At 71.9% G+C, this 47152-nt stretch carries 41 protein-coding genes; 17 read left to right on the top strand and 24 right to left on the bottom strand.

The genetic code is table 11. From position 1 onward, the window contains the following. Positions 1-25: 25 nt before the first annotated feature. Positions 26-907 carry a manganese catalase family protein gene (locus Q7F20_RS04950; protein ID WP_305739000.1) on the bottom strand — a complete coding sequence of 294 codons (882 nt, stop codon included), beginning with the start codon at positions 905-907 and terminating at the stop codon, positions 26-28. A gap of 26 nt (positions 908-933) precedes the next feature. Beyond that, complete coding sequence (locus tag Q7F20_RS04945; protein ID WP_305738999.1) at positions 934-1767, bottom strand: SDR family oxidoreductase; 834 nt, start codon at positions 1765-1767, stop codon at positions 934-936. Between the two features lie 125 nt (positions 1768-1892). Here Q7F20_RS04945 and Q7F20_RS04940 point away from each other — a divergent pair, with 125 nt between their 5' ends. Next, a complete protein-coding gene (locus Q7F20_RS04940) occupies positions 1893-2579 on the top strand; it encodes an SDR family NAD(P)-dependent oxidoreductase (RefSeq protein WP_305738998.1) in 687 nt (228 codons plus the stop codon). Positions 2580-2751: 172 nt separating this feature from the next. Here the strand turns inward: Q7F20_RS04940 and Q7F20_RS04935 are convergent, their stop codons facing one another. Further along, positions 2752-4143 carry an MFS transporter gene (locus Q7F20_RS04935; protein ID WP_305738997.1) on the bottom strand — a complete coding sequence of 464 codons (1392 nt, stop codon included), beginning with the start codon at positions 4141-4143 and terminating at the stop codon, positions 2752-2754. A gap of 112 nt (positions 4144-4255) precedes the next feature. Between Q7F20_RS04935 and Q7F20_RS04930 the strand changes: the two genes are divergently transcribed. The 4 genes from Q7F20_RS04930 to Q7F20_RS04915 are packed head-to-tail and all read left to right on the top strand — an operon-like array spanning position 4256 to position 7293. Further along, positions 4256-5089 carry a helix-turn-helix domain-containing protein gene (locus Q7F20_RS04930; protein ID WP_305738996.1) on the top strand — a complete coding sequence of 278 codons (834 nt, stop codon included), beginning with the start codon at positions 4256-4258 and terminating at the stop codon, positions 5087-5089. Between the two features lie 32 nt (positions 5090-5121). Then, positions 5122-5283, top strand: coding sequence for a hypothetical protein (locus Q7F20_RS04925; protein WP_305738995.1), 162 nt, complete (start codon positions 5122-5124; stop codon positions 5281-5283). A gap of 34 nt (positions 5284-5317) precedes the next feature. Continuing rightward, a complete protein-coding gene (locus Q7F20_RS04920) occupies positions 5318-6625 on the top strand; it encodes a sensor histidine kinase (RefSeq protein ID WP_305738994.1) in 1308 nt (435 codons plus the stop codon). Continuing rightward, positions 6622-7293: a response regulator transcription factor gene (locus Q7F20_RS04915; RefSeq protein ID WP_305738993.1), complete on the top strand. Its 672-nt coding sequence runs from the start codon at positions 6622-6624 to the stop codon at positions 7291-7293. The genes Q7F20_RS04920 and Q7F20_RS04915 overlap by 4 nt, the downstream gene beginning before the upstream one ends. Before the next feature lie 13 nt (positions 7294-7306). On the opposite strand, the gene Q7F20_RS04910 is transcribed toward Q7F20_RS04915, so the two are convergent. From Q7F20_RS04910 to Q7F20_RS04875, 8 genes are all read right to left on the bottom strand, one after another. After that, entirely contained in the window at positions 7307-8077 is a 771-nt protein-coding gene (locus Q7F20_RS04910; protein WP_305738992.1) for a triose-phosphate isomerase family protein, read from the bottom strand. Continuing rightward, complete coding sequence (locus tag Q7F20_RS04905; protein ID WP_305738991.1) at positions 8074-9780, bottom strand: dihydroxyacetone kinase family protein; 1707 nt, start codon at positions 9778-9780, stop codon at positions 8074-8076. Before Q7F20_RS04905 ends, Q7F20_RS04910 begins: the two co-directional genes overlap by 4 nt. Then, complete coding sequence (locus Q7F20_RS04900; RefSeq protein ID WP_305738990.1) at positions 9777-11156, bottom strand: MFS transporter; 1380 nt, start codon at positions 11154-11156, stop codon at positions 9777-9779. Before Q7F20_RS04900 ends, Q7F20_RS04905 begins: the two co-directional genes overlap by 4 nt. Before the next feature lie 108 nt (positions 11157-11264). Further along, positions 11265-12026, bottom strand: a complete 762-nt coding sequence (locus Q7F20_RS04895) for an SDR family NAD(P)-dependent oxidoreductase (protein WP_305738989.1) — start codon at positions 12024-12026, stop codon at positions 11265-11267. A 10-nt stretch (positions 12027-12036) separates the two neighbouring features. Then, on the bottom strand, positions 12037-12990 hold the full coding sequence (locus Q7F20_RS04890; RefSeq protein WP_305738988.1) for a 3-hydroxyacyl-CoA dehydrogenase family protein: 954 nt from the start codon (positions 12988-12990) through the stop codon (positions 12037-12039). Then, positions 12987-13985, bottom strand: coding sequence for a sugar phosphate isomerase/epimerase (locus Q7F20_RS04885; RefSeq protein ID WP_305738987.1), 999 nt, complete (start codon positions 13983-13985; stop codon positions 12987-12989). Before Q7F20_RS04885 ends, Q7F20_RS04890 begins: the two co-directional genes overlap by 4 nt. Before the next feature lie 193 nt (positions 13986-14178). Next, on the bottom strand, positions 14179-14895 hold the full coding sequence (locus Q7F20_RS04880) for a GntR family transcriptional regulator (RefSeq protein WP_305738986.1): 717 nt from the start codon (positions 14893-14895) through the stop codon (positions 14179-14181). A gap of 46 nt (positions 14896-14941) precedes the next feature. After that, complete coding sequence (locus tag Q7F20_RS04875) at positions 14942-15943, bottom strand: matrixin family metalloprotease (protein ID WP_305738985.1); 1002 nt, start codon at positions 15941-15943, stop codon at positions 14942-14944. Between the two features lie 181 nt (positions 15944-16124). Between Q7F20_RS04875 and Q7F20_RS04870 the strand changes: the two genes are divergently transcribed. Then, positions 16125-17489 (top strand): hypothetical protein, encoded by a 1365-nt coding sequence (locus Q7F20_RS04870; protein WP_305738984.1) that lies wholly within the window; start codon positions 16125-16127, stop codon positions 17487-17489. Positions 17490-17584: 95 nt separating this feature from the next. On the opposite strand, the gene Q7F20_RS04865 is transcribed toward Q7F20_RS04870, so the two are convergent. The 4 genes from Q7F20_RS04865 to Q7F20_RS04850 all read right to left on the bottom strand — a co-directional run bounded on the left by Q7F20_RS04865 (position 17585) and on the right by Q7F20_RS04850 (position 24866). Continuing rightward, the gene (locus Q7F20_RS04865) at positions 17585-18499 is read right to left on the bottom strand and encodes a GNAT family N-acetyltransferase (protein WP_305738983.1); all 915 of its coding nucleotides are present in this window, start codon (positions 18497-18499) and stop codon (positions 17585-17587) included. A gap of 99 nt (positions 18500-18598) precedes the next feature. Continuing rightward, the gene (locus Q7F20_RS04860) at positions 18599-20524 is read right to left on the bottom strand and encodes a prolyl oligopeptidase family serine peptidase (protein WP_305738982.1); all 1926 of its coding nucleotides are present in this window, start codon (positions 20522-20524) and stop codon (positions 18599-18601) included. After that, positions 20521-22317, bottom strand: coding sequence for an N-acetylglutaminylglutamine amidotransferase (locus tag Q7F20_RS04855; RefSeq protein ID WP_305738981.1), 1797 nt, complete (start codon positions 22315-22317; stop codon positions 20521-20523). Before Q7F20_RS04855 ends, Q7F20_RS04860 begins: the two co-directional genes overlap by 4 nt. Continuing rightward, positions 22317-24866 (bottom strand): carboxylate--amine ligase/circularly permuted type 2 ATP-grasp protein, encoded by a 2550-nt coding sequence (locus Q7F20_RS04850; RefSeq protein WP_305738980.1) that lies wholly within the window; start codon positions 24864-24866, stop codon positions 22317-22319. The genes Q7F20_RS04855 and Q7F20_RS04850 overlap by 1 nt, the downstream gene beginning before the upstream one ends. 120 nt (positions 24867-24986) lie before the next feature. Here Q7F20_RS04850 and Q7F20_RS04845 point away from each other — a divergent pair, with 120 nt between their 5' ends. Together Q7F20_RS04845 and Q7F20_RS04840 are read left to right on the top strand one after the other, a co-directional pair. Then, positions 24987-26336: an alpha/beta fold hydrolase gene (locus Q7F20_RS04845; protein WP_305738979.1), complete on the top strand. Its 1350-nt coding sequence runs from the start codon at positions 24987-24989 to the stop codon at positions 26334-26336. Next, on the top strand, positions 26333-27922 hold the full coding sequence (locus Q7F20_RS04840) for a GMC family oxidoreductase (protein ID WP_305738978.1): 1590 nt from the start codon (positions 26333-26335) through the stop codon (positions 27920-27922). Before Q7F20_RS04845 ends, Q7F20_RS04840 begins: the two co-directional genes overlap by 4 nt. Positions 27923-28005: 83 nt before the next feature. Here the strand turns inward: Q7F20_RS04840 and Q7F20_RS04835 are convergent, their stop codons facing one another. From Q7F20_RS04835 to Q7F20_RS04810, 6 genes are all read right to left on the bottom strand, one after another. Further along, positions 28006-28374 carry a hypothetical protein gene (locus tag Q7F20_RS04835; RefSeq protein WP_305738977.1) on the bottom strand — a complete coding sequence of 123 codons (369 nt, stop codon included), beginning with the start codon at positions 28372-28374 and terminating at the stop codon, positions 28006-28008. Positions 28375-28802: 428 nt separating this feature from the next. Beyond that, on the bottom strand, positions 28803-29681 hold the full coding sequence (locus tag Q7F20_RS04830; protein WP_305738976.1) for an ABC transporter permease: 879 nt from the start codon (positions 29679-29681) through the stop codon (positions 28803-28805). After that, positions 29678-30592 carry an ABC transporter permease gene (locus Q7F20_RS04825; protein ID WP_305738975.1) on the bottom strand — a complete coding sequence of 305 codons (915 nt, stop codon included), beginning with the start codon at positions 30590-30592 and terminating at the stop codon, positions 29678-29680. The genes Q7F20_RS04830 and Q7F20_RS04825 overlap by 4 nt, the downstream gene beginning before the upstream one ends. After that, positions 30589-31800, bottom strand: coding sequence for a PotD/PotF family extracellular solute-binding protein (locus Q7F20_RS04820; RefSeq protein WP_305738974.1), 1212 nt, complete (start codon positions 31798-31800; stop codon positions 30589-30591). Before Q7F20_RS04820 ends, Q7F20_RS04825 begins: the two co-directional genes overlap by 4 nt. Then, complete coding sequence (locus tag Q7F20_RS04815; protein ID WP_305738973.1) at positions 31797-32984, bottom strand: ABC transporter ATP-binding protein; 1188 nt, start codon at positions 32982-32984, stop codon at positions 31797-31799. The genes Q7F20_RS04820 and Q7F20_RS04815 overlap by 4 nt, the downstream gene beginning before the upstream one ends. A 46-nt stretch (positions 32985-33030) precedes the next feature. Then, complete coding sequence (locus Q7F20_RS04810) at positions 33031-34473, bottom strand: aminobutyraldehyde dehydrogenase (RefSeq protein WP_305738972.1); 1443 nt, start codon at positions 34471-34473, stop codon at positions 33031-33033. Between the two features lie 135 nt (positions 34474-34608). On the opposite strand from Q7F20_RS04810, the gene Q7F20_RS04805 reads away from it, so the two are divergent. From Q7F20_RS04805 to Q7F20_RS04790, 4 genes are all read left to right on the top strand, one after another. Next, entirely contained in the window at positions 34609-35091 is a 483-nt protein-coding gene (locus Q7F20_RS04805; RefSeq protein ID WP_370871619.1) for an Lrp/AsnC family transcriptional regulator, read from the top strand. Positions 35092-35189: 98 nt separating this feature from the next. Next, the gene (locus Q7F20_RS04800; RefSeq protein WP_370871621.1) at positions 35190-36521 is read left to right on the top strand and encodes an aspartate aminotransferase family protein; all 1332 of its coding nucleotides are present in this window, start codon (positions 35190-35192) and stop codon (positions 36519-36521) included. Between the two features lie 2 nt (positions 36522-36523). Next, complete coding sequence (locus tag Q7F20_RS04795) at positions 36524-37888, top strand: FAD-binding oxidoreductase (protein WP_305738969.1); 1365 nt, start codon at positions 36524-36526, stop codon at positions 37886-37888. Beyond that, on the top strand, positions 37888-39270 hold the full coding sequence (locus tag Q7F20_RS04790) for a flavin monoamine oxidase family protein (RefSeq protein ID WP_370871618.1): 1383 nt from the start codon (positions 37888-37890) through the stop codon (positions 39268-39270). Before Q7F20_RS04795 ends, Q7F20_RS04790 begins: the two co-directional genes overlap by 1 nt. A gap of 7 nt (positions 39271-39277) precedes the next feature. Here Q7F20_RS04790 and Q7F20_RS04785 read toward each other — a convergent pair whose 3' ends face one another. After that, entirely contained in the window at positions 39278-39724 is a 447-nt protein-coding gene (locus Q7F20_RS04785) for a hypothetical protein (RefSeq protein ID WP_305738968.1), read from the bottom strand. A gap of 136 nt (positions 39725-39860) precedes the next feature. On the opposite strand from Q7F20_RS04785, the gene Q7F20_RS04780 reads away from it, so the two are divergent. Together Q7F20_RS04780 and Q7F20_RS04775 are read left to right on the top strand one after the other, a co-directional pair. Next, on the top strand, positions 39861-40943 hold the full coding sequence (locus tag Q7F20_RS04780) for a VanZ family protein (RefSeq protein WP_305738967.1): 1083 nt from the start codon (positions 39861-39863) through the stop codon (positions 40941-40943). Positions 40944-41436: 493 nt separating this feature from the next. Beyond that, entirely contained in the window at positions 41437-42090 is a 654-nt protein-coding gene (locus Q7F20_RS04775; RefSeq protein ID WP_305738966.1) for a DUF1345 domain-containing protein, read from the top strand. Here Q7F20_RS04775 and Q7F20_RS04770 read toward each other — a convergent pair. After that, positions 42083-43015, bottom strand: a complete 933-nt coding sequence (locus tag Q7F20_RS04770; RefSeq protein ID WP_305738965.1) for an SDR family oxidoreductase — start codon at positions 43013-43015, stop codon at positions 42083-42085. The two genes, Q7F20_RS04775 and Q7F20_RS04770, sit on opposite strands and share 8 nt — an antisense overlap. Before the next feature lie 126 nt (positions 43016-43141). On the opposite strand from Q7F20_RS04770, the gene Q7F20_RS04765 reads away from it, so the two are divergent. The 3 genes from Q7F20_RS04765 to Q7F20_RS04755 are packed head-to-tail and all read left to right on the top strand — an operon-like array spanning position 43142 to position 46128. Then, entirely contained in the window at positions 43142-43984 is an 843-nt protein-coding gene (locus Q7F20_RS04765) for a helix-turn-helix transcriptional regulator (RefSeq protein ID WP_305738964.1), read from the top strand. Between the two features lie 48 nt (positions 43985-44032). Next, complete coding sequence (locus Q7F20_RS04760) at positions 44033-45103, top strand: nitrilase-related carbon-nitrogen hydrolase (protein WP_305738963.1); 1071 nt, start codon at positions 44033-44035, stop codon at positions 45101-45103. After that, entirely contained in the window at positions 45100-46128 is a 1029-nt protein-coding gene (locus Q7F20_RS04755) for an agmatine/peptidylarginine deiminase (RefSeq protein ID WP_305738962.1), read from the top strand. Before Q7F20_RS04760 ends, Q7F20_RS04755 begins: the two co-directional genes overlap by 4 nt. On the opposite strand, the gene Q7F20_RS04750 is transcribed toward Q7F20_RS04755, so the two are convergent. Beyond that, on the bottom strand, positions 46129-47152 hold a 1024-nt coding region (locus Q7F20_RS04750), incomplete at its 5' end, for an esterase family protein (protein WP_305738961.1).

Below are 47152 nucleotides of genomic sequence, written 5' to 3'. Positions count from 1 at the left end.
CCGCGCCTCCCGTCCGTCCGCTCGTCTACTCCTTGTTGAGCTTGTCCTGCACCGCTCCCGCGGTCTTCTCGACGATGTTCGGCAGCTCGGTCGTGCCGTAGAACCGCGAGTCCGGGTGAGTGGGCGGCGGCATCGGCGACGACGTGGTCGGTCCGTCGTGGTACGAGTACTCACCCTTGCCGTCGAAGGACGGCCCGCTCGCCCAGGGACCGTTGCCGGCCTCGGCGCCGTCGGAGAAGTTGAGGTACTGGTAGGCGACCTCGTTCGCCTGCTTCGCCTCCGGGAACTTGTTCGGGACCGGGAAGTCCTCGATGCCCTTCTCGCGGAGTTCCGCGGCCGCGGACGCCCACATGTTCTGGTGCATCGTGTCGCGCGCGATGAGGAAGCCGAGCAGGTCCCGCACGCCGTGGTCGTCGGTCATGTGGTAAAGCCGTGCCGCCTGGACGCGCCCCTGCATCTCGGCGTTCTCGTTCGCGGTGAAGTCGGCGAGCAGGTTGCCGCTCGCGGTGATGTAGGAGCCCTGCCAGGGGTTGCCGTTGCTGTCCACCGGACGGGCTCCGGCACCCGCGACGATGGCGTGCTGCACGTCGGTGCCGCCCACGATCGCGGCGACCGTCGGGTCGTCCTGCACGGCGTCCTCGGTGATGCCGAGCGGGGACTTCTCGAGCAGCTGGGCGATCATCGTCGCGAGCATCTCGACGTGGCCCATCTCCTCCGCACCGATGCCGAACACCAGGTCGCGGTACTTGCCGGGCATGTGCATGTTCCACGCCTGGAACTGGTACTGCAGCGCCACCGAGATCTCGCCGTACTGACCGCCGAGCACCTCCTGCAGCTTGCGGGCGTACACGGCGTCGGGCTTGTCCGGCGTCGACTTGAACTGGAGCTCTTGCTTGTGGAAGTACAACTCGTTCTCCTGTTTCGGTTCTGCGGTCAGAGGATCGGGGTGCCGCCGGTGACGGCCACGCGGGCCCCGGAGACGTAGCTGCCGTCGTCGCTGGCGAGCAGCACGTACACGGGGGCGAGCTCGGCGGGCTGCCCCGGACGGCCGAGCGGCGACTGCTTGCCGAACTGCTCGACCTCCTCCGGGGGCATGGTCGAGGGGATCAGCGGCGTCCAGATCGGCCCGGGAGCAACGCTGTTCACGCGGATGCCCCGCTCGCCGAGCAGCTGCGCGAGTGCGGCGGACAGGTTCGCGACGCCGGCCTTGGTGACGTCGTAGGGCGCCAGGTTCGGCTTCGGGTTGTCCGAGTTCACCGAGCTCGACCCGATGATCGACGATCCGGCGCCGAGGTGCGGGAGCGCCGCCTTCACGAGGTGGAAGTAGGCGCTGAGGTTCGTCGCGAGGGTGTGGTCCCACTCCTCGTCGCTGATCTCCTCGAGCGTCTCGTGGGTCATCTGGTACGCGGCGTTGTTCACGAGCACGTCGATGCCGCCGAGTTCGTCCACCGCGGTCGCGATGACGTCCCGGCAGTACGCGGGGTCGCTCAGGTCGCCGGGGAACAGGACCGCCTTGCGGCCCGCCTCCTCGACCCAGCGCCGGGTGTCCTGCGCGTCGTCCTCCTCGTCCGGGAGGTAGCTGATGAGGAGGTCGGCGCCCTCACGCGCGAAGGCGATGGCCACCGCCTTGCCGATGCCGCTGTCCCCGCCGGTGATGACGGCGCGTTTGCCGGTGAGCTTGCCCGATCCGCGGTACGAGTCCTCGCCGTGGTCGGCCTGCGGGGTGAGTTCGCGGTCGCTGCCCGGCGGGTGCTGCTGGTCGGTCATGTGCCCTCCTGATCCGGTCGTGCGGGTGTCGTGGCCGATGGTCGGCGTCGGTCGCTGGGCGGCCGTCCGGAGTGGACCGATCACGCGGTCGGCCTGGCCGGATCGCGCGGGCGTAGCGTGACGGTGTGGACCTCGAACTCAAGAACCGTGTCGCGCTCGTCGTCGGAGGGAAGGGGTACATCGGCGCTGCGGTCGCCGATCGTCTCCGGGCCGAGGGGGCGACCGTCGTCGTGGCCTCCCGGAGCGCCGACGACTCCTCGGACAGCGTCGCGATCGACACCGCCGACCAGGCCTCCGTCGACGCCGGCATCGCGCGGGTGCTCGACCAGCACGGCCGCATCGACGCCCTCGTCGTCACCGCGGCCCCGAGCGCCGGCACCCTCGACCCCGCCAAGAAGTCCGACCCCGAGCAGGTGCTCACCGCGATCGACGGCAAGGCGCTCGGGTTCCTCCGTGTCGCGAACGCGGTGCTGCCGACGCAGCGCGCCGCCGGCTTCGGACGCGTCGTCGTGATCAGCGGGCAGAACGCCTACCTGTCGGGCAACATCACCGCGTCCCTCCGGAACACCGCGGTGAGCGTCATCGCGAAGAACCTCGCCGACGAGGCCGCCGGCTCCGGCGTCACCGTGAACGTCGTCAACCCGGGTCTGGTGACGGACACCCCGAGCGCCGAGGTCCGCCCCGGCGGCCCGGGCGACTCCAGTCCGCAGCAGATCGCGGACCTCGTCGCGTTCCTCACGTCACCGCTGTCGGTCGTGTCCGGTGAGTCGATCGCGATCGCCCACCGGGTACTGGGACAGATCACCGTCTGACCCACGGGTGCGGCCGACGGATCCGTACCACCTGCGGGCCGGGAGGCGCGGTGCGGGCCCGACCCGCGCCTCCTGGCCGCCAAGCGGTCACGCTGGCCGCCACCCGGTCACGCTGGCCGCCACCCGGTCACGCTGGCCGCCACCCGGTCACGCTGGCCGCCACCTGGTCGCGTCACGCGGCTGCGGCCACCGGTGCTCGCTTCGCCGCCCGCAGCGCGACCGCCACCGCGATCGCGCCCACCGTCACGACCGCCGCGTCGAAGCCGATCCCCGTCTTCAGCGCACCCAGGCTGGCCAGTCCACCGGCCGCCGTGGCGACTGCCGAGACGAGCGGCGTCCCGAGGGCCATCCCGACCTGCTGCGTCATCGTCGCCAGACCGGTGGCGAGTCCCTGTTCCCGGTCGGGGAGTCCCGACGTCGCAGCGACCATGAACGCGACGATGGCGCACGTGTGCGGGACCGCTCCGAGCAGGACCACCACACCGTAGAGCCAGAGCGACGACCCCGATGCGCCGAGCAGCAGGAGCACTACCGTCGCCAGTGCCTGCCCGGCGAGTCCACCGACGGCCACCGTCCGGGTGCCGAACGCGCTGATGGCGCGCGGCCCGACCGCCCCGCCGATCACCGCGCCGACGCCCATCGCGCCGAGCATGAGCCCGGTCTGGAGCGGGTCGAGACCGAGCACGTGCTGCAGGTACATCGTCGACAGGAAGACGAGACCGGTCTCCATCGCGAAGGTCGTGAAGCCGGCGATGTGCCCCCCGAGGACCGCCGGGCGACGCAGGAGCGCCAACGGGACCAGCGGCGCGGGGTGCTGCCGTTCGGCCAGGCCGAACGAGACGAGGAGCACGATCGCGAGCGCGAGCGAACCGATCGCCAGCGTGTCCGCCAGGCCGTGCTCCCCGAACCGGGTCGCCGCGAACACGAGCGCCACGAGTCCGATGGTGACGAGCGCGGCACCCCGGACGTCGAGTCGGGACCGCTCTCGCTCCGCCGACTCCCGCAGCACGAACACGGCGACCACCACCACCGCAGCTGCAACGGGGACGTTCACGAGGAACGCGGAGCGCCAGGTGAACACGTCGGTCAGGACCCCGCCGAGGACCGCGCCGCTCGTGAACCCCAGCGACATCATCACGCTGTTCAGCCCGAGGGCACGGCGACGCAGCGGCCCTTCCGGGAAGGACACGGTGAGCAGCGAGAGGGCAGCGGGCGTGACCGCCGCCGTCGCGAGGCCCTGCAACACCCGAGCCGTGAGGAGGACCGCGGGTGTCGCGGCGAGACCGCCGAGGAGCGAGGCCGCTCCGAGGACTCCCATGCCGACGAGGAAGACACGTCGACGTCCGACGTGGTCGGCGAGTCGGCCGAACAGCAGGGTGAACCCGGCCGCGCAGAGCGCGAACGCGGTCGCGATCCACTGCACGTCGGCCGGACGGAAGCCGAGGCCGGCGCCGACCTCGGGCAGGGCGACGTTGAGGATGGAGAAGTCGATCGCGAGCATGAACTGCGACGCGAGCAGCAGGAGGAGGACCGTGGTCTGGCGCCCCGTCATCGTGGTGTGCATGGTGACGACCCTGTGATCGGACCGGTGCCGGAGCCAGCCCACCGGTGTGCCTACCACCGACAGGGTCAGGCAGGTCGTGGCGGCGCCGATCGGGACGCCGGATACTGGTGCGATGACGACCGAGCTCGGCGAGTTCCTCCGGAGCCGTCGGGGTGCGCTGCGCCCCGAGGCCGTGGGGGTGGTGTCCTACGGCGCCCGGCGCGTTCCGGGTCTCCGGCGCGAGGAACTGGCGCAGCTCGCCGGCGTCAGCACCGCGTACTACACACGCCTCGAGCAGGCCGACCACGCCGAGACGACGTCCGACCAGGTGATCGAGGCGCTCGCGCGGGCCCTGCAGCTCACCGCGGACGAGGCGAACCACCTCCGCCGGCTCGCACGCCCGTCCTCAGCCCGGGTCGCTGGATCGACCCACGAGCGCGCTCGCGCGTCGATCGTCGCACTCGTCCGGAGCATGAGCGGGCCGGCGATCGTGCTCGACCACAGCAACGACATGCACGCGTGGAACCGGCTCGGCAACCTGCTCCTCGCGCACGAGTTGCCCTTCGCGGCGCCCGACGACCCGGCGACCCGGCCGAACTTCGCCCGCCGCTTCTTCCTCGGCGGGGCCGGGCCGGAGCTCTTCGCGAACGCGGAGGAGATGGCCGACGACGTCGTCGGCTTCCTGCGCTACTCGTCGAGCCTGCACCCCGAGGACGAGCAGCTGCGCGCCCTCGTCGGCGAGCTCACCCAACGCAGTGACGACTTCGCCCGGATCTGGGGGGAGCACCCCGTGGGCGACTGCGGGTACGGGACCCACCACTTCGCGCACCCGCTGGTCGGACGGTTCGACCTCGACTACGAGGTGATGCGACCGGCCGAGTCGAGTCTCCGCGTCCTGATGTACCGGGTGGACCCGGGCAGCCCAGCCGCGGACGCGCTCGAACTCCTCACCCACGCGTGCACCTGACCCGGCCGTGGGGCGGCGTTTCACCCGAGCGGATGAACGCGATCACCCTCGCGCCCGATGCCGGGTGCGCCACGCTCGACGAGGCTCGGAGCATGGAGTCCTCGACGAAGCACACGATCGCCACCCTGCTGGTCTGCGCCGCGATCGTCACGGTCACGGCCACCGCCCTCATCGCGATGTCGCCGGTCCCGTGACCGGCGCACGACGCGCCCGTGCGATGATCGTGCCGTGACGGAACGGCGCACGTTCATCCGGCCGCTCGCCACCCGGTCGATCATCATCGACGTGGTCTGGGCGGTCGTCGCGGCGTTCGTCTTCCTGCTCCCCATCGACCTCGAGCTCGAACACGCGAGCTTCGTCGCGGTCGTCGCCGCAGCCGGCGCGATCGCCCTCCGACGGCTCTCGCCGTCCATGGCCATGCTGATGGTGGTCGTCCTCGGCATCGTCCAGGTCGGCGGCGGCGAACGACCCTCGCTCGTGGACCTCGCCATCTTCGTGGTCATCGGCACCGCGGCGATCGTCGGCAGCCGCGCCGAGGTGATCGTCTCCGGCCTGCTGGCGTTCGTCGCCGGGATCGGTGCGACGCTCTACCTCGCACTCACCGGCTACCGGTTCCTCGTCCTCATCAACGGCCCACGGGACCAGGCCTTCCTGGCGATGGTCGCGCCGGTGACGGCGCTCCTCGGCGTCTGGGCCGGCGGGGTCGCCGTCCGGGCCTTCCGCTCGCGGGACCGCGAGTCCGAGCGTCGCGCGGACGCCGAGGCCGCGGCGTCCCGAGCCGAGGCCGTCGCCACCGAGGCCGAGGCCACCGCCACCCGTGCCATCGACGTCGCCGAGTCCGAGCGGATCCGTGCGGACATCGCCCGCGACGTGCACGACGTGGTCGGCCACTCCCTCGCGGTCATCATCGCGCAGGCCGACTCCGTCCCGTTCCTCGACGACGAGGCCCGCATCCGCGAGGTGAGCGCCACGATCGCGAGCACCGCCCGGAGCTCCCTCGTCGAGGTCCGCCAGGTGCTCGGGCACATCGACGGCTCGGGCGCCGCGACCGACCCGGGCTCGCTCGAGGAGATCGTGCAGGGCATCCGCGAGGCCGGGGTCGACGTCGACCACGCGGTCCGCGGGGTCCCGGTGGCGATCGGCCCGGAGAGCGGGACGGCGGCTCGTCGGGTGCTGCAGGAGATGCTCACGAACGCACTCCGCCACGGTGCGCCCGGGATGCCGGTCACGGTGCGGGAGACCTGGCGGTCGGCCGACCTGGTGCTCGAGGTCGAGAACCTCGTGCCGAGCGCCGGCGCGGTCGCCGGCAGCCGCCCGGTCACCGGCACCGGCCCGGTCACCGGCACCGGGCCGGTCAGCGGCACCGGCCCGGTCGCGGTTCCGGCAGCGAGCACCCGCGGGTCCGGCCGCGGTCTCGCCGGCATGCAGACCAGACTCACCGCGCTGGGCGGGTCCTTCGACGCCGCCGTCCTCGACGGCGTGTTCGCCGCCCGCGCCCGCATCCCGTTCGACGTCCTCGGGGGGACCATCCGATGAACGATCCGATCCGCATCCTGCTCACCGACGACCAGGCCCTGTTCCGAGCTGGCCTCCGGGTCGTGCTCGACGCCCAGGACGACATGGTCGTCGTCGGCGAGGCCTCCGACGGCGCCGAGGCCCTGGCGCGCATCCCCGAGGTGCGCCCGGACGTGATGCTCCTCGACATGCGGATGTCCGGCATGGACGGGGTCGAGACCGTCCGGCAGCTGTTCTCCGGCGCGGTCGAGGGGCCGCTCCCCCGCGTGGTCGTGCTGACGACGTTCGGCCTCGACCCCGCTGCCGCCACCGCGATCCGTCTCGGCGCGAGCGGGTTCCTGCTGAAGGACACCACGCCGCCGTTCCTGTTCGCCGCCGTGCGGGCGGTGCACGAAGGCAGTTCGGTGATCGCGCCGAACGATCTCTCGCAGCTGTTCGGCGCCGACGTCGAGCGTGCGCCGGCCCCGCAGCCGGAGGCGTTCCAGTCGCTGACGGACCGTGAGCGCATCGTGTTCGGCTGGGCCTCGCGCGGCTTGTCCAACGCGGAGATCGCGGCGAAGGAGTTCGTCACCGAGTCCACGGTCAAGACGCAGATCTCGAGCATCCTCGGCAAGCTCGCGCTCCGGGACCGCGTGCAGCTCGTGGTCTACGCGCACGACCACGGTCTCGCGGGCGCCCGCGACGACTGAGCGGCCGGACCGCTCAGCTGACGTCGAGCGCGAGCACCTCGTCGAGGATCGTGACGATCGCCGCCGGGTCGTGCGCGAACCGCCCGAGGAACAGGCCGCCGATCCGCCCCTCGCCACGGGTGAGCAGACCGGGTCCGGCGCTGCCCCCGTAGATCACGACGGACCCGGCGAGCTCCGGCCGGGTTGCCAGGTGCTCCTCGATCCCGGCGAGCACGTCGACGACGTGCTCGTCGGGTGCCGGTGCCGGGGCGCCGATGGCCCACACCGGCTCGTAGGCGACGACGAGCGGTCCCGCCAACCCGTCCGCGACCGCCGTCGCGACGGCCCGGTCGAGCTGCGCGGTCACCTCGGCGACGGTCTCCGCACGGGAGGCGCGGTGCACCTCCCCGACGCACAGCAGCGGCCGCAGGTGGTTGCGGTACGCGGCGTGCACCTTCCCCGCGACCTCGTCGTCCGTCTCGTGGAACAGGGAGCGCCGCTCCGCGTGGCCGATCTCGACGAGGTCGACGCCGATCTCGCGCAGCTCCGCACCGGTGACCTCACCCGTGTACGGCCCTGCGTCCGCCCACGACAGGTCCTGGGCGCCGAGCAGCACGGCGGCGTCGGCGTCCGTCAGGATCCGGCGGACGGGGACGAGCGCCGGGAACGTCGGCACCACGAAGAGCGACGCGGCGCCGGACGTCACCGCGGGGTGCCGCCGGGCGATCTCCGCGACCTCGGCCGCCCACTCGAGCGTCCGAGCGTGCGAGAAGTACGTCTTGAGCGACACCCCGATGGTGGTCACGGTGCCACGGCCGCCACGATCAGCGCGAACGAGACCGCTCCCGGGTCGGCCGTCCCGACGGCGTGCTCGGCGTGGGTCCGCGCCCGGCCCTTCCTCGGCAGCAGCTCGGCGGTGCCGTCGGCCGCCTCCTGCGCGGCGGACACCGCTGCACGCCAGGCCTCGGCGAGCGGGGCGCCGTCCGCGACGCGCGACCGGAGCGCCTCGTGGAACGGGACGAGCGCGTCCACCATGGTCTTGTCGCCGGGCACCGCGCCGAACGCGAGGACCGCTTCGGTGGCTGCACCCACGGCCTCGGCGACGGTGGTGGCCGACGGGCACTCGTCGTCCCCGAGGACGCGACCCAGTGCCTCCAGGGCTGCACCCCAGATCGCGCCGGAGGTGCCACCGGCCTTGTCGGACCAGGCGTCCCCGGCGATCCGCAGCACGCTGCCCGCGCCGGCTCCGCGGCCGACGGCCTCGGACGCCGCCTCGGCGGCTGCGTGCGATCCCCGCTGCATGCCGATGCCGTGGTCCCCGTCCCCGGCGACCTGGTCGATGCGGCCGAGTTCGTCCGCGTGCTCGTCGACGACCGCTCGGACCGCATCGAAGCCCGCGGCCAGCCGGACGGCCGCGGCCCGGGATCCCTCGCTGGCCGGGCCCACCTCGTCCGTCGCGGCGTCGGCTGCCACGACGGACGGCGCGACGCGTTCCTGCGCGACGGCGCCGCCCTTGCGGTACGCCGGGGTGTCGGCCGGGGCAGCCCAGAGTTCCTCGAGCTCGGCGTCGAGCCAGAACAGGGTCAGTGAGACACCGGCCATGTCGAAGCTCGTGACGAGCTCGCCGACCTCGGGCTCGACGATGACGATGCCCGCGTCGGCGAGCCGGCGCTGCACCGATCGGTAGACGACGAACAGTTCCTCGTACTTGACGCTGCCCAGGCCGTTGAGGATCGGGACGGCGCGCGCTCCGGCGACGGTGACCCCGTCCGGCAGCTCGGCGAGCAGCTTCTCGACGAGCAGGTCCGCCAGTCCGGACGCAGTCGGGACGTCCGCCTCGTCGATGCCGCGTTCGCCGTGGATCCCCATGCCGATCGCCATCCGGCCCTCGGGCACGTCGAACAGTGGTTCCTCGGCGCCGGGCAGGGAGCAGCCGGAGAACGCGACACCGAAGGACCGCGTGCGGTCGTTCGCCCGCTGCGCGATCGCCGTGACCGCGTCGAGGTCGTCGCCCCGTTCGGCAGCGGCGCCGGCGACCTTGAACACGCAGAGGTCCCCCGCGATCCCGCGACGTTCGTGCGCACGGTCGGCGGGAGCGCTCACCACGTCGTCGGTGACCCGTACCGTGCGGACGCGGATGCCGTCGGCCTCGAGCGTGCGTGCGGCGGCGTCGAAGTTGAGGACGTCGCCGGCGTAGTTGCCGTAGCTCAGCAGCACACCACCACCGTGCTCGGAGGCCTTCGCCACCGCGGTGACCTGCTGCGCGCTGGGACTGGCGAACAGGTTGCCCATCGCGGCGCCGGCCGCGAGCCCGTGGCCGACGAGGCCACCGAACGCCGGGTAGTGGCCGGAACCACCGCCGATGACGAGCGCGACCGTGCCGTCCGGGGACGTGGTCGAGCGGGCGACCCCGCCGTGCACCTTCCGTACCCACCGCTCGTTCGCGGCGACGAACCCGTCGGTCGACTCGTCGGCGAAGTCCGCCGGGTCGTTGAACAGGCGGGTCACCGCTCGTCCCCCTGGGTCCGCACGTGGGTGGTGTCGAGCAGTTCGTCCGCCTTCGCACCGCGGAAGAACTTCGTGCAGAAGATCATCACCGCGGCCACGAACGCCAGGACGCCGAGCGACACGATGCCGAACGCTCCGCTGTCGGTCGGGACCACCTCGTTGATCGCCGTCCGCATGATCGGAGCGACGAACCCGCCGAGGTTGCCGAGCGAGTTGATGAGGCCGATGCCCGCGGCCGCCGCCGCTCCCGTGAGGAACGCCGTCGGGTACGCCCAGGTGATCGGTCCCACCGCCAGGAAGCTCGCCACGGCCAGGGTGATGAACAGGATGCCGAGGACCGGCTGCCCGTTCGCGCCCGCCCACGCCGAGCCGAGGATCGACAGGCCCGTCGTGACGTAGAACATCGTGCCCCAACGCCGACGACGACCGACGGTGTCCGCCCTGGAGCCGACGAGGTAGCAGGCGACGAGACCGACGAGCCACGGGATCGCGGCGACGAGCCCGACCTGCCAGCCGACGTCCTGCCCGAGCAGCGACGAGACCTGCTGCGGCAGGTAGAACGTCGTGCCGTAGACGGCGACCTGCAGGCAGAAGTAGATGATCGTGAAGTACCAGACGCGGCCGCTGGCCATCGCCTTCCAGATGCCCTTCGGGCCGTCCTCGTTCCTGGCGTGGTCCTCGCGGGCCATCGCCGCCGTGAGCGATGCCTTCTGGCCGTCGTCGAGCCACTTCGCCTGCTGCGGACTGTTCGTCAGGAAGAACAGGGCCGCGACGCCGGCGAGCACCGCGAGGATGCCCTCACCGAAGAACATCACCTGCCACCCGTGGAACGGGGTGACCTGGTCGCCGACGCTGATCAGGCCGCCGGAGAGCGGTGCGCCGATCATCTGCGAGAAGGGCTGCGCGAGGTAGAAGATCGCGAACATCCGCACGCGGACCTTGTTCGGGAACCACTCGGACAGGTACATGATGACGCCGGGGAACAGGCCGGCCTCGGTCACACCGAGCAGGAACCGCAGGATGATGAACATCGTGTCGTTCGTCGTGAAGGCGAACAGTGCGGCGACGATGCCCCACGTGACGGCGATGCGGGCCAGCCAGAAGCGGGCGCCGAACCGCTTGAGGAGCAGGTTGGACGGGATCTCGAAGATCGCGTAGCCGATGAAGAAGATGCCGGCGCCGAGCGCGAAGGCGGCGTCGGAGATGTTCCGGTCGACGCTCAGCGCCTCTTCGGCGAACCCGACGTTGGTGCGGTCGAGGAACGCCACGAAGTACAGGATGACGAGCATCGGCATGAGGTGCTTCGTCGCCTTGCCGATCGCCGACTTCAGTGCGGGATCGTGGGTGGACCCCAGGGCGGGGCTGGTTGCGGACACGGTCGCTCCTTCGCGATCGGGTGGTCTGACTGGAGGCACGACTCACGACGAGCACACCGGCTCGCTCTGGTCGTGGGGCCGGGTCGGGCCCGGTGGGCGCTCGCGCGCTCAGTGCATGTAGAGGCCGCCGTCGACGTTGAGGGTCTGGCCGGTGACGAAGCCGGCGTCCTCGCTGATGAGGTAGGCGATCGCGGCGGCGATGTCCCGCGGGGTGCCGATCCGGGGCAGCACCCCGTCGGCGGCCATCGCGGTCTTGCGTTCCTCGGAGAGCGTGCCGCCCATGATGTCGGTGTCGATCGGACCGGGTGAGATCGCGTTGACGGTGATCCCCTGGTGCCCGAGCTCGCGGGCCATGCCCCGGGTGAGCCCGACGACCCCCGCCTTCGCGACCGAGTACGGCGTCTTGCTGAACGTCCCGCCACCCCGCTGGGCGGACACCGACGACAGGTGCACGATCCGGCCGTAGCCGTTGCGGACCATCGACTGCGCCGCTCGCAGGCTCGCGAAGTGCACCCCGTCGAGGTTGATCGACAGCACACGGTGCCACTCACCCTCGGGCAGGTCGAGGTAGGCGTGTGCCGACGAGACCCCGGCGAGGTTCACGAGGGCGGCGATGGGCGGCAGCGCGGCCTCGACCCTGTCGAACGCGGCGCGCACCGCGGTCTCGTCCGCGACGTCCGCGCCCGCTCCGACGGCCTGGACGCCGTGCTGGTCGCGGATCTCGGCGGCGACCTGCTCGCTCGCGTCCTGGTCGAGGTCGATGATGCCGATGTTCCACCCCTGCTCGGCGAGGTGGTGGGCGGTGGCCCGACCGATCCCGCGCGGGGAGGCGGCTCCGGTCAGGACGGCGGTCTGCTCGTCGTTGCGCATCGTCGTGTCCTCAGTGGATCGGGGCCGGGCCGAGCTCGTCGAGGAGCTTCTGCATGGCGACGTAGGCCTTGTTGCGGTAGGCGACGAGCTCCGGGGTGCGGTCGGCGGGCACGTCGAGGTACCCGGCGCCGGACTTCGTGCCGAGCTCGCCGGCGTCGACGTGCTGCTGCAGGGACGGCGGGGTGGCGAAGCGCTCGGGCCACCGGGTCTGCAGCGACTCGAAGCAGAACGCGTACACGTCGAGGCCGGCCATGTCGGCGATCGCGAACGGACCGAAGAACGGCAGCCGGAACCCGAAGGTCGTCCGCACGATCGTGTCGATGTCGTCGGGAGTGGCGATGCCCTCGTCGGCGATCTTCGTCGCCTCCTCGAACAGGGCGTACTGCAGTCGGTTGAGCACGAACCCGGTCGAGTCCTTCACCCGAGCCGACTGCTTGCCGGTCGCGGCGACCACGGTCTCGCCGACCGCGATCGCGTGCTCGTTCGTCGTCGGGTGCGGGATGAGCTCCACGCCCGGGATGAAGGGCGCGGGGTTCGAGAAGTGCACGCCGAGGAAGCGCTCCGGACCGACGACCGCTTCGGCCAGCGACTCGATGAGGATCGTCGAGGTGTTCGAGCCGATGATCGCGTCGGGGCGGGCGGCCTCGCTGATGCGGCGGAGCGTCGCGTGCTTGATCTCGAGCTTCTCCGGGACGGCCTCCTCGATGAAGTCGGCCGTCGCGACCGCCTCCTCGATGGACGCGGCGGCGCTGAGGTGGGCGTCCACGCGCGACACGGCGTCCGCGGGGAAGAGCCCGTCCGCCACGAACTGCTCCGTCTCGGCGATGAGCCGGTCCCGGTTGGACGCGGCGATCTCGGCCGAGACGTCGGCGATCCGGACTGTGTGACCGGCGAGGGCGAGGACCTGGGCGATCCCCCCGCCCATGTAGCCGGATCCGACGACGGCGATGTCGAGGGTGCTCATCGGGTGACTCCTTGCTTCGTCGCCCCGACCACCGAGGTGGCGAGGACGGAACGGATGTACTGCTGGTTGGTGGCGCAGACGCCGAGGCTGTCCCCGCCGTACTGCTCGGTCATGACGATCCCGCGGAACCCGTCGGCGACGGCGTCGCGGAGGACGTGCCGGTAGTTGATGAGTCCGGCCTCCATGGTGCTCGGCGCGCTCGTCGCCCAGCTGCCGTCGCCGGCCTCGTCGCGCGTGTAGTTCTTCACGTGCAGGTAGTTCGTGTACGGCAGGGTCTTGGCGAACAGCTCCTTCCAGTCCTCGACCGGACGGTGCAGACGGATGAGGTTCGCGACGTCGGCGTTCAGCCCGACGTTGTCGAGGCCGATCTCCTCGACCAGGCGCACGGCGCTGTCCGCCGTGCCGAGGTACGTGTCCTCGTACAGCTCCAGTGCCATCGGCAGTCCGACGCTCGCGGCGTGCTCGCCGAGCTCGCGCAGACGGGACACCGCGGCGGCACGCACCTCGGGGTCGTCCGGGTCCTTCGGTCCCTGTGCGGTCCAGAACCAGAGCGCCTTCCGCTGGGCCTCGTTGAACGGCTGGTGCAGCCCCGTCGAGAACACCTGCATGCCCCACTCGGCCGCCGCGTCGATGGTGCGGTGGGCGTAGGCGAGGTTGTCCTCCTCGTGCCCGGGCTGCACGACGCTCTTGCGCTGGAGGTGCACCGACGGGATCCCCACGCCGTGTGCCTTCGCGATCGCGAACAGCTCGTCCCGGCGGGACCGTTCGAGGTCGGCGGGCCGGATGTGGCTGTCGGCGAGCTCGGCGAGCGAGAAGCCGACGGCCTCGATCTGGGCGAACACGTCGTCCCAGACGGCCGGGTCCGCGTCGTGGAAGGCGACGCCGTCGCGCGTCACCGGAGGGAACCCGTGCAGACACGTCGCGATCGGCCAGGTGTCCGCCGTCCAGCTGCTGGAGTCCCAGTCTTGGTCGACCCAGTCCTGCGGTGTGCTCACGGGATGCTCCTTCGCATGTGGGGGTTCGTCGGTGAACCTCTTTCCTATAGGAAAGATACTCCGCTTCTGCAGATTCGCAACCGCGCCGGCCAAACCCCCCGTCCGGGGGCTCCGAAGGAGACGGGCACGCGGGGATCAGGACGCCCGTCCCGTTGACCCGAACCTCGGGACGGGCGTCCGCGCGTCGGGGACGTCAGACGGAGTGCGACGCGTCCGCTCGCGACCGCAGCCGGACGGCGTCGATGTGGTGCCGCATCGCCGCGACCGCCGACGCGGGGTCCTCGGCCAGTGCGTCGAGGACGGCACGGTGCTCCTGGACGGCACGGTCGGTGTCGTCTCCACCACCCTCGACGATCTGCCGCATCCGGTGGACACGGGTGGTGATGATCTCGGACATCTCCTCGAGGAACGGGTTCCGGGTCGCGTCGAAGACGACCTGGTGGAACTGCCAGTCGGCCCGGAAGAACCGCGCCATCAGCTCCTCGGACGCCGTACCCGCACCGGTCGCGGCGATCTCCTCGGCAACGGCCGCCTGCTCGGCGAGCGCCGTCGCCAGTCGTGTCCGCAGTGCGGCGACGTCACCGCGTGCAGCGAGCTCGACGGCCCCCGACTCCACGATGAGTCGAGCGTCGAACAGGGCCTCGAGCTGGTCACCGGCGAGCGGCGGGGACACCCGGTACCCCTTGTTGGCCTCGCGCGTGACGAGGCCGGTGCGTTCGAGCTGGACGAGCGCCTCACGCACGGGGGTCGGCGAGACCCCCAGGGACCGGGCGAGTCCGTCGATCGACAGGCGCATGCCCGGCTCGACGTCGTGCCCCATCAGGACCTCGAGCACCCGGTCGTAGACGCGGTCGCGCAGCCCGAGCTGGGTGATGCGCTCGGTCCCGAAGCCCGGCATCGTGGTCGCCATGCATCGATCCTAGAGAATCCAGGATGACCGATGACGGCCGCCGGGGTCAGTACAGCGCGTCGATGCCGATGAGGTCGCCGAGGCCGAGGGTGCGCTGACCGGTCTCGCACGTCGTCGACGCCGGCTTCATCACGAGGCCGCTGGTCGACGCGGTGTGTCCCAGGCCGTAGGCGTGCCCCCACTCGTGCGTGGCCACGCCGCGCAGGTCGAAGCGCTTGCCGGAGCAGGTCGATGCGGCGGACCAGTCGACCGACGTCGAGTACCGCTGGTCCGTCTCCACCGCCACTCCGGACCGCGACCAGACACAGGTGACCGCGAGGGTCCCCGACCGCAGCGAGCCCCACCCGACCATGTTCGAGCCGTCGGACGCGCCGCAGCCCCCGGTCGCCGTGACCCCCATGGCCTGCTTGCGGCTGCCGAGGTACGAGTCGTCCGCCGTCGACCGGACGGTCCGGCCGCACGCCGAGGTCGTCCCGGTCCAGGCATCGGAGCCCGCACCGATGGCCGCTGCGCCGGAGACCTTCTGGTTGTTCGGGTTGTAACTCCACTCGACGGTGTCTGCCCAGCGGAAGCCGAGCTTCGAGTACGCCGTCGCCGAGCAGCTGGACACCTTGCTCGTGGCTGCCGACGACGAAGCCGCACCGCCGGCGGCACGCAGCCCCGAGCCGCCGGGCAGCGTCCGGTGCGCGAGGGCGGCGCGCTCCTGCCGGATGGCTGCCGGCGCACCGGACCACTCCTCGTGCGCGAGCACCGCGATGCCCGAGCGGCCGGTGTTGGTCACCGACACGTCCCCCTCGTCGACGCCGCCCGCAGCACCGACCGACATCGCGGACACCGTCGTCCCGACCGGCGGCACCCGGAACTGCCGGCCGTCGGGCAGCACCACGGTGCCGGACGAGACGACGCAACCCGTCGCGAGCGCCGACACCGGTATCCGATCTCCGCGGCAGGACGGCGCCGCGTCGGCGCGCTCGATGCCGATCGACGTGGTGACGACCGCGGCGAGCGCGACCCCGAACACGACCGCTCCTGCGGTCACCGTGGACATCCGCACGTTCCCTGAGCCTCCTGGTCCCCTGTCCCGGCAGCCCCCTGCCGGAGCAGTCAGTGTGCGGACCCCCCGAGGGGACGGTCAACCCCCCGAACTGGCCGCGCATGACCTGAGCGACGCTCTTCTATTCTCGGTACCGGCGATCCGCCGCACACGAATCCAGAACGGAACCACCACGATGGCACGACCCGAACGCGCCCCCGGACGACCGAGGCAGCTCGTCCTGCCCCTGGCTGCCCTGGCCGTCACCGCCGCCACCCTGCTCGCCGCCACCCCGGCGACCGCAGCTCCGGCGACCGCAGCTCCGGCGGCCAGCCCGACCGCGCCGTCCACGACCGCGACGGCGACCACCACGGACAACCCGGCAGCGACGCCCACGACGGCCGCGACCGCCCCGGCAGCGATCACGGCGCCGGCCAACACGACGCCCGCGGGCGCAACGCCGTCCGACGCGCCCGCCGACACGACCGAACCCAGCGCCCCGCCGACGACCCAGGCCCTGCGGTCGTTCACCACGACGGCCCCGACGGTCACCGGCACGCTGAAGGTCGGCGGGTCGCTCACGGTCGCCGCGCCGTCCTGGAAGCCCGCTCCGACGACGGTCGACTACCGCTGGTACCGGGACGGCGTCGCGATCGGCGGCGCGTACAAGACCCGCTACACCCCGACCGTGTCCGACCGCGGTCACAAGCTCACCGTCTCGATCACCGGATCGCGGTCCGGGTACGAGACGACCACGCGCAACAAGTACGTCGGGATCGTCGCCCGCGGTGACGCTCCGCGCGCGACGAAGAACCCGGCGGTCGTCGGCATCACGCGGAGCGGGAGCGTCCTGACGACGTCGCAGGGCTCCTGGAACACCTCCGGCCTGACGTACCGGTACGAGTGGTCCCGCAACGGCACGGTCGTCCCGAGCATGACCGGTCGGACCTACCGTCTGGGCTACTACGACGTCGGCGCGAAGATCTCCTCGCGGGTGATCGTGTCGAAGAACGGCTACACCGACGGAGCCGCTCGCAGCGCGGCCACGGCGGCGATCTCGAAGGCCGCGGTCGCGTTCTCCGGCGACGGCACGTACCGCGTCGGCACCCAGGTGAAGGCCGGCACGTACTACTCGACGACGAAGACGAGCCAGCTCTGCTACTGGGCACGCCTGAGCAGCGCGCAGGGCCGCTTCGAGGACATCCGGGCGAACGACCTCGGCTCGGGCCAGCGACTCATGACGATCTCCAGCTCCGACAAGTACGTGGAGCTCGACGACTGCGGTGCTTGGTACCCGGTCGGTTCGGCCGGCCCGAAGCTCGCGAACATCTCCTCGGACGGCGTCTACGTCGTCGGCCCGCAGATCAGCGCGGGCACCACGTGGCGGACGTCGGCTCCGGCGGGCTGCTACTGGGCGACGTACTCGGCAGCGGACGGAGACATCGACTCGATCATCGCGAACGACTACCGCGACTCGCGGGCGACCGTCACGGTGACGATCCCGAAGAACGCCGTGGGCTTCGAGTCCAGCGGTTGCGGCACCTGGAAGAAGGTCGGCTGACCGACGCGCACCGCGCCGGACGGGAGGCACGTGGCGGGCCCTCACCGCGCCTCCCGTCCGACACCGCGACAGCGGTCAGGGCACCGCGACAGCGGTCAGGGCACCCGCAGGAACCGCGGCGCACCACGGTCCCGCAACCGGAAGCCGAGGTGCCGGTACAGCGAGATCGCCCCGGTGTTGCCGGCGGCCGCGTGCATGAGCGGCGTCTCGCCCCGCGCCCGGATGCCGTACGCGACGTCGAGCACCAGGCGCCGTCCGAGCCCCTGACCGCGGAAGCCCTCGTCCGTGCACACCGCACTGATCTCGGTCCAGCCCGGCGGGTGCAGGCGCTCACCGGCCATCGCGATGAGGCGGCCCTCGCGACGGATGCCGACGTACCGTCCGAGCTCGATCGTGCGGGGCAGGAAGGGCCCCGGCTTCGTGCGAGCGATGAGCTCGAGGATCTCGGGCACGTCGTCCGGGGTGAGTTCGACGGCCTCGGGGTCGGGAGCCCCCTCGATGGCCTCGCCGGTGAGCTGGACTCCCCCGGAGCCCTCGACGGCCGGCCAGCCGGGCGGTGCGACGGCCGACGCGCCGACGCCGAACACCGCTCCCGGGCCGAGGAGCGCTCGGACGTCCTCCCAGTCGGCGGCCGTCGGTCGCTCCGGGATCCCGGTCCAGACCGACACGTCGGGCAGGTAGCGGGCGACGTCACCCCGCCGGTCGGCGAACCGGGCGTGCTCGCCGTTCAGGGACGCGAGCGCCGGGTTGTCGAGCAGTCGGGTGGGCGTGCCGTCGTCGGCGATCGTGAGGTCGAGCGTCCGCAACGCCGCACCACGGGGGTCGCCGCCGCGGAAGCCGAGGTCCTCGAGTCGACGGCGATCCCCGTCCGCCCAGCCGTGGGTGTCCGCGACGACGGCGGCCGCGTAGGTGTTGCGCGCGTGGTCGACGACGGACGTCGCGTCCGCCGCGGCGGTGAGCAGGACGTCGCCGGGGCGGAGCAGGTCGGACGTCGGGGCATCGGTCGTCATGGGTCCATCCTGCGACGCCTCGGGCGCCGGTCGTGCATCGTTGCACCGCGTGACGCGGCGAGCGCCCCTCCCACGTCGCGCGCCGCCGAGCGCGCGGCGTTACGCCAGATGCTCCGTCACGAACGCCACCATCCGCCGCACGAGCTCCGCACGCGAGGCAGCGCGGCGGTACTCGTGCCCCTCGCCCGCGAGCTCGAGGTACTCCACGTCGTGCGACCTCGCCGTCAGCGCCTCGACGACCTGGTGCGCCTCACCGATCGGGACGTTCGTGTCGAGCTCGCCGTGCACGACGAGCAGCGGCGCGGTGACGTCGTCGATCGCCCGCATCGGCGACAGCGAGTCGAGCAGCGCGGCGTCGTCGACGGGGTGCCCGTACTTCGTCGCGGCCGCTGCGGCGATCCACGGCTCGGTGTCCCGGTAGAACGTCGCGAAGTCGCTCATGCCGCAGACGGCGACGCCGGCAGCGAAGACGTCCGGCGTGAACGCCAGGGACGCGAGCGTCGCGTACCCGCCGTAGGAGCGGCCCTCGACCGCGACCCGGGACCGGTCCGCGTACCCGTTCGACACCAGGAAGCGCGCGCAGTCCACCACGTCGGAGAGTGCGTTCCAGCGCAGCCCGAGGTCGTCGGCGTGCACGAAGTCGCGTCCGTACCCGCTGGACCCGCGGATGTTCGGCGCGAACACGGTGATCCCCGCGGAGGCGAGCGCCTGGTGCTGCGGCGAGAACGTGGGCCGCTCCTGCGACTCCGGTCCGCCGTGCAGGTGGACGAGCGCTCGGCGCGGTTCGGGAGGAACGGCCCCGGCTCCGGGATCGCCGCCGGTCGACGACGCGGCCGGCTCCACCGCCCGGTACAGCCAGCCGGTGATTTCCAGTCCGTCACGCGCCGCGAAGCGCTCGAGCGTCGGCTCGACCAGTGGCACGTCGGGGAGCTCGGGGACGCCGGTCACCCGGCTCCACGTCAGCGCGTTCGTGTCGAGCCGCCAGAGCTCCCGCGGCCGGAGCGGTCCCTCGACGGCGAGGAGCACGCTCCGGCCGTCGCGGCTGAGCACCGGGTCGGTGACGACGTGCCCGGGCAGGTCCGGCACGGGTGTCCGCGAGGCGTCGTGCGTGTTGAGGAGGTCGAGTTCGCTCCGACCGTCGACGTTCCAGACGAGCAGCAGGGTCCGGCCGGCGTCGTCGGCGTCGAGGTACTCGAGTTCGGCGTCGTCGCGGGCGAGGATCCGGCGGGGTTCCCCGCGCCAGCCGTGCGGGCCGACCGGCTGGGCCACGAGCCCGCGGCGGGGCAGACCGTCCTCGGTGGCGACGTAGGCGACGAGGGGACTGGTCTCGCTGGCGGGCGCCGGGCGCAGGAACGCGATCTCGGCGGAGCTGTCCGGTTCGTCGCTGAAGAGCGCGTGGCTCTCGTCGGTGAGCCGGTCGACGACCACCACGAACTCGTGCCCGCGCTGGCCGTCCCGGAGCACGACCAGTCGCTCCTCGACGCTGAGGTCGAGGACGTGGATGAGCTCGCCCACCGCGAGGTCGTCGCGGTCGCCCGACACGGGGTCGACGAGGTACGACCGAGCCGGCTGCTCGGCCTCGGTCGACGGCAGGGTGATGACCACGCGGTGACCGCTGCGGCTCCACGGTCCCAGCTCGGCGTGCTGCCACCTCGACCCGGCGATCTGCGCGGCGTCGCTGCCGTCCGGTCGGACGACCCAGACCTGCTGCTTCACGCCGCCGTCGGTCGCGATGGCGACGGCGAGCCACTCCCCGTCGGACGACCACGTCACGCGGATCACGGGGTCGTCGGTCAGTCGGATGCGTACGGGGTCGGGTGCCTCGGCGTCGACGACGACGTCCTGCACGAAGACCTCGGGGCTGCCGTGCCGGTCGCTGACGAACGCGACACGGCGGGCGTTCCGTGTCATGGTGGGGCCCCACGATCCCCAGGCCGCGACGAGGCGCTCGCCCAGGTCGGCCGCCTGCCGGGCGGTGGCCGACGATGCGAGGTGCGTCGCGCCTCCCGGCATCCGCGCGCTCACCGCACCCCCTGCTGCTGCAGCCACATCTCGATCAGGCCGAGCTGCCAGAGCGCGTTCGCGCCGATCTCGGTCCGCGTGCTGTTCGGGTCCTGGAGCATCCGCTCGACCGTACCCGGGTCGAACAGCCCCCGCTCACGGGCTTCGGGTGCGTGCAGCGCCTGCCGGACGCGCTCCAGGTACGGGCCCTCGAGCTGTCGGATCGCCGGCACCGGGAAGTACCCCTTCGTCCGGTCGATGACGGCGTCGGGGACGATGCCGCGGGCGGCGCGCTTCATGACGCCCTTGCCGCCGTCGGCGAGCTTGAGCTCGGGCGGGATCGCGCCCGCGAACTCGACGAACTCGTGGTCGAGGAACGGCACGCGCGCCTCGAGCCCCCACGCCATCGTCATGTTGTCGACGCGCTTCACCGGGTCGTCGACGAGCATCGTCATCGTGTCGCTGCGGAGCGCGGCGTCGACGCTGGTCTCCGCCCCCGGAACGGCGAACGAGGCGTCGACGAACGCCGACGGGGTGTCGTCGTCGCTCCGCCACCGCTCCCCGAGCAGCGCCTGGAGCGCCGGCCACCGGCGGTCCATGAACACCGAGCGGTAGACCTCGGCGGCCTGGTCCCGCGGAACGGACGCGAGCGGCGGGTACCAGCTGTAGCCGCCGAGCACCTCGTCCGCGCCCTGGCCGGACTGCACGACCTTGACGTGCTGCGACACTTCCTGCGAGAGCAGGTAGAACGCGACGCAGTCGTGGCTCACCATCGGTTCGCTCATCGCCCCGATCGCGCCGTCGATGCCGTCGAGCAGCCGTGACGAGGGGATGCGGATGCGGTGGTGGTCGGTGCCGAAGTGCCGGGCGACCTCGTCGGAGTACTCGAACTCGTCGCCGGACTCCCCGCCCGCCGACTCGAACCCGATGCTGAAGGTGGCGAGGTCCTGCTGGCCGGCCTCGGCGAGCAGTGCGACGACCAGCGAGGAGTCGATCCCGCCGGAGAGCAGCACGCCGACCGGGACGTCCGCGACCATGCGACGCTCGACGGCGGTGCGGAGCTTCGCGGTGAAGGCCTCCTGCCAGTCCTCGTCGGTCCAGGCGGCCTTGTCCGGGTCGCGCTCGAAGCGGGGCGCCCAGTACGTCTCGTCGCGCTCGGTGCCGTCCGGCTCGATCACCCGGACGGTCGCGGGCGGCAGCTTGCCGACGCCGGAGAGGATCGTCCGCGGGGCCGGCACGATCGAGTGGAAGGTCATGTAAGACGCGAAGGCGACGGGATCGATGCCCGTGTCGACGCTGCCGCCGCTGCCGTTCCCCGCGAGGATCGCCGGCAGGGAGCTCGCGAACCGCACCCCGCCGGCGACCCGCGCGACGTAGAGCGGCTTGATGCCGAGCCGGTCGCGGGCGAGCACGAGTCGACCGCTCGCGTGCTCCCAGATCGCGATGGCGAACATCCCGACCAGGTGGTCGACGAACCGCGTGCCCCACTCGGCGTAGGCCGCGACGATGACCTCGGTGTCCGAGGTCGAGAAGAACTCGTGGCCCTTGCCGCGCAACTCGTCGCGGAGTTGCCGGTAGTTGTAGACCATGCCGTTGTAGGCGATCGTCAACCCGGCGCGTGGGGCCACCATCGGCTGCGCCCCGGCGGTGGACAGGTCGACGATCGACAGCCGCCGGTGCCCGAGCGCGACCGGGCCGCGTGCCCAGAGCCCGTCGCCGTCGGGGCCGCGGTGCACCAGGCAGCCGGTCATCCGCGCCACGGCGGCGACGTCGGGCGCCGTCCCGTCGAACCGGAGTTCTCCCGCGAGTCCGCACATCAGCGCTCCCCTGTCGTTCCGGTGATCCAGGTGTCCTTGGCTCCGCCGCCCCGCGAGGAGTTCACGACCATGCTGCCCTCCGGCGCCACCCGCGTCAGCGCGACGTCGGCGAGGTGGGCGTCGTCGGGGCCCGTGCCGGTGACGTACACGAAGGCCCGGAGGTCGACGTGCCTCGGGTCGAGGCCGGCCGGTCCGATGGTCGGGTGGGACGACAGCTGCACGACCTCCTGCCCGACCCAGCGGTCGGGTTCCGCCGCGATCGCCCGGCGTCGTTCGGCGACCTCCGGAGCGCTCGCGGTCGGGCCGATCAGGACGTCCCGGCCACCCTCGCCGTCGACGGGTTTCGTCACGAGCTCCCCGACGCGGTCGAGCACCGAGAGCCGTTCGCCCTCGATGCTGGTGCGGTACGTCGGGACGGAGTCGAGCAGCGGCTTCTCGTCGAGGTAGTACCAGATGAGGTCCGGAACCGTGACGTACATCGCCTTGTCGTCGACGAGCGCGTTGCCCGGCGCGTTCGCGAGGTGCACGCCACCGGCCGCGGCGACGTCGAGGATGCGCGCGCCGAGGTCGGGTGCGTGCTCCGCGCGGAGCGCGCTGACGTCGCGGTCGATCCGCAGGTACAGGCCGTGCAGCACCGCACCCGTCCGCGCGTCGACCACGCGTCCGTCACGGACGTCCAGGTCCGAGCCTGCCAGGAGGCGCAACCCGGCTCCGTCGGCCAGCCTGCGGTGCTCGAACCACGCGCCGGCGGCGGGGCCGTCGCTGACCAGCGCGATCACCGGCTCCGGTTCACCGGTCACGGCGGTCGCGTTGGCGCGGAGCGTGTCACGCAGGCGGTCGACCACGCCGTGCGGGTCGAGCAGGTGCTCCGGCCGCGGGGCGTCCGGCACCACCTCGTCCATGAGCTCGCGGAGCGCGATGCCGTAGGCGACACCGGAGGGCGACCGCACGTTGTCCTCGAGGACGCGCCACCCGCCGAACTCGTTCCGGACCAGGTCGAAGCCCATCACCGACGCCCGCACGGCGTCCTCGGGCAGCCGGGTCGCCGCCGGGTCCCAGCCGTCGGCGCCCACGAACTGGCTCTCGTCCATCGCACCGTCCGCCACGATCCGCCGGGGACCGTAGGCGTCGCGGAGGAACAGCTCGATCGCACGGGCGCGCTGCCCGAGGCCGGCGGCGAGCTGGCTCCACTCGTAGGCGCTGACGGTCCGGGGCACGAGGTCGCAGCCGAACGCCTGGACGCCGCCGTCGACCACGAAGCCGACCTCGTGCTCGCGGGTCCAGGCGTCGCGGGCGGCGCAGCGGTCGATGGTGGTCTCGGCATCCCACCCGCGGAAGAAGACCGCGAGGTCGCGGAACGCCGGGCGCGGCCGCGCACCCGGACCGACGGCCTCGTCACCGGCGCGCACGCGGTACGACGGCAGCGTCACGGTCGGTTGCTCGGCACTGCCGGAGGGTGTGCCCGTGGTGTCCTTCACGACCGACGCCACGACGTCGTCGAGCTCGCCGCGCTCGGCGTACGCGGTGCGCTGCCGGTCCGTGGAGTTGCCCCGGGCGAGGGTGTCCTCGACGAGCTCGGACACCGTGCCCCAGTCCCCGAGCTCCTCGAGCTCTGGACGCAGCCGGGAGACGAGCTGCCGGACGGCGGTCTCGGCGGGCAGCCGCTCCGGGTGCTGGCCGAGACCGAGCAGCTCTCCGGTCAGGCCACCCCGGGCCGCCTGCCACATCGCCGCACGGTGCAGGGGTTCGCTGCGCGGGCGCCACTCGGCCCCGGCCTCGACCGTCTTCTCGGCCTTGCGCACGGCGGCGCGGAACAACCCGGCGATGAGCACGGCGTCGTCCACGATCGGCGTCGCGTCGCACACCCGGAGCTCGAGCGTCGGGGCGTGCGAGGACGGCCGCACGTCGAAGTACGCCATCTTCTTGTCGGCGATCACACCGGACGCGATGAGGTCGTCGAGCATCGCGTCGTACTCGGCCGCGTCCCGGACACGCCCGAAGCTCCCCGCCGAGGGCCAGCGCTGCCAGATGATGCTGCGGAACGACGAGTACCCGGTGTCCTGCCCGTTCCAGAACGGACTCGACGCACTGAGCGCCAGCAGCACCGGCAGCGCCGGGGCCACCCGCTGGGCGATCTGCACCGCCAGGTCGCGGTCGCTCACGCCGACGTGCACCTGCAGCCCGCAGATGAGCTGCTCGTCGACGAGCATGCGGTACTGCTCCTGCATGCGGCCGTACCGCCCACCCGAGGTCAGCTCGAAGTCGGCGTACTCCGACCGCGGCGCGGTGCCGGCGGCCGCGATCGTGACCCCGGCGGGGGCGATCGCGGCACGCAGCTCGCTGCGCAGGTCGACGATCACCCGTCGCAGGTCGTCGAGCGTGCGCACCACGGGCGTGTTCGTCTCGATGGTCGTGCGCTGGAGTTCAGCGCCGAACCGGTCGGCGGGCAGTTTGGGCAGAAGGCGCGGGGCCTTCGCGGAAAGTCGTCCGGAATCGAGGTCGATGAGGTGCAGTTCTTCCTCGGCGCCGAGCGTCAGCTCTGCACTCATGGCTGGAACCTATCGCCGGCACCATCGGTTCCGCTCGGTCCGCCGCCGATCTTCGCATGTTCGAAACACGGGGTACAGCGGTGCTGTGAGCAGCGGCGCGACGGCACGTAGGAACGAAGGATGTCCACCACCGTGTTCTGCCTGCACGCCCTCGGATCGAGTTCCGAGGAGTTCGTCGGGCTGCGCACCCGGCTCGCCGGGACCCTCGACCTGATCGGGATCGACCTGCCCGGCTTCGGCACCAGCACGGCCGTGACCGGCACCACCGTCGAGGAGATGGTGGTGCTCGTCGAACGTGCGATCGGCCGGAGCGGTGCCACCGAGTGGGCGCTGATCGGACACTCGATGGGCGGGAAGGTGGCGTCGGTCGTCGCCTCGCGCACCGTCGACGGCAGCAACGGCCTGTTCGGTCTGCGCGCCGTGGTCCTGCTCGCCGCGTCGCCGCTCTCGCCGGAGCCGATGGACGAGGACCGCCGCCGGAGCATGCTCGACTGGGCGGCCGACGGTGAGATCGGGCCGGACGAGGCCGAGGCGTTCGTCGACGCGAACACGGCGTCGCGCCTCGCTCCGGAGCCCCACGCGACCGCCGTGCACGACGTCGAGCGCGCCGTCCCCCAGGCCTGGACCGACTGGCTCGTCCGCGGCAGCCGCGAGGACTGGTCGACCGACTTCGCGCCGAACCCGGTCCCCGCCCTCGTGCTGGCGGGCGCCGAGGACGGCGACCTCGGTCCGGACGCCCAGCGCGAGCTGAACCTGCCGCACTGGACCGCGGGCGAGTTCGACGTGGTGCCGGGCGCCGCGCACCTGCTGCCGAGGGAGCAGCCGGACGCCGTCGCCGACCGCATCCGGGACTTCTGGCGTCGGCGGGTCGACCACGGTCCGCTCGTCCCCGCCGAGACCGCCCGGGTGATCGCCTCGCCCCGCGTGAGCGCACGGACCCGTGGCATCCTCGCGGTCCGAGCGCTCCCCGACGCCCCGGACCGCGAGCCGCGTGCCCTCACCCCTGCGCAGCTCGACACTCTCAGAGCACTGGCCCGCGTCGTCGTGCCCCAGCCGGGCGACCGCCACCTCGACCTCGCGCTGCGCGTGGACGACCAGCTCGCCGACGGACTCGGAGACGGCTGGCGACCGGACGGCCTGCCCGCCGACCTCGACGCCTACCGGGCCGGACTCGACGCACTCGCCAGCGAGGCCGCGCAGGGCGACGAGCACCTCGCCGGGGTCGTCGACGCGGTCACCGCGGGCGAGTACACGCCGACGACGGGTCGGCTCGACCGGTCGCAGCTGGAGGCGTGGCTCGAGGACGCCAGCGTCGACCTCGCCAAGCAGTGGATGGCGCACCCCGCGACGATGGCCTCGGTGGACTACGACGGCTTCGCCAACGGCGGCGACGGCCTGCGCAAACAGGGCTTCCTGCTCCTCGGGGCCGGCGAGCGCGAAGCATGGGAACCGACGGGAGCCGGACGATGAGACTCGACCACCAGCGCCACCACAGCGAGGACGAGGTCGTCGACGTCGTCGTCGTCGGCACGGGAGCGGGCGGCGCACCGCTGCTCGCGACCCTCGCCCGCAAGGGTCTGAGCGTCGTCGCGCTCGAGGCCGGTCCGAACACCGAGCCCGGCGACCACACGCCCGACGAGGTCGAGGCGCCGGGAGACATCAACTGGATGGACGAGCGCATCTCGGGCGGGAGCTCCCCGACGGCGTTCGGGCCGAACAACAGCGGCACCGGCGTGGGTGGCTCGACCCTGCACTGGGGCGCGTTCACACCCCGGCCGAACCAGCACGACATCCGGCTCCGCACCGACTCCGGGCAGGGCGAGGACTGGCCGATCGACCACGCCGAGCTCACCCGCTGGATCGAGCAGGTCGAGCACGACGTCGGGGTCGCCGGACCCGCGCACTACCCGTGGGACCCGGAACGCCGCTACCGCATGGGCCCGCCGCCCCGGAACGCCTCGTCGGACATGATGATGCGCGGCGCCGCAGCCGTGGGCATCACGGCGACGGACGCCCCCGTCGGCCTCACCACCGAGGACCGCCACCAGGAGCACCACGGACTCCGCCAGGCCTGCATCTCCTGCGGGTCCTGCCACCAGGGCTGCCGGAACGGGTCGAAGGTGTCGATGGACACCACGTACCTGCCCGCGGCCGTCGCGTTCGGGGCCGAGATCCGCGCCGAGGCGTTCGTGCACGGCATCGAGCTCGACGCCCGGGGCCGGGTCGAGGCCGTCGTCTACCGCCAGGGCGGCCGCGACCACCGGCAGCGCTGTCGCACGCTCGTCCTGGCCGCCGGCGGCATCGAGACCCCGCGCCTGCTGCTCCACACCGGGATCGCGAACAGCAGCGGCCAGGTCGGTCGGAACTTCACCGCGCACGGGGCCACCCAGGTCTGGGCGACCTTCGACGAGTCGATGCGGTCCTACCGCGGGTACCCGTCGTCGATCATCACGGAGGACTTCATCCGACCCGCGGACGCCGACTTCGCAGGCGGGTACCTCATCCAGAGCCTCGGCGTGCAGCCGCTGACACTGACGACCTCGCTCGTGCGTGGCGGTGGACTGCGCGGCGCCGCCCTCGTGCGCGCGCTGCAGGACTACCCGCGGATGGCCGGCGTCGGCATCAACGCGGAGTGCTTGCCGTACGACGACAACCGCCTCGTGCTCACCGACGAGCTGGACGCCAACGGGATGCCGAAGGCGCGGGTCACGTTCTCGCCCGGGTCGAACGAGGACGCGATCACCCGGCACGCGATCCGGACCATGACCTCGATCGTGGAAGCCGCTGGTGGGAAGGACGTCCGCGTCCTCGACCGCACGGCGCACACCGTCGGGACGGCCCGGATGGGGACCGATGCCGGGAACTCGGTCGTGGACGCCGCCGGCCGGTCGTGGGACGTGCCGAACCTGTGGGTCGTGGACAACTCGGTGTTCCCGAGCTCCCTCATCGCGAACCCGGCGCTCACGATCATGGCGCTGTCGCTGCGCACCGCCGACCGGCTGCTCCGCGACGACCCCGCCGCGGACCGCGAGCAGGCCGCGACCGTCGCCGCCTGACGCGGGTCACGCGTGACGGGAGGCCCGGTGCAGGCTGACACCGCGCCTCCCGTCCGCCGTCGGCGACGTTCGGTCGTCGTCGGTCAGTCGTCGGTGGGTGCGCGGTCCGAGGTCGGGACCACGACGGGATCGGACCGGCGCGCACGCATGCGCGCGCGCCGGTCGAGGTCGAGGTCGTCCTCGGGCGGGTCGTTCGCGTCGGAGCCGACGAGCCAGGTGAGCCCGCGCAGCCCTCGGCGGTCGTCGGAGACCAGTGCGACGGACCAGAGGGCGCCCTCGTGCTCGGCGGCGCGGCGCTGGGCCCAGTCGATGGCCTCCAGGACGTCGGCCTCGAGCAGGTCCGTCGTCTCCGTCGCGAACGCGTCGCCGTCCGGGCGTTGGACGTAGACGCGGAAGCGCGGGCGCGGGTCTTCCCACGTGCTGTCGCGCTCGTCGACCTCGATGACGTCCACCGTCGCGCCTCCTCACTGATACTGGAATACCACGTAGGCTCGTCGCACGGGGTGTGGCACAGCCGGACTGCATCCCCAGGGCAAGCGTGAAGCCCACCACCGGCGCAACGGTGATGGGCTTCGGGTTGCTCTCCGAGTGGAAAGCCGGGACGGGCGTGAACCGTCCCCGAGTCTGAACGCTCGGGTTCAGTGTAGCGGGACCGCGGTCCCACTGCACGCCCGTCCCGGCCCGCTCCTCGTGTCCGCCGGCGCCGACACCCGGAGGTGGGATCGATGTCGCATGACGACGGATCCAAGCCCAGGCGTCAGGTTCCCTGGCTGGGGATCGCGAGCTTGCTCGTGACCGTGGTCAGGCTCCTGCACGACCTGTGGCGGAAGGGCTGAGACAGGGCGTCCCGCAACGGTGCAGACCGGTGCGGGACGCTCCCTCACCCGCGGGTGCGCGCCAACCGCCGGTTCAACGCCCCGTTCAACAGCGCCACGAGCAGCCCCACCGCGAACACCAGCGTGCCGAAGCACAGCACCTGCGGCGGCATCCCGGCCTTGGCGGCGCCGTACACGAACAGCGGGAACGTGACCGAGGGTCCGGCGACGAACGAGGTGATGACGTAGTCGTCGATCGACATCGCCAGCGCGAGCAGCCCCGCCGCGAGCATGCCCGGCGCGAGCAACGGCAGGGTCACGAGCCGGAACGCCTGGAACGGCGTCGCGCCGAGGTCCCCCGCCGCCTCTTCGAGTGCCCGCGACGTCCCGGCGATCCGCGCCCGGAGCACCACGACGACGTAGGCGACGTCGAAGGCCACGTGCGTGATCAGGATCGTCAGGAACCCGGTGCCGAGTCCGATCGACAAGAAGAACGACAGCGACGCGGACCCGACGACGATCGACGGTGCCGCGATGTCCGCGAACACGACGGCGTTGACGGCGCCGCGTCCGGGGAACCGGTAGCGCTCGAGTGCCAGGGCCAGCGGCAGCCCGATCGCGACCGAGATGACGGCGGCGAGGAACGCGATGACGACCGAGGTGACGAACGCCGCTCCGAGTCCGGAGACGTTCACGAGGTTCGCGTACCAGTACGTGGTGAACCCGTTCCACGCGAACGACAACCGGTTCGTCGGGGCGTCGTTGAACGAGTACGCGATCATGTAGACGATCGGCACGAGGGTGATCGCGATCGTGACCCAGTAGACGATCGCGAGCCACGGCCCGCGGCGGTTCACCCCGCGACGGCGGGAGCGCCCGGTGGTGGAACCGGTCTCGGTCGCGGACGGTGCTGCGGCCTGACGGGAGGGTGCGACGGCGGTCATACGAGGTCCTCGAGGTCGTCGGTGCCGGAGACCCGGGCGTAGATGAACAGGATGATGCCGAGCACGACCATGAGCACGGTCGAGAGCGCCGCGGCGACGTTGTACTGCTGGTTGCCGGAGTAGGCGTCCTGGATCGCCTGGCCGATGGTGTACGTGTTCGTGCCACCGAGGAGCGCGGAGTTCACCGGGTCGCCCACGCTGTCGATGAAGACGAGCAGGACGCCGGCGAAGACGCCGGACCGGGACAGCGGCAACGTCGTGTGCCAGAACGCCCGGACCTTGCCGGCGTACAGGTCGTTCGCCGCCTCGCCGAGCCTCGGGTCGATGCGCTCGAGCGCGGCGTAGATCGGCAGCACCATGAACGCGAGGTCGTTGTACGCGTTGCCGAAGATCACCGCGCCGCCGGTGCCGAGGATGTGGAAGTCCTTGCCGGCCAGGCCGATCGCCTGCAGGGCCGTGACGACGGGCCCCTGCGAGGCGAGCACGAACGCCCACATGTCGGTCCGGATGACGAACGACACGAGGAAGCTGACGAACACGAGCATGAGCAGCGGGTTCTTCCACCGCGGGGACACCCGGAACGCGATGAAGTACGCCACCGGGTACCCGACGATGATGGTCACGACCGTCGCCGCGACGCCATACCAGAGCGACCGGCCGAGGAACGTGAGGTACGGCACCTGCGGGTCGATGAACAGCGAGCCGTAGATCCCCCAGTTCCACGTGAAGGTGTAGCCGTCGTCCGGGTTGCCGGACATGAGGGAGACGATGAGTCCGGACACCAGGGGGATGACGAAGAACACCGCCAGGTACGCGGTGCCCACGACGGCGAGCAGGAAGGGCACCCGCAGCCGTCGTCGACCGGGGGCGCTCCCGAGAGCGGCGACCCCGGCCGTCCCGACGGCGCTCACGACTGCACCACCGCGTTGAAGATGCCGTTCCACTCCGAGTACTCGTCGTAGTTCTCGAACACCCGGAACTCGTGCGACTTGTCGAGCACCTCGGACGAGGGGAACACCAGCGGGCTGTCCGCCACGGTGGCGTCGTCGAGCTCGTTCCGGACGTAGTCCTCGGCGGCGGGCACCGGGCAGACGTAGTTGACGTAGTCCTCGACGATGCCGGCGATCTTCGGCGTGTAGTAGAAGTCCATCCACTCGAGGGCGGACACCGGGTTCGCCGCCTGCCGCGGGATCATGAGGTTGTCGTGCCACATCATCTGCCCTTCCTCGGGCGTGACGAACTTCAGGTGCTCGAACCCCGACTGCTGCGCCTGGAACACGTCGCCGGACCACGCCTGGGTGATCCAGGTGTCGCCGTTCTCGAGCTTGTTGATGTAGCTCTGGTCGTAGAACCCGGTGACGCTCGGTCGCAGCTTCCGCAGCCAGTCCTGCGCCGTCCGCCAGTCGGCGGGGGTCGAGGTCTCCGGGGCGATGCCGTTCGCGAGCAGCCCGAGCGAGCCGAGCTCGGTGTTGTCGCTCATCAGTCCGACGCGGCCGCGGAACGCCGGGTCGAGCAGGTCCTGGAACGAGGTGATCTCGCGGTCGATGTACTTCGGGTTGTAGGCGATCCCGGTGAATCCCGTCTGCCACACGACCGAGTGCTTGTTCCCCGGGTCGTAGGTCGGGTCCTTCACGGAGTCGCCGGCGTACTTCGCGAAGTTCGACAGCCGCGAGTGGTCGAGTTCGCACACGAACCCGTTCTTGATCATCTGGGTCAGCTCGAAGCCGTTCGTCATCACGACGAGGTCGTACCCGGTGGCGCCCTGCGCGCGGAGGATCGGCGAGACCGTGGCGTAGAACGTCGCGTTGTCCTGGATCACCGCCTGGTAGTCGACCGAGATGCCGGTGGCCTGTTCGAAGAGCTGGAGCGACTCGGACTTGCCGTGGTCGGAGTCGATGTAGAGCGGCCAGTTCGCGAAGTTGAGCTGCTTCGTCGCCTTCTGGTCCTTCCAGAACCGCTCCCAGTCCACCGGGTGCTCGGCGAGCGACGCCGCGGATCCCTTGATGCTGCAGCCGGCGAGCAGGGCGGCCACCGCGGCGGCCCCGCCGCCCGCCAGGAAGCCACGTCGGCTGACGCGTGCGGAAGTCAGTCCGCGCACCAGGTCCGGTCGCGTGCTCACGCGACGACCCCCGCGGGGGCGGGCGCGGACTGGAGGCGCGGGTCGGCTCCGGCGGTGACGGTCGCGTCGGACGCGGGGTGCGCCTCCAGGCCGAAACCGTGGTCGACTCCCCACGTGAGCCAGACCTCGGTGCCGGTGGCGATCCGTGGCCCGCCCTTCGAGTTCTGTGCGAAGACCGAGACGCGGCCGGCTCCCGGCACGTCCACGAGGTACTGGGTGCTGACGCCGGAGAACGACACGTCGACCACGCGGCCGGGACCGAGGATGTTGCGACCGGCCTCCGGTGCCGGCTCGGCGGTGCGGATCTTGAGCTTCTCGGGACGGACACCGACCACCACGCGACCGGTCGTCGAGACGGCCCGGTCGGTCGGGACGGCGACGGTGCCGGCCGCGGTGGCGACGACGAGCAACGGGCCGTCGGTGCCGCGGACCTCGCCCTCGAGCAGGCTCGACTGTCCGAGGAAGTTCGCGACGAACGCGGTGCGGGGCAGTTCGTAGAGCTCCTGGGGGCTGCCCATCTGCTCGATCCGCCCGCCGTTCATGACGGCGACCGTGTCGGCCATCGTCATCGCCTCTTCCTGGTCGTGCGTGACGTGCAGGAAGGTCAGCCCGACCTCGGCCTGGATCGACTTCAGCTCGAACTGCATCTGGTGTCGGAGCTTGAGGTCGAGGGCGCCGAGCGGTTCGTCGAGGAGCAGCAGGGCCGGCCGGTTCACGATCGCGCGGGCGAGGGCGACGCGCTGCTGCATGCCGCCGGAGAGCTGTGCCGGACGCTTCGACGCGGATCCCTCGAGCTCGACGAGCCGCAACGCCTCGGTCGCCTTCGTCATCGGGTCCGGGATGCGCCGACGCTTCAGCCCGAACGCCACGTTCTCGAGGACGCTCATGTGCGGGAACAGCGCGTAGTTCTGGAACACGGTGTTGACCGGCCGCTGGTACGGCTTCGTGTCGGTGACGTCGCGGCCGCCGATCGTGATCGTGCCGCTCGTCGGTTCCTCGAGCCCGGCGACGAGCCGCAGCGTCGTCGTCTTGCCGCACCCGGACGGGCCGAGCAGGGCGAAGAACGAACCGGCCGGCACGGTCAGGTCGAGGGTGTCGACGGCGGTGTGGCCGGGGAAGGACTTGGTGATCTGCTCGAGCCGGAGATCGGCCCCGGATTCGGCGAAGGTGCCGGTCATTGCCATGATGCCTCCTGCTGCTCGCGCTGCTCGGGTGGGGTCGGGTTCGGTCTCAGCCGATGTAGGACATGACGTGCTTGATGCGGGTGTAGTCGTCGAACCCGTACTGGGACAGGTCCTTGCCGTAGCCCGAGTGCTTGAAGCCCCCGTGCGGCATCTCGGCGACGATCGGGATGTGGGTGTTGATCCACACGCACCCGAAGTCGAGGTCGCGGGCGAAGCGCATCGCCCGCGCGTGGTCGGTCGTCCACACCGAACTCGCCAGGCCGTACTCCACGCCGTTCGCCCACGCGAGCGCCTGCTGCTCGGTCGAGAAGCGCTGGACGGTCTGCACCGGGCCGAAGATCTCCTGCTGCACGGCGCGGTCGTCCTGTCGGAGCCCGGAGACGATCGTGGCCTCGTGGTGGAAGCCCCGATCGCCGACACGGTGTCCGCCGAGCTCGATCGACGCGTGGTCGGGGAGCGTGTCGATGAACGACCGGACCTGGGCGAGCTGGTTCGCGTTGTTCACCGGGCCGAAGGACGGTCTCGCCGCGTCCGGGCCGGTCTGCGCGTCAGTCCTGGCTGCTTCGGTGAGCGCCGCCACGAACTCGTCGTGGATGCCGTCCTGGACGAGCAGCCGCGTGGCTGCGGTGCAGTCCTGTCCGGCGTTGAAGAACCCGGCGGCGACGATGCCGGTCACTGCGGCGGGGATGTCGGCGTCGTCGAACACGATCACCGGGGCCTTGCCGCCCAGCTCGAGGTGCGTGCGCTTGAGGTCACCGGCGGCAGCGCGCGCGACCTCGATGCCGGCGCGGACGGAGCCGGTGATGGACACGAGCTGCGGCGTGGGGTGGTCGATCATCGCGGCGCCGGTGGTCCGGTCCCCCACGACGACGTTGAGGACACCCGGGGGCAGGAACTCGGCGGCGACCTCGGCGAGGAGCAGGGTCGACAGGGGTGTGGTGTCGCTCGGCTTGAGCACCGTCGTGTTGCCCGCGGCGAGCGCCGGCGCGAACTTCCACACCGCCATGTTGAGCGGGTAGTTCCACGGGGTGACCTGGGCGACGACGCCGATCGGCTCGCGCCGCACGAACGACGTGTGGTCGGCCGTGTACTCGCCGGCGCTCCGCCCCTCGAGGTTGCGGGCCGCGCCGGCGAAGAAGCGGATCTGGTCGACGGAGAGCAGGATCTCGTCCTGCACGAGGGTCGCACGGGGCTTGCCGGTGTCGAGCGACTCGAGGTCGGCGAACTCGTCGGCCCGCTGCTCCATCGCGTCGGCGATCCGGAAGAGCGCGAGCTGCCGTTCGGCGGGGGTGGTCCGGCGCCAGGCCGTGAACGCGTCGCTCGCGGCGGCGAACGCCGCGTCGACGTCCGCGGCGCTGGACACCGGGGACCTGCCGTACACGTGTTCGTCGGTGGGGTCGACGAGGTCGAAGGCTGCGTCGGCGCGCACCTCGACCGAGGCACCGCCGATGAAGTTCCGGACCTCGCTCGTCCTCGTGGTCTCCAGCATGGCGGCGATACTGGCACGGAACGCGGCCGTTCGGAAGGACGGATCCGCAGGTTGTGGAGAACCGTAACAACGGAAATCGTCGTGAAACACGGAGTTCACAACTGAATCCCTTGCTTTCTGTCCGAGGGCGCTGTCATGCTGTCCGGCATGGCGGCAGCACCACGACGTCCGGGACCGATCGACGAGACCTCGAAACGGATCATCGAGCAACTCCAGGCAGACGGACGCCGCCCGTACGGCGAGATCGGCAAGGCGGTCGGTCTCAGCGAGGCGGCGGTCCGTCAGCGGGTGCAGAAGCTCACCGAGACCGGCGTCATGCAGATCGTCGCGGTGACGGATCCCATGCAGCTCGGGTTCCACCGCCAGGCGATGATCGGCATCCGGGTCAGCGGCGACACCCGAACCGTCGCCGATGCACTCGAACGGCTCCCGGCGGTCGACTACCTCGTCATGACCGCCGGGAGCTTCGACCTCATGGTGGAGGTCGTCTGCGAGGACGACGACGGCCTCATCGAACTGCTCAACGGCACGATCCGGGCGATCCCGGGCGTGGCCGCCACCGAGACCTTCGTCTACCTGCAACTCCGCAAACAGCTCTACGACTGGGGAACGCGATGACCATCTCCGAACGACCCTCCACCCGTCTCGGCTCCTACGACCCGTTCGCCCCGGTCGACGACGCCGCGCTGCAGCAGAAGTCACGCGACCACCTCTGGATGCACTTCGCCCGGCACGGCGCGAACCAGGCCGGTGCCGACGTCCCGATCATGGTCCGCGGCGAGGGGCACCACGTCTACGACAGCCACGGCAAGGAGTACATCGACGGGCTCTCCGGCCTGTTCGTCGTCGCCGCGGGGCACGGTCGGAAGCGCCTGGCCGAGATGGCCGCCAAGCAGGCGGAGACCCTGTCGTTCTTCCCGATCTGGTCGTACGCGCACCCCGCCGCGATCGAGCTCGCGGACCGGCTCGCCGACCACGCCCCCGGCGACCTCAACAAGGTGTTCTTCTCGACCGGCGGCGGCGAGGCCGTCGAGACCGCGTTCAAGCTCGCGAAGTACTACTGGAAGCTCCGCGGCAAGCCGATGAAGCACAAGGTGATCTCCCGCGCGGTGGCCTACCACGGCACCCCGCAGGGAGCGCTCGCGATCACGGGCATCCCGGCGATGAAGCAGATGTTCGAGCCCCTCGCGCCCGGTGGCTTCCGCGTCCCGAACACGAACTACTACCGCGCCGCCGAGATGGGCTTCGCCGGCGAGAGCGAGGAGGAGTTCGGCGTCTGGGCGGCCGAACGCATCCGCGAGATGATCGAGTTCGAGGGCCCGGACACCGTCGCAGCCGTCTTCCTCGAGCCGGTGCAGAACTCCGGCGGCTGCTTCACCCCGCCGCCCGGGTACTTCCAGCGGGTCCGCGAGATCTGCGACGAGTACGACGTCCTCCTCGTCTCGGACGAGGTCATCTGCGCGTTCGGCCGCATCGGCACCATGTTCGCGTGCGACACGTACGACTTCGTCCCGGACATGATCACGTGCGCGAAGGCGATGACCTCGGGGTACTCCCCGATCGGCGCGACCATCATCAGCGACAAGCTGTTCGAGCCGTTCTCGACGGGTGACACGACCTTCTACCACGGCTACACGTTCGGCGGACACCCCGTCTCCGCGGCGGTCGCGATGGAAAACCTCGACATCTTCGAGGAAGAGGGCCTGCTGCAGAACGTGCAGCAGAACGCCCCGCTCTTCCGGGCCGAGCTCGACACGCTCCGCGACCTGCCCATCGTCGGCGACGTCCGCGGCGACGGGTACTTCTACGGCATCGAGCTCGTGAAGGACAAGGCGACGAAGACGACGTTCGACGACGCCGAGTCGGAGCGCCTGCTGCGCGGGTTCCTGTCGAAGGCGCTGTTCGACGCGGGCCTCTACTGCCGTGCCGACGACCGCGGCGACCCCGTGGTGCAGCTCGCGCCGCCGCTCACCATCGGTCAGCCCGAGTTCCGCGAGATGACGTCGATCCTGCGGAGCGTCCTGTCCGAGGCCTGGACGAAGATCTGACGATGTCGGGCTACCGGGGCGTCTCGTTCTGGCTCGACGCGCTCGTCACGAGCGGTCGCGACGATCTGACGCCCCGTCCGCCGCTCGACGGCGACACCACCGCGGACGTCTGCATCGTCGGCGGTGGACTGACCGGTCTCTGGACCGCGTGGTACCTGCACCAGGCCGACCCGCGCCTCCAGGTCGTCGTCGTCGAACGCGAGATCGCGGGCTTCGGCGCTTCCGGACGCAACGGCGGCTGGTGCTCCGCGCTGTTCCCGCGATCCGCCGACGCGATCGCACGCGAGCACGGCCGCGACGCGGCCCTCGCCCTGCGGCGTGCCATGCGCGACACCGTCGACGAGGTCGGGCGTGCAGCGTCCGAAGCCGAGGTCGACTGCGACTACGTCAAGGGCGGCACCCTGCTCTACGCACGTTCCGCGGTGCAGGAACGCGCGGCCCGCGACGAGGTCGCCGCCTCGGCCGCGTGGGGCGACGACATGACGTACCGCGACGCAGGCCCCGGCGATGCCGCCGGATCGGCCGGCGTCGCGTGGACACCCGACTGCGCGCGGGTGCAGCCCGCGGCGCTGGTGCGTGGCCTGGCGGCGGCCCTGGAGGCGCGGGGCGTCCGGATCGCGGAGCACACGCCCGCCGTGTCGTGGGGTCCAGGGCACGTGGTGACGTCGCGCGGGACCGTCACGGCCGGCGCCGTGGTCATCGCCGTCGAGGGCTACGGTGCGCAGCTCGAGCAGACGAAGCGACGGGTCCTGCCGCTGTACTCGCTCATGATCGCGACCGCCCCGCTGCCCGCCGCCGCGTTGGACCGCATCGGTCTGGAGCACGGCCAGACCTTCTCGGACTACCGACACCTGCTCGTGTACGGACAGCGGACCGCCGACGACCGTCTCGCGTTCGGCGGACGGGGAGCACGGTACCACTGGGGGTCCGCGATCACGCCGGGGTACGACCGGGTGCCGCGCGTGTTCGAGCACCTCCGGAAGGCACTCGTCGACCTGTTCCCCGCCGTCGCGGACGCGCCGATCACGCACACGTGGGGCGGCCCGCTCGGCGTCCCGCGCGACTGGTGCGCCTCGGTCACGTGGGACGGCCACGTCGGCACCGCCGGCGGCTACGTGGGCGACGGGCTGTCGACGACGAACCTCGCAGGGCGGACCCTCGCCGACCTGGTGCGGGGTGTGTCCTCGCCGCTGACCGCCCTGCCGTGGGTGAACCACCGCTCGCCCGACTGGGAGCCGGAACCGCTGCGCTTCCTCGGGGCGAACGCCGGACTCGTGGCGACCGACCTCGCCGACCGCGAGGAAGCGCTGACCGGACGGCCGAGCCTCGCCGCACGGCTGATGGCGCCCCTGACCGGAGGACACTGATGGACGCCGATGTCGTCGTCGTCGGCGCCGGGGTCTCGGGGCTCGCCGCCGCACGGGCCCTCGTGCAGGGCGGGAAGCGGGTCGTCGTGCTCGAAGCCCGGGACCGGATCGGCGGTCGCACCTGGACCGACGACGAGCTCGGCGTGCCGATCGACCTCGGTGCCTCGTGGATCCACGGCATCGACGGCAACCCGCTCTGGTCCCTCGCCTCGGCGTTCGGGATCGAGACCGTCGAGTTCACGGTCGGCAGCTTCCAGTTCGACGGTCGGCCGATCGGGTGGCACGACCCATCGGGTGCCCCCCTGACCGCGGAGCAGGCCGCGGCGTTCGCCGCCGACCTGCACACCGTCGACGCGGCCCTCGACGCGGTGGTCGCACAGGCTCCGCCGCCGTCGACGTACGCGTCGGCCGTCGACACCGCGCTGCGGTCGCTGGGGTGGCAGGGCGACCGGGCCGCCCGGGTCCGCGAGTACACGGCGCACCGGTCGGAGGACCTCTGCGGAGCCCCGGTCACCGTGCTCGACGCGCACGGCCTCGACGAGGAGCACGTCCCCGGCGACGAGGTCGTGTTCCCGGGTGGGTACGGCCAGTACGCTCGCGCACTCGCCGCCGGACTCGACGTCCGTCTGTCCTCGGTGGTGGGATCGGTCCGCTCGTCGTCCGCGGGCGTGGTCGTCGGGCTGGCCGACGGCAGCACCGTGTCCGCCACGGACGTCGTCGTCACCGCCCCCCTCGGTGTCCTGCAGGCCGGCGCGATCACCTTCGAGCCGCCGCTCGACCCCGCCGTCCTCGACGCGATGGGGCGACTCGGCATGGGCGTCTACGACAAGGTCTTCCTGCGCTTCCCGGAGCGCTTCTGGGGTGACGACTGGGTCGTGCGGCAGCAGGGTCCGGCCGGCGTCGACTGGCACTCCTGGTACGACATGTCCCGGGTGACCGGCGAACCGCTGCTCGCAGCGCTCGTGGGCGGTGCCGGCGCTCGGCGGATCGAGTCGCTGCCCGACGCCCTCGTCGTGGACGAGGCGGTCGAGGCGCTGCGCCGCATGTTCGGGTCCGCGGTCCCGGAGCCGGACGGCGTGCGGATCACCCGGTGGGCGGCGGACCCGTTCGCGCGCGGGTCGTACTCGTACCTGCACGTGGGGGCGTCACCGGACGACCACGACCTGCTCGGCAGCCCGTGCGGCCGGGTGCAGCTCGCTGGTGAGGCGACGTGGGGTGACGACCCCGCGACGGTGCACGGCGCGCTGCTGTCCGGGCTCCGGGCGGCGGGGCGGTTGCTCGGGCGCGAGGTGTCGGCCGGCTCGTTGGCGGAGCCGCTGCCCGGGGCCGGTTCGTCGGCGGAGCCGCTGCCCGGGGCCGACGAGCCGTCCGGTCGGGCGTGACGCTCCGTCAGTCGAAGGGCGGGGTGTCGGCCGAGCACCGCACCTCGTCGCCCGGCCGCGACGAGGTCTCGCGCGCGATCTCGCGCTCGCCGTCGAGCAGGATCCGGCACGTCGCCGTCGCGCCGCCGCCCGGGGTCGCCCGCACGGACGCCCGCTGCCCGGCGAGGACGATCGCATCGTGCTCCCAGCGCGACCCCTCGCCGTCCGAGGCCGCGGTCTGCTCGGCGCCGAGCCGGTGGACCTCGGGCGCTTCGCCGCGCCGATCGGCACCCTCGACCCGCACGTCGCTGAGCGAGGCGCCGCCCGGCTGGTCGACGCGGACCTCGTAGGTCACGGACCACGCGTCGCCGGTCTGCTGCTGGACGAAGCTGCACCCGGTCGCGAGCACGGCGACGGACCCCGCGACGACGGCGGCGGCCAGGAGACGGACGGTGGGACGGTTGCGTTCGGACATGCCACCAGCCTGCGCACCCACCGGCCGCGGATCGTCCCCCGCGCGTGGCGACCCCGTGCGACGTGGGGTCGATCCCGGGTCCTCCGAGCGGTTGACATCGGTTCCGTGCGCCCGCGAGGTCAGTACCGTCGACCGCATGGGAACCGTGCTGCCAGGCGTGATCGCGTTCGTCGTCGGGACCGTCCTCGCCGTCGGGGCGCTCGTACCGTGGACGGCGTGGGAGTACCGCCGCCACGGGCAGCTCGGGTTCCGACGCTCGCTCGTCGCGTTCGGCACGCTCGTGTACGCCCTCGCGCTCGTCACGTACACGCTGCTGCCGCTGCCCGACGACGTCGCGACGATGTGCCGGAACGCGGCCTCGCCGCAGCTGACGCCGTTCGCGTTCGTCGGGGACGTGGCCAAGGAGGGTGGCATCTCCGGCCCCCGATCACTGCTCGCCAACCCGGCGTCCGCGCAGGTCCTGTTCAACGTCCTGCTCTTCGTGCCCCTCGGAGCACTCGCACGGCACGCCATCGCCCGGAACCGCGTGCTCGTCGGCCTGCTCATCGGACTCGGCGTCGGGTTCGTGGCCTCCCTGCTCATCGAGACGACGCAGCTCACCGGCGACTGGTTCCTCTACCCCTGCTCGTACCGACTCTTCGACGTCGACGACCTGCTCGCGAACACGACGGGCGCCGTGCTCGGCACGCTCCTCGCCCCGCTCGTGGGAGTGCTGGCCGGTTCCGGCCGGAACACCGACGCGGGCGCCCCGCGTCCGGTCACCGCCGCACGCCGGTTCTCGGGCATGCTCGCCGACGTGCTGTCGATCTGGCTCCTGTCCGGCACGTTGAGCGTCGGTACCGCCCTGGTGTGGGCGATCTCCGGGCGGGACGACCGGGACCCCGTGCTCGACACGCTCATCACCGCCGGTGCCCTGGTCGCCCCGTTCGCCCAGCTCGTGATCGTGCTCGCGACGGGCCGCACCCTGGGCGAGCACGTCGTCCGGCTGCGTCCGACCCCGACACCGGGGACCGGGAGGCGCGTGGTGCGCTGGGCGCTCGGCTCCGGCGGGTGGGCGGCACTGCTCGCCCTGGACGTCCCGTTCTCGGCGTTCCTCGCCTTCGTGCTCGCGGTCACGTCGGTCGTCGCGGTGTGGACGACCCGTGGTCGGCGCGGGTTCGCGCTCGCGGTGATCCGCGCGGAGGTCGAGGACGACCGGGCATCGGCGCGCGTCGGCTGAGCGGGTCCCGACGGGTGCCCCGCGGCGGCGAGAGCGCTGGACACCCTGGACTCAGCCCTTGCGCCACACGTCGTGCGGGAACCGGGCCAGGGTCACGAGCAACGCCGCGATCCCCAACCACGGCACCTGACGGCGTCGACGCGGTTCGTCGTCGGAGGACACCCGAACCACCTTCCGTGTCAGCGCCGGCGGACACGAAGAGCAGGGGCAGAGGGACGTGCGACCCGACGGTGATCGGGTTACACTGCCTCCGAGTTCAAGCTCGGGACGCCTTGTGTCCCTCGTTCTCCACTCGGAGAGCAATTCGAAGCCCATCGCTGTTTCCCCAGCGGTGGGCTTCATCCTTGCTCGGGCCGCGTCCCGGCGGTCGCGCGGTCTGCGATCAGCCTACTGATGTTCTACGTTCCACAGGGCGTGACGCGGGCGTCGTACTGACCGGACCCTCACGGGTCGCACGGGCCCGGAACGATGTCGGAGTGCCACACTCGGACCCGTGACGACGACGCGGACCACACCCACGCACGAGCACCGCGGGCCGGTCGCCGTCGCCGTGCTCGTCAACCTCGCGCTGAGCCTGTTCCTGCCCGACGAGGTCCTCTTCTTCCCGTCCTGGGTGGTCCCGCTCCTCGGCGTCCTGCTCCTCACACCGCTCATCGTCTTCAACCCCCGGCGGCTGACGAGAGAGACGACCTGGTCGCGCTGGTTGTCCACGGGCCTCGCGGTCCTGCTGACGGTGGCGAACCAGCTGACCGTCGTCCGCACGCTCGACGAGCTGCTGCACGGCCACCCCGACGGCGGCGCGGTGCTCCTGACCGCCCTGCAGGTCTGGGTGAGCAGCATCATCGCGTTCGGGCTCGTGTACTGGGAACTCGACCGAGGCGGCCCGGTCGCCCGACGGCAGCCGGGACTGTGGGTGACCGACCGCGCCGACTTCCAGTTCCCGCAGGAGACCGACCCCAAGACTGCCGGCTGGCGGCCGGTGTACCTCGACTACCTCTACGTCGCCCTGACGAACATGATGGCGTTCAGCCCGACGGACACGATGCCGATGACCGTCCGGGCGAAGATGATCATGGCCTACCAGTCGATCGGCGGCTTCATCCTGCTGGCGCTCGTCATCTCGCGCGCGGTGAACATCATCAGCTGACCGGGCGGGCGACGAGCTCCTCCGACACGTCCCAGAGCCGAGCGGCGTCCTCATCGCGGAGCAGCGGCGCCCACGGCTTCCGCAGGCCAGCCGGTCCGCCGAGCTGCCCCGGGCCGGTCGGACCGACGAATCCGCCGTCGAGGTCCGCGTCCGTCGCCGCGAGCAGGGCCGGCTCCGCCGCCGAGGCGGGCGTCCCGACGATGAGACCGCGCGCCGACAACCAGCGGATGAGCCGGACGGCCACGGTGTCGCCCGAGCGTCCGATCTCCGGGCGGGCGGCGAGCAGGCTCGTGGGGGCGACGCCGGGGTGACTGACCGCACTCGTGATCCCCCAGCCATCAGTCCGGCTCCTTCGGCCGAGCTCGAGGGCGAAGAGCGCGCACGCGAGTTTCGACTGCCCGTACGCCCGGGCGACGTCGTAGTCCCGCTCCGACTGCAGGTCGTCCCAGCGGATCGAAGCCCGCTGCGCCGCGACGCTGGACTGCATCACGACACGACCGTTCGCGGCGCGCAGCAGCGGGAGCAGCCCCCCGACGAGCGCGACGTGCCCGAGGTGGTTCGTCCCGAACTGCAGCTCGAAGCCGTCCCGGGTCGTCTGCCGCTCGGGCGGGTTCATCACGCCGGCGTTCCCGACGAGGACGTCGATCGGGGTGCCCTCGGAGCGCAGCCGCTCCCCGAGCGTCGACACGGACTCGAGCGAGGACAGGTCCAGGTCCTCGAGCACGACGGAGGCATCCGGGTGGTGCGCGGTGATCCGGGCGACGGCAGCCGCCCCCTTGTCGCGGTTGCGCACCGGCACGACGACCTCGGCTCCGGCGCCGGCGAAGCGCCCTGCGATCTCGAGTCCGATGCCGTCGCTCGCTCCGGTCACCAGTACCCGACGTCCGTGCAGGTCCGGGAGGGAGATGGGTTCGTTCCGTGCCATGGTCAGCCGCTTCCGTCGTGGTGAGTGCCGCTCCGGCACCCGAGACGATCGTCGCCCCGGCGAGCGCCCGCAACCACGGCCTGACGATCCGTGGCTGCGGTCGCCGCCCCGGGAGAGGATGGGCGCATGATCGACAGAGTCTCCCTCGCGGACTTCCTCCGAAGCCGTCGGACGGCCCTGCAGCCCGAGGACGTCGGCCTGCCCAGGGGTCAGCGTCGCCGCACGAGCGGGCTCCGGCGCGAGGAGGCGGCGCTGCTGAGCAACATGTCCGTCGATTACTACGCTCGCCTGGAACGGGAGCGCGGGCCACAACCGTCCGACCAGATGCTCGCGTCGATCGCGCAGGGCCTGCGCCTCACGATCGCGGAGCGCGACCACCTCTTCCGCCTCGCCGGACACGAGCCGCCCACCGCGGCCTCCGGCGGCGACCACGTCAGTCCCGGCATGATGCGGATCTTCGACCGGCTGGCCGACAGTCCCGCCGAGATCGTGACCGAGCTGGGCGAGACGCTGCAGCAGACGCCCCTCGCCGCCGAACTCACCGGCGACGCCAGTGGCCGACGAGGCGACGACCGGAGCATCGGCTACCGCTGGTTCGCCGATCCGCGGGCCCGGGACCTCCACCCGGTCGAGGACCACGCCTTCCTGTCCCGGATGTACGCCTCGGGTCTCCGCGGCGCCATCGCTCGCCGCGGACCCGCGTCCCGTGCCGCACACCTGGCCGAACGGCTGCTGGCGACGAGCGAGGAGTTCCGCGAGGTCTGGGCGCGCCACGAGGTCGGCATCCGCCCGCGTGACGTGAAGACCTACCGCCACCCCGAGGTCGGACTGCTCACCCTGCAGTGCCAGGTGCTGCAGGACCCCGACAGCTCGCAGAACCTGCTCGTCTACACCGCCGAACCGGGGAGTGAGAGTGCCGAGCGACTCCAGCTGCTCGCCGTGATCGGCTCGACGGCCAGCCGCGCCTGATCCGACGCGGGGGTTGCGCTCGTTGATCGCACGATCAACAATGGCGTCATGGACGTCAGCACCGGCACCCCGCAGCCCTCCCCCCTGCACGAGGACACCGGCCACCCCCGGCGCCGGGTGCGGGTCGGCCTCGTCCAGTCCCGGTGGCTCGAGGACCCCACAGCCCACCGTGCACAGCTCGCGGACGGCATCGCGACCGCGGCGGCGAACGGTGCCACCGCCGTGTTCCTCCCGGAACTGACGCTCTCGCGCTACCCGGGCGACACCCCGGCGACCGGTACGCCGAAGGATCTGGCCGAGTCGCTCGAGGACGGTCCGACGGTCGCGTTCGCCCGCGCCCAGGCAACGGCGCACGGGGTGTTCGTGCATGCCTCGCTGTACGAGCGGCCGGCCGCCGACGACCACCCCGAGGACCCGCGCGGCTACAACACCGCCGTCCTCGTCGCCCCGGACGGCACGCTCGTCGGGCGGACGCGCAAGACCCACATCCCGATCAGCGCCGGCTACTACGAGGACACGTACTTCCGCCCGGGTGCCGACGCCGACGCCTTCCCGGTGTACGAGCACGCCGGGCTCGGCGCCCGCGTGGGTCTGCCGACCTGCTGGGACGAGTGGTTCCCCGAGGTCGCCCGGTCCTACGGCCTGGCCGGCAGCGAGGTCCTGGCGTACCCGACGGCGATCGGTTCCGAGCCGACCTTCCCCGCGTTCGACACCGCCCCGATCTGGCGGCAGGTCATCGTGGCGAACGGCATCACGTCGGGCCAGTTCATGGTCGTCCCGAACCGCTGGGGCGACGAGGGCGACATCACCTTCTACGGCTCGTCGTTCATCTCCGACCCGTTCGGCCGCGTGCTGGTCGAGGCTCCACGGGACGCGAGTGTCGCACTCGTCGCCGACCTCGACCTCGACGCCCGCACGGAGTGGCTGCGGCTCTTCCCGTTCTACGTCACGCGCCGCCCGGACCTGTACGGCACGCTCGTCGCCCCCGTCGACGAGGAACGCCACGCGTACGGCGCACGCGACGCGATCGAGGCAGCGGTCGAGGACCACGCGACCCGACGGCAGCAGGCGACCACGCGAGAGGACGCGACCCCCACCGGACGCGAGGTGCGCGCATGACGTGGGCCATGCCTCCCGAGACCGCCCCCCAGGAACGCACCTGGATGGCGTTCCCGCGCCCCGGTCTCACGCTCGGCGACGACCCGGCGAGCGCCGAGGCCGCACGTGCCGTGTGGGCGGCGACCGCGAACGCGATCAGCGAGTACCAGGCCGTCACCGTGGTGGTCGACCCGGTCGCCCGTGGCGATGCCCGACGCCTGCTGGCCGGCGCGGTCGACGTGCTCGAAGCGCCCCTCGACGACTTCTGGATGCGCGACATCGGTCCGACGTTCGTGGTCGACGAGGTGACCGGCGCCCGCGGCGCGGTGGACTGGGTCTTCAACGGCTGGGGCGCGAACCCGTGGTCGACGTGGACGCGCGACGCCGAGGTCGCCGCCACCGTGGCCGCAGCCGCCGGTGTGGAGCGGATCCCGTCACTCCTCGTCAACGAGGGCGGTGCGATCCACGTCGACGGCACCGGACGCGTGCTCGTCACCGAGACGGTGCAGCTCGACCCGCGCAGGAACCCCCACGCCGACCGCGCGCGGGTGGAGCAGGAGCTGGCCCGGACGATCGGCGCCCCCGACGTGGTCTGGCTTCCCCGGGGTCTGACCCGCGACTACGACGGCTTCGGCACCCGGGGGCACGTCGACATGGTCGCGACCTTCGCCGGAGCGTCGATGGACACGGTCCTGCTGCACGCCCAGCCGGATCCCGGGCACCCGGACCACCTCGTGATGCCGATGATCCGCCGGGCGATCGAGGAGGCGACGGACGCCACCATCGTCGAGCTGCCGGCACCTGCGACGCTCGCCGACGCCGACGGGCCGGTCGACTGGAACTACGTGAACCACGTCGTGGTGAACGGCGCGGTGATCGCGTGCGGGTTCGGGGAGCCGGTGGCGGACGACCGCGCGCGGGGCATCCTCGCTGAGGCGTACCCGGGGCGCGAGGTCCGGACGATCGACGCGCGCGAGGTGTTCGCGCGCGGTGGCGGGTTGCACTGCATCACGCAGCAGGAGCCAGCCGCGCCGCCCACCGCCTGATCAGACCGCGGGTGCACCCAGTCCCACCCGCGGCTGCAACCAGTCCAGCCCCGCCGCGAGCGCCGCCCGTGCCGTGACCCAACTGTGCCGCCCGCCGGGCACGACCCACGTGGCGACGTGCACCCCCGCCGCCCGGGCACGCCCGGCCATCACGGGCATCACGGGCCCGTAGGTGGTGTCCAGGGCGCCCGCCGCGAAGAATGCGTTCGAGTCCCGGAACGGCGCCCCGGCACGGAGCAGGGCCGCCGGCTGCGCAGCCGCCCACGCCGCCCTGCTCCCACCGAACCCCTCGTCGACGGTCTTCGCCTCGCTGCCGAGCGTGGGTCCGTCCTCTCCGGAGACGTCGACGAGGTTGCCGAACCTCGAGGGGTCGCCCGCCCCGAGCTGGATCGCACACGTCCCGCCCTGTGAGAACCCGCCGATGGTCCACGCGGACGCCGCCGTCTGCACCCGCAGGTGGCTGGTCACCCACGCGGGCACGTCCTCGGTGAGGTAGGTCCGGCTGTTGCCGAGCGCCCCGTCGACGCACATCGGGTTCGCCGACCGCGGGCCGAGCTGGTCGGGGACGACCACGATCGGTGCGAGACCCCGGTCCAGGGTCGCCAGCGCGTCCATCGTCTGTTCGATCTGTCCGCCGGTCTCGACGTCCTCCGGCCCGGCTCCGCGGGACTGGCCGGACAGGAGCACGTCGACCGGCAGGGCCGGCGGATCGGCGACCAGCGCGGCCGGGGGGAGGTAGAGCAGAGCCTGACGTGCGACGAAGTGCGATCGTGTCGCCGGGATGGTGACCCGGAGCAGCCGCCCCTGCGCAGGGAGGTCGGCCGGTGCGGTCCACGTGCTCGCCAGGTCGAGGCTCGACGGCTGCGGCGTCGTCCCCGGCGCCTCGGCGGCCGGGATCCCGCCGGTGGCCCCGGCGGTCGGTGCGAGCGTGGTCGGACGGGCGGTCGGCGTCGTCGTCGCGCGGGCCGTGGAGGCGCGGCTCGGCTCCGCAGCGACAGCCCGCCCGGCAGCGGCGGAGCCCGTT

This window comes from Curtobacterium sp. A7_M15, assembly GCF_030705415.1.
Classification (GTDB): Bacteria; Actinomycetota; Actinomycetes; order Actinomycetales; family Microbacteriaceae; genus Curtobacterium.
This window is presented reverse-complemented; position numbering and strand designations above follow the sequence as displayed.

What these genes read in the sequence shown, in the direction of transcription:
- Q7F20_RS04760 (WP_305738963.1), top strand. Translation starts at nt 44,033, where the DNA reads ATGGACGTCAGCACCGGCACCCCGCAGCCCTCCCCCCTGCACGAGGAC.
- Q7F20_RS04850 (WP_305738980.1), bottom strand. Translation starts at nt 24,866, where the DNA reads ATGAGTGCAGAGCTGACGCTCGGCGCCGAGGAAGAACTGCACCTCATC.
- Q7F20_RS04815 (WP_305738973.1), bottom strand. Translation starts at nt 32,984, where the DNA reads ATGGCAATGACCGGCACCTTCGCCGAATCCGGGGCCGATCTCCGGCTC.
- Q7F20_RS04795 (WP_305738969.1), top strand. Translation starts at nt 36,524, where the DNA reads ATGTCGGGCTACCGGGGCGTCTCGTTCTGGCTCGACGCGCTCGTCACG.
- Q7F20_RS04935 (WP_305738997.1), bottom strand. Translation starts at nt 4,143, where the DNA reads ATGCACACCACGATGACGGGGCGCCAGACCACGGTCCTCCTCCTGCTG.
- Q7F20_RS04870 (WP_305738984.1), top strand. Translation starts at nt 16,125, where the DNA reads ATGGCACGACCCGAACGCGCCCCCGGACGACCGAGGCAGCTCGTCCTG.
- Q7F20_RS04855 (WP_305738981.1), bottom strand. Translation starts at nt 22,317, where the DNA reads ATGTGCGGACTCGCGGGAGAACTCCGGTTCGACGGGACGGCGCCCGAC.
- Q7F20_RS04865 (WP_305738983.1), bottom strand. Translation starts at nt 18,499, where the DNA reads ATGACGACCGATGCCCCGACGTCCGACCTGCTCCGCCCCGGCGACGTC.
- Q7F20_RS04925 (WP_305738995.1), top strand. Translation starts at nt 5,122, where the DNA reads ATGAACGCGATCACCCTCGCGCCCGATGCCGGGTGCGCCACGCTCGAC.
- Q7F20_RS04810 (WP_305738972.1), bottom strand. Translation starts at nt 34,473, where the DNA reads ATGCTGGAGACCACGAGGACGAGCGAGGTCCGGAACTTCATCGGCGGT.
- Q7F20_RS04785 (WP_305738968.1), bottom strand. Translation starts at nt 39,724, where the DNA reads ATGTCCGAACGCAACCGTCCCACCGTCCGTCTCCTGGCCGCCGCCGTC.
- Q7F20_RS04845 (WP_305738979.1), top strand. Translation starts at nt 24,987, where the DNA reads ATGTCCACCACCGTGTTCTGCCTGCACGCCCTCGGATCGAGTTCCGAG.
- Q7F20_RS04915 (WP_305738993.1), top strand. Translation starts at nt 6,622, where the DNA reads ATGAACGATCCGATCCGCATCCTGCTCACCGACGACCAGGCCCTGTTC.
- Q7F20_RS04895 (WP_305738989.1), bottom strand. Translation starts at nt 12,026, where the DNA reads ATGCGCAACGACGAGCAGACCGCCGTCCTGACCGGAGCCGCCTCCCCG.
- Q7F20_RS04805 (WP_370871619.1), top strand. Translation starts at nt 34,609, where the DNA reads ATGCTGTCCGGCATGGCGGCAGCACCACGACGTCCGGGACCGATCGAC.
- Q7F20_RS04800 (WP_370871621.1), top strand. Translation starts at nt 35,190, where the DNA reads ATGCACTTCGCCCGGCACGGCGCGAACCAGGCCGGTGCCGACGTCCCG.
- Q7F20_RS04790 (WP_370871618.1), top strand. Translation starts at nt 37,888, where the DNA reads ATGGACGCCGATGTCGTCGTCGTCGGCGCCGGGGTCTCGGGGCTCGCC.
- Q7F20_RS04945 (WP_305738999.1), bottom strand. Translation starts at nt 1,767, where the DNA reads ATGACCGACCAGCAGCACCCGCCGGGCAGCGACCGCGAACTCACCCCG.
- Q7F20_RS04880 (WP_305738986.1), bottom strand. Translation starts at nt 14,895, where the DNA reads ATGGCGACCACGATGCCGGGCTTCGGGACCGAGCGCATCACCCAGCTC.
- Q7F20_RS04830 (WP_305738976.1), bottom strand. Translation starts at nt 29,681, where the DNA reads ATGACCGCCGTCGCACCCTCCCGTCAGGCCGCAGCACCGTCCGCGACC.
- Q7F20_RS04890 (WP_305738988.1), bottom strand. Translation starts at nt 12,990, where the DNA reads ATGAGCACCCTCGACATCGCCGTCGTCGGATCCGGCTACATGGGCGGG.
- Q7F20_RS04765 (WP_305738964.1), top strand. Translation starts at nt 43,142, where the DNA reads ATGATCGACAGAGTCTCCCTCGCGGACTTCCTCCGAAGCCGTCGGACG.
- Q7F20_RS04780 (WP_305738967.1), top strand. Translation starts at nt 39,861, where the DNA reads ATGGGAACCGTGCTGCCAGGCGTGATCGCGTTCGTCGTCGGGACCGTC.
- Q7F20_RS04930 (WP_305738996.1), top strand. Translation starts at nt 4,256, where the DNA reads ATGACGACCGAGCTCGGCGAGTTCCTCCGGAGCCGTCGGGGTGCGCTG.
- Q7F20_RS04875 (WP_305738985.1), bottom strand. Translation starts at nt 15,943, where the DNA reads ATGTCCACGGTGACCGCAGGAGCGGTCGTGTTCGGGGTCGCGCTCGCC.
- Q7F20_RS04770 (WP_305738965.1), bottom strand. Translation starts at nt 43,015, where the DNA reads ATGGCACGGAACGAACCCATCTCCCTCCCGGACCTGCACGGACGTCGG.
- Q7F20_RS04755 (WP_305738962.1), top strand. Translation starts at nt 45,100, where the DNA reads ATGACGTGGGCCATGCCTCCCGAGACCGCCCCCCAGGAACGCACCTGG.
- Q7F20_RS04840 (WP_305738978.1), top strand. Translation starts at nt 26,333, where the DNA reads ATGAGACTCGACCACCAGCGCCACCACAGCGAGGACGAGGTCGTCGAC.